The 57,671-nt window shown below is 25.8% G+C and carries 49 protein-coding genes, 1 tRNA gene and 1 pseudogene (2 of these 51 running past the window's edge); 16 read left to right on the top strand and 35 right to left on the bottom strand.

The features are described 5' to 3' along the window. From nuoH to ndhC, 7 genes are all read right to left on the bottom strand, one after another. A protein-coding gene (nuoH, locus tag D9V72_RS00800) for an NADH-quinone oxidoreductase subunit NuoH (protein ID WP_158354631.1) crosses the window boundary here: on the bottom strand, positions 1-228 show its start. 741 nt of this gene lie to the left of the window's left edge; only the first 228 of its 969 coding nucleotides appear in the window; the start codon lies at positions 226-228; its stop codon lies off the left edge, out of view. Next, positions 225-2,960 (bottom strand): NADH-quinone oxidoreductase subunit NuoG, encoded by a 2,736-nt coding sequence (nuoG, locus tag D9V72_RS00795; RefSeq protein ID WP_158354630.1) that lies wholly within the window; start codon positions 2,958-2,960, stop codon positions 225-227. The genes nuoH and nuoG overlap by 4 nt, the downstream gene beginning before the upstream one ends. Before the next feature lie 80 nt (positions 2,961-3,040). After that, positions 3,041-4,375, bottom strand: coding sequence for an NADH-quinone oxidoreductase subunit NuoF (gene nuoF / locus D9V72_RS00790; RefSeq protein WP_158354629.1), 1,335 nt, complete (start codon positions 4,373-4,375; stop codon positions 3,041-3,043). Beyond that, positions 4,372-4,860, bottom strand: a complete 489-nt coding sequence (nuoE, locus tag D9V72_RS00785; protein WP_158354628.1) for an NADH-quinone oxidoreductase subunit NuoE — start codon at positions 4,858-4,860, stop codon at positions 4,372-4,374. The genes nuoF and nuoE overlap by 4 nt, the downstream gene beginning before the upstream one ends. 22 nt (positions 4,861-4,882) lie before the next feature. Further along, positions 4,883-6,685 (bottom strand): NADH-quinone oxidoreductase subunit C/D, encoded by a 1,803-nt coding sequence (nuoC, locus tag D9V72_RS00780; protein WP_158354627.1) that lies wholly within the window; start codon positions 6,683-6,685, stop codon positions 4,883-4,885. A 97-nt stretch (positions 6,686-6,782) separates the two neighbouring features. Then, positions 6,783-7,457, bottom strand: a complete 675-nt coding sequence (locus tag D9V72_RS00775; RefSeq protein WP_158354626.1) for a NuoB/complex I 20 kDa subunit family protein — start codon at positions 7,455-7,457, stop codon at positions 6,783-6,785. A 56-nt stretch (positions 7,458-7,513) separates the two neighbouring features. Further along, a complete protein-coding gene (gene ndhC, locus D9V72_RS00770) occupies positions 7,514-7,897 on the bottom strand; it encodes an NADH-quinone oxidoreductase subunit A (protein ID WP_158354624.1) in 384 nt (127 codons plus the stop codon). Positions 7,898-8,234: 337 nt separating this feature from the next. On the opposite strand from ndhC, the gene dnaK reads away from it, so the two are divergent. Continuing rightward, positions 8,235-10,148, top strand: a complete 1,914-nt coding sequence (gene dnaK, locus D9V72_RS00765; protein WP_158354622.1) for a molecular chaperone DnaK — start codon at positions 8,235-8,237, stop codon at positions 10,146-10,148. Between the two features lie 112 nt (positions 10,149-10,260). Further along, positions 10,261-11,397, top strand: a complete 1,137-nt coding sequence (gene dnaJ / locus D9V72_RS00760) for a molecular chaperone DnaJ (protein ID WP_158354620.1) — start codon at positions 10,261-10,263, stop codon at positions 11,395-11,397. Between the two features lie 49 nt (positions 11,398-11,446). Here the strand turns inward: dnaJ and rpsT are convergent, their stop codons facing one another. Continuing rightward, a complete protein-coding gene (gene rpsT, locus D9V72_RS00755) occupies positions 11,447-11,716 on the bottom strand; it encodes a 30S ribosomal protein S20 (protein ID WP_158354618.1) in 270 nt (89 codons plus the stop codon). Between the two features lie 205 nt (positions 11,717-11,921). On the opposite strand from rpsT, the gene ribF reads away from it, so the two are divergent. The 8 genes from ribF (at position 11,922) to folA (ending at position 23,183) form a co-directional block, all read left to right on the top strand. Beyond that, complete coding sequence (gene ribF, locus D9V72_RS00750) at positions 11,922-12,860, top strand: bifunctional riboflavin kinase/FAD synthetase (RefSeq protein ID WP_158354616.1); 939 nt, start codon at positions 11,922-11,924, stop codon at positions 12,858-12,860. Positions 12,861-12,880: 20 nt separating this feature from the next. Further along, positions 12,881-15,703, top strand: a complete 2,823-nt coding sequence (gene ileS / locus D9V72_RS00745) for an isoleucine--tRNA ligase (RefSeq protein WP_158354614.1) — start codon at positions 12,881-12,883, stop codon at positions 15,701-15,703. Then, on the top strand, positions 15,703-16,179 hold the full coding sequence (gene lspA, locus D9V72_RS00740; RefSeq protein WP_158354612.1) for a signal peptidase II: 477 nt from the start codon (positions 15,703-15,705) through the stop codon (positions 16,177-16,179). The genes ileS and lspA overlap by 1 nt, the downstream gene beginning before the upstream one ends. Positions 16,180-16,247: 68 nt before the next feature. Beyond that, entirely contained in the window at positions 16,248-17,219 is a 972-nt protein-coding gene (ispH, locus tag D9V72_RS00735) for a 4-hydroxy-3-methylbut-2-enyl diphosphate reductase (protein ID WP_158354610.1), read from the top strand. Then, positions 17,212-18,024, top strand: coding sequence for a 4-hydroxy-tetrahydrodipicolinate reductase (dapB, locus tag D9V72_RS00730; protein WP_158354608.1), 813 nt, complete (start codon positions 17,212-17,214; stop codon positions 18,022-18,024). Before ispH ends, dapB begins: the two co-directional genes overlap by 8 nt. A gap of 174 nt (positions 18,025-18,198) precedes the next feature. Continuing rightward, positions 18,199-19,359: a glutamine-hydrolyzing carbamoyl-phosphate synthase small subunit gene (gene carA, locus D9V72_RS00725; RefSeq protein ID WP_158354606.1), complete on the top strand. Its 1,161-nt coding sequence runs from the start codon at positions 18,199-18,201 to the stop codon at positions 19,357-19,359. Between the two features lie 18 nt (positions 19,360-19,377). Beyond that, complete coding sequence (gene carB, locus D9V72_RS00720; RefSeq protein ID WP_158354604.1) at positions 19,378-22,599, top strand: carbamoyl-phosphate synthase large subunit; 3,222 nt, start codon at positions 19,378-19,380, stop codon at positions 22,597-22,599. Between the two features lie 101 nt (positions 22,600-22,700). Then, positions 22,701-23,183: a type 3 dihydrofolate reductase gene (gene folA, locus D9V72_RS00715; protein ID WP_158354602.1), complete on the top strand. Its 483-nt coding sequence runs from the start codon at positions 22,701-22,703 to the stop codon at positions 23,181-23,183. Positions 23,184-23,219: 36 nt separating this feature from the next. Here folA and D9V72_RS00710 read toward each other — a convergent pair whose 3' ends face one another. Genes D9V72_RS00710 through D9V72_RS00700 form a run of 3 tightly spaced genes read right to left on the bottom strand, consistent with a single transcriptional unit; the run spans position 23,220 to position 26,236 of the window. Then, complete coding sequence (locus D9V72_RS00710; RefSeq protein WP_158354600.1) at positions 23,220-24,035, bottom strand: symmetrical bis(5'-nucleosyl)-tetraphosphatase; 816 nt, start codon at positions 24,033-24,035, stop codon at positions 23,220-23,222. A gap of 45 nt (positions 24,036-24,080) precedes the next feature. Next, complete coding sequence (gene rsmA / locus D9V72_RS00705; RefSeq protein WP_158354598.1) at positions 24,081-24,893, bottom strand: 16S rRNA (adenine(1518)-N(6)/adenine(1519)-N(6))-dimethyltransferase RsmA; 813 nt, start codon at positions 24,891-24,893, stop codon at positions 24,081-24,083. Between the two features lie 50 nt (positions 24,894-24,943). Then, a complete protein-coding gene (locus tag D9V72_RS00700) occupies positions 24,944-26,236 on the bottom strand; it encodes a peptidylprolyl isomerase (RefSeq protein WP_158354596.1) in 1,293 nt (430 codons plus the stop codon). A 214-nt stretch (positions 26,237-26,450) separates the two neighbouring features. On the opposite strand from D9V72_RS00700, the gene D9V72_RS00695 reads away from it, so the two are divergent. Beyond that, positions 26,451-27,215: a DedA family protein gene (locus D9V72_RS00695; protein WP_158354594.1), complete on the top strand. Its 765-nt coding sequence runs from the start codon at positions 26,451-26,453 to the stop codon at positions 27,213-27,215. A gap of 86 nt (positions 27,216-27,301) precedes the next feature. On the opposite strand, the gene rplY is transcribed toward D9V72_RS00695, so the two are convergent. Further along, positions 27,302-27,589 carry a 50S ribosomal protein L25 gene (rplY, locus tag D9V72_RS00690; protein ID WP_158354592.1) on the bottom strand — a complete coding sequence of 96 codons (288 nt, stop codon included), beginning with the start codon at positions 27,587-27,589 and terminating at the stop codon, positions 27,302-27,304. A gap of 28 nt (positions 27,590-27,617) precedes the next feature. Further along, positions 27,618-28,466, bottom strand: coding sequence for a deoxyribonuclease IV (gene nfo, locus D9V72_RS00685; protein ID WP_158354590.1), 849 nt, complete (start codon positions 28,464-28,466; stop codon positions 27,618-27,620). 821 nt (positions 28,467-29,287) lie between these two features. On the opposite strand from nfo, the gene glyQ reads away from it, so the two are divergent. Together glyQ and glyS are read left to right on the top strand one after the other, a co-directional pair. Beyond that, complete coding sequence (glyQ, locus tag D9V72_RS00680) at positions 29,288-30,226, top strand: glycine--tRNA ligase subunit alpha (protein ID WP_158354588.1); 939 nt, start codon at positions 29,288-29,290, stop codon at positions 30,224-30,226. Further along, positions 30,201-32,273, top strand: a complete 2,073-nt coding sequence (glyS, locus tag D9V72_RS00675) for a glycine--tRNA ligase subunit beta (RefSeq protein ID WP_158354586.1) — start codon at positions 30,201-30,203, stop codon at positions 32,271-32,273. Before glyQ ends, glyS begins: the two co-directional genes overlap by 26 nt. A 59-nt stretch (positions 32,274-32,332) precedes the next feature. Here the strand turns inward: glyS and yajC are convergent, their stop codons facing one another. The 11 genes from yajC to ydiK all read right to left on the bottom strand — a co-directional run bounded on the left by yajC (position 32,333) and on the right by ydiK (position 44,552). Continuing rightward, positions 32,333-32,668, bottom strand: a complete 336-nt coding sequence (gene yajC, locus D9V72_RS00670; protein ID WP_158354584.1) for a preprotein translocase subunit YajC — start codon at positions 32,666-32,668, stop codon at positions 32,333-32,335. A 24-nt stretch (positions 32,669-32,692) separates the two neighbouring features. After that, the gene (tgt, locus tag D9V72_RS00665) at positions 32,693-33,805 is read right to left on the bottom strand and encodes a tRNA guanosine(34) transglycosylase Tgt (protein WP_158354582.1); all 1,113 of its coding nucleotides are present in this window, start codon (positions 33,803-33,805) and stop codon (positions 32,693-32,695) included. 1,043 nt (positions 33,806-34,848) lie between these two features. Further along, positions 34,849-35,145: an integration host factor subunit alpha gene (locus D9V72_RS00660; RefSeq protein ID WP_158354580.1), complete on the bottom strand. Its 297-nt coding sequence runs from the start codon at positions 35,143-35,145 to the stop codon at positions 34,849-34,851. 4 nt (positions 35,146-35,149) lie between these two features. After that, complete coding sequence (pheT, locus tag D9V72_RS00655; RefSeq protein ID WP_158354578.1) at positions 35,150-37,534, bottom strand: phenylalanine--tRNA ligase subunit beta; 2,385 nt, start codon at positions 37,532-37,534, stop codon at positions 35,150-35,152. Positions 37,535-37,543: 9 nt separating this feature from the next. After that, a complete protein-coding gene (gene pheS / locus D9V72_RS00650) occupies positions 37,544-38,533 on the bottom strand; it encodes a phenylalanine--tRNA ligase subunit alpha (RefSeq protein WP_158354576.1) in 990 nt (329 codons plus the stop codon). A gap of 191 nt (positions 38,534-38,724) precedes the next feature. Further along, the gene (gene rplT, locus D9V72_RS00645) at positions 38,725-39,081 is read right to left on the bottom strand and encodes a 50S ribosomal protein L20 (RefSeq protein WP_158354574.1); all 357 of its coding nucleotides are present in this window, start codon (positions 39,079-39,081) and stop codon (positions 38,725-38,727) included. A gap of 42 nt (positions 39,082-39,123) precedes the next feature. Further along, entirely contained in the window at positions 39,124-39,321 is a 198-nt protein-coding gene (gene rpmI / locus D9V72_RS00640; protein WP_158340464.1) for a 50S ribosomal protein L35, read from the bottom strand. A gap of 86 nt (positions 39,322-39,407) precedes the next feature. Next, the gene (gene infC, locus D9V72_RS00635) at positions 39,408-39,947 is read right to left on the bottom strand and encodes a translation initiation factor IF-3 (RefSeq protein WP_158354572.1); all 540 of its coding nucleotides are present in this window, start codon (positions 39,945-39,947) and stop codon (positions 39,408-39,410) included. Between the two features lie 3 nt (positions 39,948-39,950). Further along, positions 39,951-41,879: a threonine--tRNA ligase gene (gene thrS, locus D9V72_RS00630; RefSeq protein WP_158354570.1), complete on the bottom strand. Its 1,929-nt coding sequence runs from the start codon at positions 41,877-41,879 to the stop codon at positions 39,951-39,953. Positions 41,880-42,067: 188 nt separating this feature from the next. Next, positions 42,068-43,114, bottom strand: coding sequence for a 3-deoxy-7-phosphoheptulonate synthase (locus D9V72_RS00625; RefSeq protein ID WP_158354568.1), 1,047 nt, complete (start codon positions 43,112-43,114; stop codon positions 42,068-42,070). Positions 43,115-43,469: 355 nt separating this feature from the next. Then, positions 43,470-44,552: an AI-2E family transporter YdiK gene (ydiK, locus tag D9V72_RS00620; protein ID WP_158354566.1), complete on the bottom strand. Its 1,083-nt coding sequence runs from the start codon at positions 44,550-44,552 to the stop codon at positions 43,470-43,472. 234 nt (positions 44,553-44,786) lie between these two features. Between ydiK and D9V72_RS00615 the strand changes: the two genes are divergently transcribed. Beyond that, positions 44,787-45,179 (top strand): iron-sulfur cluster assembly accessory protein, encoded by a 393-nt coding sequence (locus D9V72_RS00615; protein WP_158354564.1) that lies wholly within the window; start codon positions 44,787-44,789, stop codon positions 45,177-45,179. A gap of 7 nt (positions 45,180-45,186) precedes the next feature. Here the strand turns inward: D9V72_RS00615 and tyrS are convergent, their stop codons facing one another. The 10 genes and pseudogenes from tyrS to D9V72_RS00565 all read right to left on the bottom strand — a co-directional run bounded on the left by tyrS (position 45,187) and on the right by D9V72_RS00565 (position 55,315). Continuing rightward, positions 45,187-46,446 (bottom strand): tyrosine--tRNA ligase, encoded by a 1,260-nt coding sequence (gene tyrS / locus D9V72_RS00610; RefSeq protein WP_158354562.1) that lies wholly within the window; start codon positions 46,444-46,446, stop codon positions 45,187-45,189. 171 nt (positions 46,447-46,617) lie between these two features. After that, complete coding sequence (priA, locus tag D9V72_RS00605) at positions 46,618-48,795, bottom strand: primosomal protein N' (protein WP_261979224.1); 2,178 nt, start codon at positions 48,793-48,795, stop codon at positions 46,618-46,620. Positions 48,796-48,816: 21 nt separating this feature from the next. Further along, positions 48,817-49,449, bottom strand: coding sequence for an endonuclease III (nth, locus tag D9V72_RS00600; RefSeq protein WP_158354558.1), 633 nt, complete (start codon positions 49,447-49,449; stop codon positions 48,817-48,819). A gap of 7 nt (positions 49,450-49,456) precedes the next feature. After that, positions 49,457-50,143 (bottom strand): electron transport complex subunit E, encoded by a 687-nt coding sequence (locus D9V72_RS00595; protein ID WP_158354555.1) that lies wholly within the window; start codon positions 50,141-50,143, stop codon positions 49,457-49,459. Then, the gene (gene rsxG, locus D9V72_RS00590) at positions 50,133-50,768 is read right to left on the bottom strand and encodes an electron transport complex subunit RsxG (RefSeq protein ID WP_158354553.1); all 636 of its coding nucleotides are present in this window, start codon (positions 50,766-50,768) and stop codon (positions 50,133-50,135) included. The genes D9V72_RS00595 and rsxG overlap by 11 nt, the downstream gene beginning before the upstream one ends. After that, positions 50,765-51,826: an RnfABCDGE type electron transport complex subunit D gene (locus D9V72_RS00585; protein ID WP_158354551.1), complete on the bottom strand. Its 1,062-nt coding sequence runs from the start codon at positions 51,824-51,826 to the stop codon at positions 50,765-50,767. Before D9V72_RS00585 ends, rsxG begins: the two co-directional genes overlap by 4 nt. Before the next feature lie 50 nt (positions 51,827-51,876). Further along, positions 51,877-53,385 (bottom strand): annotated as a pseudogene (rsxC, locus tag D9V72_RS00580) (electron transport complex subunit RsxC); the annotation flags it as partial. Positions 53,386-53,490: 105 nt separating this feature from the next. Further along, positions 53,491-53,997, bottom strand: a complete 507-nt coding sequence (locus D9V72_RS00575) for an RnfABCDGE type electron transport complex subunit B (RefSeq protein WP_158355413.1) — start codon at positions 53,995-53,997, stop codon at positions 53,491-53,493. A gap of 2 nt (positions 53,998-53,999) precedes the next feature. Then, complete coding sequence (gene rsxA / locus D9V72_RS00570; RefSeq protein ID WP_158354547.1) at positions 54,000-54,581, bottom strand: electron transport complex subunit RsxA; 582 nt, start codon at positions 54,579-54,581, stop codon at positions 54,000-54,002. 110 nt (positions 54,582-54,691) lie between these two features. Next, positions 54,692-55,315, bottom strand: coding sequence for a riboflavin synthase subunit alpha (locus tag D9V72_RS00565; protein WP_158354545.1), 624 nt, complete (start codon positions 55,313-55,315; stop codon positions 54,692-54,694). Positions 55,316-55,483: 168 nt separating this feature from the next. On the opposite strand from D9V72_RS00565, the gene D9V72_RS00560 reads away from it, so the two are divergent. Beyond that, a tRNA-Val gene (locus D9V72_RS00560) sits at positions 55,484-55,557 on the top strand. A 32-nt stretch (positions 55,558-55,589) separates the two neighbouring features. Continuing rightward, on the top strand, positions 55,590-56,912 hold the full coding sequence (tilS, locus tag D9V72_RS00555) for a tRNA lysidine(34) synthetase TilS (protein WP_158354543.1): 1,323 nt from the start codon (positions 55,590-55,592) through the stop codon (positions 56,910-56,912). Positions 56,913-56,961: 49 nt separating this feature from the next. Here tilS and metG read toward each other — a convergent pair whose 3' ends face one another. Next, on the bottom strand, positions 56,962-57,671 hold the 3' end of the coding sequence (gene metG, locus D9V72_RS00550; RefSeq protein WP_158354541.1) for a methionine--tRNA ligase. The gene runs 937 nt beyond the window's last position; 710 of the gene's 1,647 nt are visible here — the last part of the coding sequence; its start codon lies beyond the right edge, outside the window; its stop codon occupies positions 56,962-56,964.

Here is a 57,671-nt window from a genome sequence, read left to right as displayed (position 1 = left end):
AGGCGGGATCCAATCTTCCTTAAAAAAAATTTTAATCATATCAGCACATAATTGTAAACTTCCGATCCAACCAACTCGATTAGGTCCATGTCTATTTTGAAAAAAAGCTAGTAATCTTCGTTCGATTACACTTAACATGGCAGCAGAAAAAACTGTTACAAATAAAATAAAAATAACTTTTAACAAACAAAAAATTATTTTAATAATGTTTATGTCTAACCAAATCATTGAATGAATTCCTGTAAAAATTTAATTGTTTTGCCAACAAGCATAATAGGAAAACCTTTTCTTCCAATTGGTAAACCTATTTGTTTTTCACTTAAATATTTAGAGAATTGTACTGCTAAATAATAATCTTTATTCAAACAATTAAATTCTATTATAGAATCTTTTTTTAAACCTAACTTCATCGCATCTATTAAACCAATCAAAGCATATTCTAAGGGTATGTTTTCTTGTATATTCGAAGAATATTGAGTCATCTCTTCATTTCCAAAAAGATGATAATAAGGAATTATATTCCACTGTCTTTCTGCTATGAAATTTTTTGAAATTACATTTGAATACATATCAACTTTGCTTTTATTTTTTTTAAAAATATGTATACCTGAATCGCCAGATATTAAATTTTTACCTACTTCTATCTGAAATTTATTCCATGCCTGAGGTGAATTCCATCCAGGAAACCAGGCAAAAGGAATATGAGATACAGACTCGTTAGGTTGATTGCAACCTTCCATAGAAAACGCAAACATACTATTAACATCTTTAGTCTGACAAGGTTCATGAACATCAATATCAGAACGTAAAGATGTTCTTCCACTAGAACGAATAGGAGATCGAGCAATTTTTTGTCCCTGCACCCTAAAACTAGCATTCAACTCTTTTATTTTAATTTTTTCTAAAATTGAATATTTTTTAGAATAAGAGTTAATAACATCATCTAAATTAAACCAATATACTTTCGTATTATCAATTTTTGATTTGATCGTATGCAACCATTTCCAACTATCAAAAAGACAATTATTTTTATTGTAAAAGTTAGGATCATAAACTTGGAAAAAACGCTGTGCTCTTCCTTCAAAATTTATTATTGTTCCAGAACTCTCAGTAAAATTTGTTGAGGGTAAAGATAATCCAGATTTTTTATAAGTTTCTGTATACTGATGATCTACAGTAATCACATTTTTTTTATTTTTAAAAAAATCATCACAATCATATTGAGAGGCAAACCGATATAAATCGTATTCCATAAAAATTACAGCATCTGCTTTTTCCTGCTTAATTTTATCTAATACACATTCTATAGACATACCTCCGAGCAATGCTAAACCCAAAGAGTTAGAGCTCGACGTTAAAAAAGTAACACCAACATGATGATTAATAGTATGAATTTTAATAGCTTTAGCTATATTTATAGATGCTTGTATAATAGAATCACTAAAAGAATGAGAACCTGAAATAATCAATGTTTTTTTAGATGAAATCAATCGATTAGCAATTAACGATGATTTTTCTTTTAATCTAGGATCTAGATTTAAAACTTTTGGTAGATTTTTATCTAATTCATGAGCAATAGCAGATGCTAAATCTACCTGTTTATCGATAGGTGCAAAATAGCACCATTCAGAAATGTCATCTAATTTGCTTTCATGTGTATGCATTATATATAAAGAGTTTTTAAATTTTTCTGAAATGTAAATATGAGAAGAAGCATTCCATTTTGGTATTCCATATGTATGTGTTATATCTTTCGCTCTATTTTTAACTGCTTGACGCACAGCTAAAGCAACACGGGCAGATGTTTGTGTTAAATCCTCTCCAAGCACTAAAATTACATCATAACTTTCAATTTCTTTTAACGAAGGAATATATATATAATTATTTTTTAAAAACTCTAAAATCAATCCAATACACGCTTGCTCTTTTTCAGACATTCCATTAGAGAAATTTTCTTTACCAACTAGTTCTTGTAATGCAAAATTATTTTCTATACTTGATCTAGTAGAACCAACTCCAATTACACGCTTATATTTTTTAAAGAAAGCAACTCCAACTTTTATAGCTTCATTAAAATTCAATACGGTTAAATTATTATTACAATTAATATATGTAGGTTTTGTAGGACGTTTATTTAAATTAAGATGTGAATGCCCAAAACGACCAAGGTCACAAAGTAAATAATGATTTATGTTTTCATGATATCTGTTTTCTATTCGACGTATTTCACCATAACGTTCTCCAATACTAATATTGCATCCAACACTGCAATTATGACATATTCCTGGAGCATATTGCATATCCCATTTACGACTATATTTTTTAGAATGAATTTTGTCAGTAAACACTCCAGTAGGACATAGTTCTATTAAATTTCCTGAATATTCACTTTCTAATCTACCATCTTCTACACGACCAAAATAAATATTATTATTAGAACCATATACTCCAAAATCAATACCATCTGCATAATCATTATAATATCGAACACAACGATAGCATGCAATGCATCGATTCATTTCATGTTTAATAAAAGATCCTAAATATTGATTTTTATGTGTTCTTTTTTTAAATCTATAATTCCGCATACTATGTTTTGTCATTACAGTCATATCTTGCAAATGACAATGACCACCTTCTTCACATACTGGACAATCATGAGGATGATTTGTTAATAAAAGTTCGATGATAGTACTGCGAAAAATCTCTGATTCAGTACTTTTAACAGAAATTATAGCTCCATCAATTACGGGAGTCATACAAGACATAATTAATCGACCTTTACGATCTTCTAAACTATCATATTGTGTCACTGCACATTGACGACATGCTCCTAAACTTCCTAATAAAGGATGCCAACAAAAATAAGGAACATTAATACCTACAGATAAGCAAGCTTGTAACAAATTTTCTGATTTATTAACATTATAAATTTTATGATCTATGTAAATTTTAGCCATAAGAGAATGATTCCAAAAACTTCTATTTTAGAGAAATCTATTTAAAATAAATATTTTTTATAACAATTTCAATATTTTAACTAAATATCGTTAGATTGAATTCCAATAATTTTTTCATAGAATTTAATTTTTTTTATGTTAATTCCAGATTCAAATTCAGATCGAAAATATTTGATAGCACTTTGTAAAGGTTCTATTGCTCCCGGTGCATGAGCGCAAAATGTTTTTCCCGGACTCAAATGAGAACATAATCGTTCTAAATTTTGAACATCGTTCTTTTGTCCTTTTTTTTGTTCTAAACTTTTTAATATTTTCACAATCCATGGTAATCCATCTCGACATGGTGTGCATAAGCCACATGATTCTCGAGCAAAAAATTTTTCTATATTATAGACGAGAGAAACCATATTAGTTTTGTTATCAACAGCCATACAAAGAGCAGTTCCTAAACGACTACCAGCTTGACTAATGTTATTAAAATCCATTGGAAGATCTAAATGTTCTTCAGTTAAAAAATCTGTTCCTGCACCACCTGGTTGCCAAGCTTTCAAGAAAAAACCAGACTTCATTCCAAATGCATAATCTTCTAAAATTTCACGAGCGGTAATACCAAAGGGTACTTCCCAAACACCAGGATTCTTTACTTTTCCTGAAAAACCCATTAATTTAGTGCCTGTATCAGAACTTCTAGATAAACTTTTATACCAATCTACACCATTTAGTATAATAGATGGAACATTAGATAATGTTTCAACATTATTTACACAAGTAGGTTTTCCCCATAAACCAAATACTGCTGGAAATGGTGGCTTAGATCTAGGATTAGCTCTACGACCTTCTAAAGAATTGATTAAAGCTGTTTCTTCACCACAAATATATCGCCCAGCTCCAGTATGTAAAACTAGTTCAAAATTAAAACCACTTCCTAAAATATTTAATCCAATATAACCAAAATTTATCGCTTCCTGTATAGATTTTTTCAAAACATATTCTGCTTGAATATATTCTCCTCTCAAAAAGATATATGCACGAGAAACATTTAATGCATACGATGCTAATATTATTCCTTCAATTAATTGATGGGGAAGTTTTTCAATTAATAATCTATCTTTATATGTACCAGGTTCCATTTCATCAGCGTTACATATTAAATAAGAACATTCTTTCATGTAAGATGCGTTTTTAGACATTAAACTCCATTTTAAACCAGTAGAAAATCCTGCCCCTCCTCTTCCTTTTAAACCAGATTCTTTTATTGTATTTACAATATCTTCTGGCAGCATGTCTTTTAATGCTTTTTTTAAAGCTGTATAACCATTTAAATTACAATATTCTTCAATCCACACGGTTTTTTGATCATCTCTTAACCGCCAAGTGAGAGGATGTGTTTCTGCAATACGTAAAATTTTATTCATTTGTATGATTCCAACAAATGTGGTATAGATTCTGGAGTCAAAAAAGAATATGTATCTTCATTGATCATGATTGTTGGACTTTTATCACAATTTCCTAAACAACAAACTGGTAATAAGGTAAATCTATTATCTTTAGTAGTTTCTCCTATTTTAATTTTTAAATAATCTTCTAAAGCCATTTTAATTGTTTTATAACCAGTTAGAAAACAAACGACGCTATCGCAATACCGGATAATATTACGACCTACAGGTTTACGAAAAATTTGACTATAAAAAGTAGCAACTCCTTCAACATCACTTGTTTTGATTTTAAGTATTTCAGCAATAGCATGAATGGCTTGATCAGAAATCCAGCCTCGTTTTTTTTGAACAATTTTTAATGCTTCTATTGAAATAGCACGAAAATTTTCATAATATTTCTTTTGATTTTCTATTTCATTTATTTCTTCATTAGTTAACTTAAATTTTATAGAAATTTCTCGAATTTGACTTTTTTTTTATTCATAATTATCTATCCACGTCAGACATAACAAAATCTATGCTACCTAAGTATACAATTAAATCTGATATTAAACTTCCACGAATTACTGAAGGTATTTGTTGTAAATGTGGAAAGCTAGGTGTGCGTATTCTTGTGCGATAACTCATCGTACCACCATCACTGATTAAGTAGTAACTATTAATTCCTTTTGTTGCCTCAATCATTTGAAAACTTTCATTTGCTGGAATCACTGGACCCCAAGAAACTTGTAAAAAATGAGTAATCATAGTTTCAATATTTTGTAAAACACATTCTTTAGAAGGCGGTGTAGTTAATGAATCTTGAGATTTAAAAGAACCTTTTGGCATATTATGTAAACATTGTTTTAAAATAATAAGACTTTGATAAATTTCTTCTACTTTAATCATTACTCTAGAATAACAATCACTTATTCCTGAACCTATTGGTACTTCAAAAGTATAATTTTGATATCCAGAGTACGGTCGCCATTTTCTTACATCAAAATCTAATCCTGTAGCACGTAAACCTGCACCAGTTACACCCCATTGCAATGCTTCTTTTTTATTATATTTAGCAATTCCTTTTGAGCGATTTATTAAAATACTGTTTTTTAAAGCAGTTTTTATATAATATTTTAATCGTTTGGGCATCCAATCAAGAAACTCTTTTAATAAAATATGCCAACCTTCTGGCAAATCATTAGCTACTCCACCAATACGAAACCAAGCAGGATGCATACGAGCACCTGTAATTGCTTCAACTAAATCATATATTTTTTGACGATCAGTAAAAGCAAAAAAAACTGGAGTCATAGATCCTACATCCTGAATAAAAGTTGAGATGTATAATAGATGACTATTTATTCTAAATAACTCTGACATCATTACTCTAATAACTTCTGCTTTTTCTGGAACTGAGATATTAGCTAATTTTTCTACAGCCAACACATAAGGAAGTTCATTTACACAACCACCAAGATATTCAATTCGGTCAGTATATGGAATATAACTATGCCACGACTGACGTTCTGCCATTTTTTCAGCTCCGCGATGATGATATCCAATATCTGGGACACAATCTACAATATTCTCACCATCTAATTGCAAAATGATTCTAAAAGCACCATGAGCAGAAGGATGATTCGGTCCTAAATTTAAAAACATAAATTCTACATTATCATGTTTGCGTTTCATACCCCATGACTCAGGATTAAATCTTAGTGCTTCCATTTCCAAATCTTCTTTCTCTTCATTTAAAAAAAATGGTTCATACTCCGTTGCTCTTGCTGAAAAATCTTTTCTTAATGGATGCCCTTTCCATGTATTAGGCATAATAATACGAGTTAAATTAGGATGTTTATCAAAGATAATGCCAAACATATCCCAAGTTTCACGTTCATACCAATTTGCATTAGGAAATAGAACAGTAAATGTTGGCAAAATTAAATCATGTTTTAATAGTGGTACTTTGATCATAATATCAGAGTTACGTTCAATAGATATCAAATGATAAAAAACTGAAAAATCAGCTTCAGGCAAATTTTCACGATTTAATCTGAGACGTTCATCTATACCATGCAAATCATAAAGCATAATATATGGTTTAGATAAATTACATAAAAATCTCCCTACTTCTATTAATAATATTCTATTGATCCAAATAACAGGAAAACCAGTCAAAGTAGTTTGATAAAAACACAGTTCTCTACCAAAAACATCAAACAAATTTTTAACTACTGAATCTGTTAAATGTTCTCTGGTTTTTTTTTTCGGAAAAAACGTATCTTCTTTTGAAATTAAATCTATCATAAATCTCTCACTGTACTGAGTTGAAAAATATAATAATACTATTATCTAAAACACACATGAGTCATATTAAAGAAATGTATATTTTTCAATTAAATAGTTAAATTTTTTCTGAAGTTGGAAGATTAATAATCTTAATTGTTTTATTTCTCTTTTTAACTTTTTCAGACAGCATTTTTTTATGATATACACCTTGTTCTCCAATAACCCAAGATAATGGTCTTCTTTCTTCATTAATTAACTTTTGCAATAACATTAAACCTTGCATATATGCTTCAGGACGAGGTGGACAACCAGGAATATAAATATCAACCGGTAAAAATTTATCTACACCTTGCACAACAGAATAAATATCGTACATACCTCCAGAATTAGCACATGCTCCCATCGAAATAACCCATTTCGGTTCTAACATTTGATCATATAATCTTTGAATAACAGGAGCCATTTTTATAAATGGAGTACCCGCAATAACCATCACATCAGCTTGTCTAGGAGATGCACGTAAAACTTCAGATCCAAAACGTGCAACATCATGAACAGAAGTAAAAGCAGAAACCATTTCAACATAACAACAAGACAAACCAAAATTATAAGGCCATAGAGAATTTTTCCGTCCCCAATTAACTAACTTATGTAATAATTGAGTTATTTTACCCATGAAAACATTCTTTCTTAAATATTCTTCAATAGGATCTGAAACAGACTCAATCTTTTGTTTTGGATAGTTTTTATTATTTTTATCACTATCTACTCTAGTTAAAGTATAATTCATGTTATATCTCATTAAATCAAAATATATTATATGTTTAAAATAATTAAATATTATTTTTATTTTGAAGACACCCAATTTAACGCTTTAATACGAACTAAATAAAATAATCCTAATAAAAGAGATATTGTAAACATCAAAGCTTCACTAAATCCAGTCCATCCAGATTCTTTTATACTAATAGACCAAGCATACAAATAAAGTGTTTCAACATCAAAAATAACAAAAAACATAGCAACTAGATAAAATTTCACAGAAAAATAAATATGAGCATTTTCTGTTGATATAATCCCTGATTCAAAAGGAGTATTTTTATATCTAGATAAAGATCTACCACCTAATAACCAACTTAACAAAAGCATAAAACAACATAATCCAAAAGAAAACACTACAAAAACAAAAAAAGATAAACATTCAGTAATTGTTTCTGTATTTATGAACATAGATTTCCCCTAAAAATTTTTGTAATACTTAAATTACTATATGTTAATCATTTTAGATGTCTAAACTATATAAAAAAGCAAACTTACTATAACATTAAATATGTTAATCAATATGTCAAATAAAAAAATCTTATAATATCAGTTATAGTGTATTAAAACTTTATTTTTTTTCTGTTAACCCTTGATGAGCGGAAAAGCGACCCCATCTAATAATCATTCAATGTTGTAGAAGTAAAGTAATAATATAAAACGCTATGTAACTAATTAAAAGCCAAAAAAATGGCCACATAAAGGTTGCAAACCCAATTTATCAAGATATTAAATAGGAGAAACGTTCATGGGTAAAATTATTGGTATTGACTTGGGAACAACCAACTCTTGTGTTGCCATTATGGATGGCAACAAACCTCGTGTTTTAGAAAATGCTGAAGGTGATCGCACTACACCTTCAATTATTGCGTATACTCAAGAAGGAGAAGTTTTAGTTGGACAACCTGCTAAACGTCAAGCTATAACTAATCCAAAAAATACACTTTTTGCTATAAAACGTTTAATTGGTAGAAAATTTCAAGATGATGAAGTACAACGTGATATAAAAATCATGCCTTACAGAATTGTAAATTCTGATAATGGTGATGCATGGATTGACGTTAAAAAACAAAAAATGGCACCTCCTCAAATTTCTGCAGAAGTATTAAAGAAGATGAAAAAAACTGCAGAAGATTATTTAGGAGAAACAGTAAAAGAAGCCGTTATTACAGTTCCTGCATATTTTAACGATGCTCAACGTCAAGCAACTAAAGATGCCGGAAGAATTGCAGGACTAGAAGTAAAAAGAATTATTAACGAACCAACAGCAGCAGCACTTGCATATGGTTTAGATAAGGGAAAAGGAAATAGAACAATAGCTGTTTATGATTTAGGTGGTGGAACTTTTGATATATCTATTATTGAAATTGACGACGTAGATAAAGAAAAAACATTCGAAGTTCTTGCTACTAATGGAGATACACATCTTGGAGGAGAAGATTTCGATAGTAGATTAATTAATTATTTAGTAACAGAATTTAAGAAAGAACAAGGAATAGATTTAAGAAACGATCCATTGTCCATGCAACGTTTAAAAGAATCTGCAGAAAAAGCTAAAATAGAATTATCATCTGCACAACAAACAGATGTTAATCTTCCTTATATTACAGCAGATGCCAATGGACCTAAACATTTAAATATTAAAGTCACTCGATCAAAATTAGAATCTTTAGTAGAAGATTTAATAATACGCTCTATTGAACCACTAAAAGTTGCATTAAAAGACGCTGGATTATCAATATCAGATATAAATGATGTAATATTGGTAGGTGGTCAAACAAGAATGCCTATGGTTCAAGCTAAAGTCGCAGACTTTTTTGGAAAAGAACCTAGAAAAGATGTAAATCCAGACGAAGCTGTAGCAGTTGGTGCGGCAGTACAAGGAGGAGTACTCTCTGGTGATGTTAAAGATGTTTTACTACTCGATGTAACTCCTTTATCACTAGGAATTGAAACTATGGGTGGAATAATGACTCCACTTATAACTAAAAATACTACTATTCCTACTAAACATAGTCAAATATTTTCAACAGCAGAAGACAATCAATCAGCAGTAACTATACATGTTTTACAAGGTGAACGTAAAAGATCATCAGATAATAAATCATTAGGACAATTTAACTTAGATGGAATTGATCCAGCACCTAGAGGCACAGCACAAATTGAAGTAACATTTGATATTGATTCTGATGGAATATTACATGTATCTGCAAAAGACAAGAAAACTGGAAAAGAACAAAAAATTACTATAAAAGCATCTTCTGGACTAAATGAAGAAGAAATTAAAAAAATGGTAAACGATGCAGAAGCTAATTCTGAAGCAGATCAAAAATTTGAAGAATTAATTCAAACAAGAAACCAAGGTGATCAGTTAGTTCACAGTATAAAAAAACAATTAAACGAAAATAAAGATTTAATTGATGAAGAAAATAAAAAAAATATTCAATTAGCTTTAGATGAATTAGAAAAAGCATTAAAAGGAGAAAATAAATCTGATATTGAAAAAAATATACAAAATCTTTTAAAAACATCTTCTTTGCTAAAAGAAATTCATCAAAAAAAATCAGAAAAAAATCAGAAAGACGAAAATATATCATCTAATAAAAAAGATGAAAATGTTGTAGATGCAGAATTTGAAGAAATTAAAGATCCTAAAAAATAATTAATTTGAATACAGGATTAAAAAGTAACTATTACGGACTTTAAACTAGCACGGGCGCAGATAATCTTCTACGCCCGTGTAATTATTTTTAAATCAGGAAGAGTAAGTAAGAATGGCAAAAAAAGACTATTATCAAGTTTTAGGGATTTCAAAATCAGCTGAAGAACGTGAAATTAAAAAAGCGTACAAACGATTAGCAATGAAGTATCATCCTGATCGAAATCAAGGAGATAAAACTGCTGAGGGAAAATTTAAAGAAATAAAAGAAGCTTACGAAATTTTAATCAATGAAGAAAAACGAAATGCATATGATCAATATGGACATGCAGCATTTGAAAATGGTCAATCTAATAATACATACAGTAGCACTTTCACCAGTTCTGCAGATTTTGGAGACATTTTTGGTGACGTATTTGGAGATATTTTTGGAGGTAATAGAACTCAAAGATCCAAAAAAGGATCAGATTTATGCTACAATATAGAAATTTTATTAGAAGAAGCAGTAAAAGGAACAAAAAAAGAAATTCAAATTCCAACTCTTCAGAAATGTCACACATGTTATGGAACTGGTGCAAGAACTGGAACTAAACCTCGCGCATGTGCTACCTGCCATGGTAAAGGTCAAATACATATTAGAAAAGGATTTTTTACTGTACAACAATCATGTCCTACATGTCACGGAAAAGGTTCAGTAATTACTGATCCCTGTAATTTATGCCGTGGACAAGGACGAATTGAAAAATATAAAACATTGTCAGTAAAAATTCCACCAGGTGTTGATACTAATGATCGAATTCGTTTGAATAATGAAGGAGAAGCCGGTGCTAATGGTGCACAATCAGGCGATCTTTATGTACAAATTACAGTTAAAAAACATCCTATTTTTGAACGAGAAGAAAATAATTTATATTGTGAAGTACCAATAAATTTTACAATGGCTGCATTAGGTGGAGAAATAGAGGTTCCTACACTAGATGGTAGAGTTAAACTAAAAATACCTCATGAAACACAATCAGGAAAACTTTTTCGTATTCGTGGAAGAGGAGTAAAATCTATACAAAATAGACATCAAGGTGATTTATTATGTCGTGTTGTCGTAGAAACACCTGTTAATCTTAATGACAAACAAAAAAATCTTTTACATGAATTAGGAAATAGTTTTAATGGTTTTCGAGGTGAAAAAAACAGTCCTCGTTCAAAAAGATTTTTTGATGGAGTGAAAAGATTTTTTGATGACTTGACAAGGTAGAGTTTTATAAAGTATTGCTTCTAAATTAGAGGCAATACTATTAATGATACTATATTTTACATATTTTACTAATTTGTAATGAAAAATTAGACTTGTAGCGTGCAGCTTTATTTTTGTGTATTAAACCTTTATTTACATGACTATCAATAATGGGTTGCATTTGTTTAAATGCATCTTCTGCTGTTTTTTTATTGCCAGACATAATAGCTACTCGTACTTTTTTTATAAAAGTACGAATCATTGAGCGTCGACTAGAATTTTTTTTTCGACGTTTTTCAGATGTAACTGCATCTTTTTTAGCAGATTTTATATTAGCCAATTTTTACCTCTAATAATTTTAAAAAATCACAAATTTATTTAAAAAAAAATATTAATATACTAAAAATACATTATGATTAATATAATTTTAATGATGTATTTAATTAAAAGTAATTTTTTTTAAGAAAATATAAAAAAATTCTATCAGTTTTTTAAAAAAAATTTTTTCAACATAATTTACTTCATTTAATAAGGTTGACTTAACAATGAAGATCATACGAGGCATCCATAATATTAAAGAAACAGATTCTAATTCAGTTATCACTATTGGGAACTTTGATGGAGTACACTTAGGTCATCAGAAATTATTTTTAAATACATGTAAAATAGGTAAAAAATATAAATTATCAACTATAATTATTTTATTTGAACCCCAACCACTAGAATTTTTAAGAAAAAACAATGCTCCTGGTCGGATTACACAATTCCGTGAAAAAGTAAAACGTATTTCTTCTTATGGTTTCAATAATATTTTATGTATTAGATTTAATAAGTCTTTCGAATCTCTAAGTGCAGAAGATTTTATCATAAATATACTAATAAATAAACTACATGTAAAATTTGTAGTAATAGGAGATGATTTTAGATTCGGATTCAAAAAAAATGGAAATGTTGATCTATTAAAAAAATTAGGAAATAAATATCAATTTAATGTTATAAAAGTTGAATCCTTATATAAAAATAATATAAAAATTAGTAGTACTAATATTAGAAAAGCGCTTTCTAAAAATAATACGAAATTAGCTTCTTTATTTCTTGGTCGTACATTTAGCATATCTGGTAAAGTTGTTCATGGACATGCAATAGGAAGAACAATAAATTATCCTACAGCTAATATACTTTTAAATAAAAATTTTCCATTAACTAATGGAGTATATGCAGTGAAAGTAAGATACTCTTCAAATAAAAAAAAAGCTGTAGGAATATCTAATATTGGGATCAAACCTAGTTTTTTCAATGAAAAAAAAAATAAATTACTTGAAGTGTACTTATTTAATATAGAAATAGATTTATATGGAAAGGATATAGAAGTATTTATATATCAAAAAATACGTGATGAAAAAGTTTTTCCTTCAAAAAAAGAACTAAAAGATCAAATTTTTCAAGATATTTTAAGAGTTAAAAAATATTTTAAAATTTATTAGAAATATTGGAAAAAACAAAAATGAATGATTATAAAAAAACTTTAAACTTGCCTAAAACAAAGTTTTCTATGCGAGGAAATCTTGCACAAAAAGAGCTAAAAACATTAAAAGATTGGCAGAAAAACAATTTATATGAATTAATTAGAAAAAAAAAGCAAGAAAAAAAAATATTTTTTCTTCATGATGGTCCACCATATGCTAATGGAAATATTCACATTGGACATGCAGTAAATAAAGTTTTAAAAGACATCATCATCAAATCCAAAAATATGTCAGGTTTTGATGCGCCTTATATTCCATCTTGGGATTGTCATGGATTACCAATCGAACAAAAAGTTGAAGAAAAAATTAAATTTAATCAGGAAAAAATATCTACTTCAAAATTTCAAGAAAAATGTAGAAAATATGCACAAAATCAAGTTGAAAAACAAAAAAAAGATTTTATTAGATTAGGAGTGATAGGTGATTGGGAAAATTCTCATCTTACAATGAATTTTAAAAATGAAGCAAATATAATCAGAACTTTGTCTAAAATTATCAAAAAAAAATATTTATACCAAGATTTCAGGCCTATACATTGGTGTCTGAAATGTTCATCATCATTGTCTGAAGCAGAAATTGAATATGCTAAAAAACAATCAGATTCAATTATAGTTGGTTTTAAATGTAAAGAAAAATCAATTATAGAAAATTTATTTCATTTTCAAATTTCAAATAACAAAGAAATTCACCTACTTATCTGGACAACAACACCATGGACACTTCCATCTAGCAAAGCTATCTCAATACATCCAAATTTTCAGTATCAATTAATAGAAACTAAAAAACATTATTTAATTATAGCAAAGGAATTAATTGAAAGTGTACTAAACACATTAAATATAAAAACATGGATAGAAATAAATTCTGTTAAAGGAAAATTATTAGAGAAAATAAAGTTTTTGCATCCATTTTTAAACAATGTTGATTTACCTGTAATTTTAGGAGAACACGTAACTCTTGAGTCAGGAACCGGAGCTGTTCATACAGCACCAGATCATGGGCTAGACGATTATATAATTAGTCAAAAATACAATATTAAAACAAGCAATTTAGTAGATTTTAAAGGAGATTACATCTCTGACATACATCCTAAATTAGATGGTATAAATATTTTTAAAGCAAATCTAATTATTATAGAATTATTAATTAAAAATAACACATTATTTCATCATAAATATTTACAACACAATTATCCACATTGTTGGAGACATAAAAGTCCAGTTATATATAGAGCCACTCCGCAGTGGTTTATAAACATAGATCAAATGCAATTGCGTGATAAATTATTAAAAGAAATAAAAAATGTAGATTGGATACCAGAATGGGGAGAATTAAGAATAAGAGAAATGATTAAAAAAAGACCTAATTGGTGCATTTCAAGACAAAGAAAATGGGGTGTTCCAATGTCGATTTTTATACATAAGACTAAAAGAACAATTCATCCTGAAACTTTTCTTTTAATGGAAAAAATAGCAAAAAAAGTAGAATTAGAAGGAATACAAGCATGGTGGAACATGAATTTAGACGAGATATTAGGTAAAGAACATAATTCATATGAAAAAGTTTTAGACATATTAGATGTATGGTTTGAATCAGGGAATACACATACTTCAATAGAATACCATAATAAAAAATATACTAAAAAAAATGCAGACATGTATTTAGAAGGATCAGATCAACATAGAGGTTGGTTTATGTCTTCATTAATAATATCAACATTAATTACTAATAAGGCACCATATTCTGAAGTATTAACACATGGATTTGTTGTAGATGAAAAAGGACAAAAAATGTCTAAATCTATAGGTAATACTATTAGTCCCAACGATGTAGTAAATACGTCAGGAGCTGATATTTTAAGACTATGGATTGCTTCTTCTAATTACTCTAACGATATTTCAATTTCTCATGAAATATTAAAGCGTTCATCAGAAATATATAGAAGAATTAGAAATACAGCACGCTTTATGTTAGCAAATATTAATGATTTTGATCCTAAAAAAGACATAATATCTAAAGATAAGATGATTTTTTTAGATAAATGGGCTATAGGACAAACTAAAATAGTACAAGAAGAAATTATTAATTTGTATAAAAATTATAACTTTCATGCGATAGTACAACGTTTGATGTATTTTTGTTCCATAGAAATGGGTTCTTTCTACCTTGACATAATAAAAGACAGACAATACACATTAAAAGTTGATAGTCAAGAAAGACGTAGTTCTCAAACAGCTATATATTATATAATTAATTCACTTGTACGATGGATTGCACCAATATTGTCTTTTACTGCCGATGAAATATGGAGCTATTTACCAAATAAAAATTGTCAATATGTATTTATGGAAGAGTGGTTTGACAAATTATTTTATTTAGATCAAGATGACTTATTTAATTATCAATTTTGGAATGAAATAATTAAAATAAAAAACGAAATAAATAAATTCTTAGAAGAAGCAATAAAAAATAAAACTATTAATAATTCACTGGAAGCTTCAATAGTTTTATATGTCTCAACTAAATTATTAAATAAACTAAAAATTTTAGGAAAAGAAATAAAATTTATTTTTTTAACATCTGATATAGAACTAAAATTATATGATATAGCTCCTATAAACACAAAAAAAAGCAAAATTATTCCAGATTTAAAAATCTCTTTAGAAAAAGTTAAAGGTAAAAAATGTCCACGATGTTGGCATTATTTTAATTTCTCTAAAAGTAATATAAAAAATAGTAATATCTGCAATCGCTGTATTTTAAATACTACAGGACATGGTGAAAAACGTATATTTGTATAATGAAAAATCAATATCTTAAAAAATTTAAAAACTGGATTTATATAACTATAATAATTTTTATTCTTATTATAGATGCATCTAGTAAATATTGGATTACACAATATATTAAAATATATGAAACAAAAAAAATTTTTTCAATATTAAATTTTTTTCATGTACATAACTATGGTGCAGCATTTAGCTTATTATCTAATGAAAAAGGATGGCAAATATGGTTTTTATCAATTATTAGTGTTCTTACTATACTAGTAGTAGCAAGAATTATTGTAAAATCAAAAAAACAAGATAAAAAAAAAATAACTGGATATTCCTTCATCATTGCAGGTGCAATAGGAAACTTAATAGACCGAATTATTTATGGATTCGTCATAGATTTTATTGATGTACATATTAATAATTGGCATTTTGCTACGTTTAATGTAGCTGATTGCAGCATTTTTATTGGTATCATAATGCTTATACGAATAAATTATTAAATATAAAAAATTAAATAGTTTATATAATATTCAATAACTATTAATATGGATATTTTAGAGGTGATAGAGTGAATATTATACTAACTAACCCTCGAGGTTTTTGTGCTGGTGTTAAAAGAGCAATTTCAATAGTTGAAAATGCATTAAAAATTTATAAAAAAACAATTTATATCAGACACGAACTCGTACATAACGAATATGTTATCAATGAATTACGTAAAAAAGGTGTTGTTTTTGTTGAAAAAATTTCACAAATTCCAGATCATTCAGTAGTGATTTTTTCTGCACATGGTGTATCAAAAGAAGTTGTGCAAGAAGCTTTTAAAAAAAAATTAATTGTATTGAATGCTACTTGTCCATTAGTAGAAAAAGTACATATGGAAGTTTCAAAATCTAGCAATAAAGGAATAGAAACAATTCTTATTGGCCATAAAGGACATCCTGAAGTAGAAGGTACAATGGGACAATACAACAATAAAAATGGGAAAATATATCTTGTTGAATCTATAGAAGACGTAAATAATTTATCTGTTAAAAATGATCAAAAATTGAATTTTGTTACACAGACTACCCTATCTATTACAAATACAAAAAATATCATTACTGCTTTGAAAAATAAATTTCCAAAAATTTCTGGTCCTATTAAAGAAGATATCTGTTATGCAACAACTAATCGTCAAATAGCAGTTCGTGAATTATCTCAAATAACTGATATAATATTTGTAATAGGTTCAAAGAATTCTTCTAATGCTAATCGTTTGAAGGAATTAGGCAAAGAAACTGGTACATATACAAAACTTATTGGATCTTTTCTTGATATCAAACCAAAATGGCTAATAAATAAAAATTATATTGGAATTACAGCCGGTGCATCTGCACCAGAAATATTGGTAAAAGAAGTAATTAAACATTTACAAACATTAGGTGCTAATAAACTCACTGAAATCATAGGTATTAAAGAAAAAAGAGTTTTCAAAATTCCCAAAAAAATATTAAATATCAAAACAATTTTAGACGATGTGGATAAAAAAAATGAATAAAAAAACTCGTATTGCAATTACTGGTCCTATGGGTCGTATGGGTCAAATGCTTATTAAAGAAATTCACAAACATGAAAATGCATATTTAACAGCAGCTTTAGTTCAAAAAAATCACCCGCTAATCGGAAAAGATATTGGTGATATTCTGAAAATAGGAAAGATGAACGTCTGTCTTACTGAAATGCTAAATATAAAAAAAAATGATTTTGATGTTTTAATTGATTTTACTAAACCTAGTAGTACATTGGAGTATTTGCAATACTGCAACAAATTTAAAAAAAATATTATTATTGGAACTACTGGATTTTCAAAAGAAGAAATCAATATGATGAAATCATATTCTCAAAATATTGCTATGATCGTATCATCAAATTTTAGTATAGGAATTAATTTACTATTTCAATTAATTGAAAAAACTACCCAAGTTATCGGAAAAAATTCTGACATAGACATCATTGAATATCATCATCGTAATAAAATAGATTCTCCTTCAGGTACAGCATTAGCAATAGGCGAAGTTATATCAAAAGTAATGAATTGGGATTTAAACACACATTCTATATATTATAAAAAAGGAATAAATAAAATTAGAGATGGAAAAAAAATTGGATTTTCTACTGTACGTGCAGGTAGCATTATTGGTAAACATAGTGTCATGTTTTCTAGTTCTAGTGAAGAAATTAAAATTACTCATACTGCATCCAATAGAAAAGCTTTTGCTAAAGGTGCTATACACTCAGCTTTATGGATTCACAAAAAAAATGCAGGTCTATTTGATATGAAAGATGTGTTATCATTTTATTAATATAGACTTATGTTTGTAGACTTATATTTGAAAAATACTTAATTTAAATTATGTAATTTTCAACAAAATATAAATCTTTTTCATGATAATAGACAAAAATATTAATTTTAGTTAAAATAAAATGAAATTAATACAACAGTAATAAAAATTAAGCATATAAAAAACGTTTTTTTAATGGAGGATGTTTTGAGCCAATCAGCAGTACTAGTTTTAGAAGACGGGACTAGATTTCACGGACGAGCTATTGGGGCTAAAGGAATAACTGTAGGTGAAGTTGTTTTTAATACATCAATAACTGGTTACCAAGAAATAATCACTGATCCCTCTTATTCACATCAAATCGTGACATTAACTCATCCTCATATTGGCAATGTTGGAACCAATTTTAATGATGAAGAATCATCTAAAATTCATGCAAAAGGTCTCATTATTCGTGATTTGTCACCAGTTGCAAGTAATTATCGAAACAAAAAAAGCTTATCTTCCTACTTAAAAGAGAATAATATTGTTGCAATATCTGATATTGATACAAGAAAATTAACACGTATTTTACGCATGAAGGGTTCGCAAAATGGATGTATTATAGAAGATAAAAAACATAATTATACTATAGCACATGAAAAAGCTAAAAACTTTTTAAGTTTACAAGGTTTAGATTTAGCAAAAGAGGTTTCTACTAAATCTATTTATAATTGGAAACAAGGTAGTTTTACTTTTAATAAAAAAAATTTTATTTCTATTAATAAACAAAAATTTTTATTTCATATTGTCGTATACGATTTTGGAGTAAAAAGAAATATACTTCGTATGCTTGTAGATAGAGGATGCTATTTAACAATCGTTCCTGCTCAAACCGATCCAAAAGTCGCATTAAATTTATCTCCAGATGGCATTTTCTTATCTAATGGACCAGGTGATCCAAGACCTTGTCATTATGCTATTGATGCTATCCAATATTTTTTAAAAATTAACATCCCTATTTTTGGAATATGTTTAGGGCACCAACTGCTCGCTTTAGCTAGCGGAGCTAAAATTATAAAAATGAAATTTGGACATCATGGCGCTAATCATCCCGTCAAAGAAATCAAAAACAATAGGGTTATTATCACATCTCAAAATCATAGTTTTACCGTAGATAATAAAAATTTACCAAATAACATAGAAATTACACATAGTTCTCTTTTCGACGGAACATTACAAGGACTATCTTTAATCAATAAATTAGCTTTTAGTTTTCAAGGTCATCCAGAGGCAAGCCCTGGACCACATGATGCCTCATCTTTATTTGATAATTTCATTAAATTAATCATTTTTCAAAAAACTAAAACTCAGTAATTAATTAGGGAAAAAAAAATGCCTAAATCTACTGATATAAAATCAATTTTAATTCTTGGTGCAGGTCCAATAGTTATTGGACAAGCATGTGAGTTTGACTATTCAGGTGCACAAGCTTGTAAAGCTTTAAAAGAAGAAGGATACAAAATAATTCTTGTAAATTCTAATCCTGCAACTATTATGACAGATCCTTGTATGGCTGATGCTACATATATCGAACCAATTCATTGGAAAATAGTAGAAAGAATCATTGAAAAAGAAAGACCAGATGCACTTCTTCCAACTATGGGAGGACAAACAGCTTTAAACTGTGCTTTAGAATTAGATCATAAAGGCATTTTAGATAAATATAAAGTAAAAATAATAGGCGCAACAGTTAATGCAATTAAGAAAGCTGAAAATCGCAAATTATTTGAAGACTCTATGAAGAAATTGAATTTAGAAACTGCAAAATGTGGTATTGCACATAATATTCAAGAAGCATTTATAGTTTTAAGGAATGTAGGTTTTCCATGTATTATTCGTCCTTCTTTTACCATGGGTGGTCATGGAGGAGGGATTGCTTATAATCATGAAGAATTTGAAACAATATGTGAAAGAGGACTTAAATTATCTCCTAATACAGAACTTCTAATTGATGAGTCGCTTATTGGTTGGAAGGAATATGAAATGGAAGTTGTTCGAGATAAAAATAATAATTGTATTATAGTTTGTTCAATTGAAAATTTGGATCCAATGGGAATTCACACAGGTGATTCAATTACTGTAGCACCTGCACAAACTCTTACTGATAAAGAATATCAAGTAATGAGAAATGCATCTATGTCAATTTTACGAGAAATAGGCGTAGAGACAGGAGGTTCTAATGTACAATTTGCAATTAATCCAGAAAATGGTCGAATGATTGTTATTGAAATGAATCCAAGAGTTTCTCGTTCTTCTGCATTGGCATCTAAAGCAACCGGATTTCCTATTGCAAAAATCGCAGCTAAACTATCCATTGGATATACACTAGATGAACTTGCGAATGATATCACAGGAACGAATACCACTGCATCGTTTGAACCATCAATAGATTATATAGTAACGAAAATTCCCAGATTTAATTTTGAAAAATTTTTAGGATGTGATGACAGATTAACTACACAAATGAAATCTGTCGGAGAAGTCATGGCAATAGGTCGTACTTTTCAAGAATCTATACAAAAAGCTATTCGTGGTTTAGAAATAGGCGTTAGTGGTTTTGATTCCAAAATATCTCATCTTGATCCAGAATATTTAATCAAAATTAGACATGAATTAAAAGACGCTGGTGCTGAACGTATTTGGTATATAGGTGATGCATTCCGATCTGGTATGTCTGTAAACGATGTATTTAATTTAACATCAATCGATCCATGGTTTCTTATCCAAATTGAAGAAATTATTCTATTAGAGAAAAAAATCATAAAATATGGATTTATTGGATTACAACGTGATTTTCTTTATTTTATTAAAAGAAAAGGTTTTTCTGATCAACGTATTGCAACACTAACACAAAAAAAAGAAAGCGAAATAAGACAATTACGTTACAAACTCAATTTACATCCCGTTTATAAAAGAATTGATACATGTTCAGCTGAATTTTCAACTGAAACAGCCTATATGTATTCAACATGGGAAGATGAATGTGAATCATATCCTAATAAAAATGATAAAAAAATTATTATATTAGGTGGTGGTCCTAATAGAATAGGACAAGGTATAGAATTTGACTATTGCTGCGTACATGCTGCTCAAGCTTTACGAGAAGATGGTTTTGAAGCAATTATGATTAACTGTAATCCGGAAACAGTATCTACTGATTATGATATTTCAGATAGGCTATACTTTGAACCAATTACATTAGAAAATGTTTTAGAAATAGTAAGAATAGAACAACCTAAAGGAATTATTATTCAATATGGAGGACAAACACCTTTAAAATTAGCCCGTGAATTTGAAAAAGCAGGTGTTCCTATTATAGGAACAAGTCCAGATGCTATTGATAATGCAGAAGATCGTGATCGTTTTCAAAAAACTGTCACTAAATTAAAGTTACAACAACCTTTAAATGCAACTGTTTTTACTTTAGAAGAAGCTTATAAAAAAGCAAAAATAATTGGTTATCCAATAATGGTACGACCATCTTATGTTTTAGGTGGTAGAGCAATGGAAATTGTATATGAATCACACGGATTAGAAAATTATTTCAAAACAGTATTAAAAGAAAATAATACAACGCCTATTTTATTAGATCAATATTTAGATTATGCAACAGAAGTAGATGTAGACGCTATATGTGATGGTGAAACAGTTTTAATTGGAGGAATTATGGAGCATATTGAACAAGCTGGAGTTCATTCTGGCGATTCTGCATGCTCATTACCAGCGTATACTTTAACTAACAAAGTTCAAAATAAAATTAGAAATGAAGTAAAAAAACTAGCTTTAGAATTGTCTGTAAAAGGGCTAATGAATGTGCAATTTGCTATCAAAAATAATATAATCTATATTATCGAAGTAAATCCAAGAGCAGCTCGTACAGTCCCATTTGTTTCAAAAGCAACAGGTCTTGCATTAGCAAAAATTTCTGTTCGAGTAATGTGTGGAAAAACATTATTAGAACAAGGTTTTATTAAAGAAATTATTCCTCCATATTTTTCAGTTAAAGAGGCCGTTCTTCCATTTGATAAATTTCAAGGTGTAGATCCTATATTAGGTCCAGAAATGCGTTCTACAGGAGAAGTAATGGGTATTGGAAAAAATTTTTCTGAAGCTTTTTCTAAAGCTATGTTAAGCGCTCATACTAATATGAAAAAAACAGGTCGTATACTACTCTCGGTTAGAGATGATGATAAAAATAATATTGTTAATCTAGCAGTTAAATTAAAAAAGATAGGTTTTAAGATAGATGCAACCAAAGGTACATCTATAGCTTTAAGAAAGTCTGGAATTTCGTCTAGATTAGTAAATAAAGTACATGAAGGACGTCCCCATATACAAGATCGTTTAAAAAACGGCGAATACTCTTACATTGTCAATACTACATCTTGTCATCAAGGAGTAAAAGATTCAAAACTAATATGTCAAAGTGCTCTTCAATATAAAGTGCACTACGATACGACAGTTAATGGAGCTTTTGCAACTGTTATGGCATTAAATGAAAACCCAACAAAAAATGTCAAATCATTGCAAGAGATGCACAAAAAAATAAAGTGATTATATCATAAAAAACAATCTATTGCACTTTAAATTAAATAAATTTTTATAAATATGTTGTAAAACATATTTATAACGCATATTGAGGATTCTATTTTCTTATGAATATAAGTCTCATTGCTGCTCTATCTAAAAACTTTGTGATTGGGAATAATAATACAATTCCTTGGCATCTTCCAGAAGATTTAAAATGGTTTAAACAAAAAACAATAAATAAAAACATTATTATGGGTCGTTTAACTTGGGAATCTATTAAAAAACCTTTACCAATGCGTAAAAATATAGTTATTAGCACTAATGAAATCAAAAAAAAGGGTATAATTTGGGCTAATTCAATACCTAATGCAATTATTTCAGCAACATGCGATCAAGAAATTATGGTTATCGGAGGAGCTAAAATATATAAAGAAATGTTATTTTATGCTAATAAATTATATTTAACTCATATAGATATCAACATTATTGGTGATTCTTATTTTCCCGAATACAGATTATTTCCATCTTGGAAAGTTTTATTTAGAAAAAAAGTTCTTAAAAATTCAGTAAATCCATATAACTATTATTTTGAAATTTTATCAAGATAAATTAAAATATTTTTTAACATGAATAATTTATATAAATTATTTTGATAAGCAAGCTTGCGAAAACCATTTTTTATCTTCCCATCGAAACATAATTAATTCTTCCCCCCAACAACAACCACCATCTAATGAAAAAAAAGGCTTAGGTATATAAGTTCCTTTTAAAGAAGACCAGTGTCCAAAAAAAATAGAATAAAATTTTGAAATATTAGAAGGGATTAAAAACCATGGTTGTAAAGGATATTTTACAACACTAGGAGATTGCTTATAGAACATATTTAGTCGAGCATCAGGATAACAATATCTCATTCTTGTAAAAACATTCATAGAATATCGTAGTTTATCTAATGCATTTAAGTTGAATTTCCAAAAATTTATATTATTATTATATATATCTTTTAGAAAAACAGAATAATTTTTACTAGACAAATAATGTGCAATCTCTAATGCACAAATTTTTGCTATATTAATATCCCATTGTGGACTAATTCCTGCATGTACCATAATAATTTTACGTCTTTCATCAACTTTTAAAAGAGGTTGACAACGAAGCCAGTTTATTAAATCGGCACTCTCTGATGAAGAAAGAAATTCATTAAAGTAATTTTCTTTTTTATTTTTCTTTACACCGGCATGTACTGCAATTAAATTAATATCATGATTGCCTAAAACTATCTTTACTCTATCTTTTAAAGAATACAGATATTTTACAACATTAAGGGAATCAGGACCTCTAGATACTAAATCACCTGCAATCCACAAATAATCTTTTTTAGTATTAAAAGATACTTTTTTCAATAGCATTCTAAATTCTTTATAACAACCATGTATATCACTTATAAAATAAGTACTCATATATTAATATCTCTTAAAATAAAAATGAGAGTATTAAAAGTCAAATTAATTAACTTTTGAAATAGTATTAGATTTTTTATACAAATAATTAGATAATTGACAATACTGAGAAATAGAAATATTTTCAGCTCGTAAATTTGAATCAATATTTAACATAATTAACTCTTTTTCAGAAAATAGATTCTTTAAATTATGACGTAAAATTTTCCTTCTATTCTGAAAAGCGTTTTTTGTAACATAACTTAGAACATTTATGTCATAAACAAAATAAGGAGAATTAACATGAGGAGTCAAATTAATAAAAACAGAATTAACTTTAGGAATAGGTTGAAAATCTTCAGGTCTAACGTTTAATAATGTTTTAATATTACAGTAATATTGAGATATAATACTTAAGCGACCATAAGATTTATTACCAGGAACAGCAATCAATCTTTCAGCAACTTCCTTCTGTAACATAAAATTCATATCTTCAATAAATCGAATTTGTTTAAACAATAATATAATTAAAGATGTAGAAATATTATATGGCAAATTTCCAAAAATACGAATTAATTGTTTTTTCTTATAAAATAAATCTACATAATTAAAATTTAATGCACTTTGATAAAAAACTATTAATTTTGAATAAAATGAACGTCTTTTTAATAAAAACAATAAATTAGGATCTACTTCAATAACAATGAGTTCTTCTAACAATTCACAGATTGGTTTGGTTAGTGCGGCTAATCCAGGTCCAATTTCTATTAATGTTTGTTTTATCTTTGGGTTAATAATTTTAACAATATCTTGAATAGTATTTTTATTTACAAGAAAATTTTGTCCATACTTTTTTAAGGGAAAATGTTTTTTAATCATAAATTCATATTAAGTTATTTAAAATCTAAATGCATTTAAGGAATGTACACTTATGAGCTTATAATTTTGATATAAGCAATATTTTTAAGTTCTTCTATCCACTTATGTTTTTCTAGTTTCATTTTCTGGTTCAATAGAATATTATAAGCTTGTTTTTTTGTAAAATTATAAAATCGATCTACTTGACGTTTATCTAGCAATTTAAATATATGCCATCCAAAATTAGATTTAATAGGCTTACTTATTTCATTTTTATTTAAATATAGTAATTCTTTATTAAAATCAAAACTAAATAATTCTTTTGAAATCCATCCTAAATCACCTTTTTTATTAGATGAATAAGAGTCATGAGATAAGTTTTGAACTGCATCATCAAAATTATAAAGTCTTTTTTTAATGTTTTTATATATACTAAAAATATTATTTTTTGATTCTATATCTGTTAAAATCATAGATGGTTTTATTAAACAGTGTTGCATGTAAAATTCAGTTTCAATTTTTTCGTTATTGTTTTTAATATCATTAACTTTTAAAATATAAAATCCTTTATCTCCTAAAAAAGGCCCTAAAATTTGTCCGTTTTTAAAAATGTTTAAAGTTTCAGAAAAATGATTTTGTATATCTAAAAAATGCATCCAAAAACTTTTTTTTACTAAAAAAATAGATCTATTTTTTTTACAATTTATAAATAATTCTTCAAAATTATAACCTTTTTGAAGTTTATTTACGATGTTTTCTGCTATTTCTTTTCTATTTTTAATGATATTATCAGAATCTTTTTTTGAAAAAGGTAGTAAAATATAGCTTAAATTTATTTTTTTTAATTTTTTATTGTTTTCTATAAGTTTTTTAAAAATAAAAGTGATTTCTTTTTCAGAAATATTAACACGTTTACGAAGTTCGTAATCTTGTATTATTTTTATTTTTAATAATTTTTCAACATTTTTCATGTAGTTGTCATAAAACAAATGATCGTGAAGATTATGAAACAAAATATGATTTTTTAATTCCTCAAAACTAATATTTTTTTTTATAGCAATATTTTTGATAACACTATCAATTTGTTCTGCAGTCACTTTAACATTCATTCTATTTGCTTCTTGTAATATTAAAGAATCTACAATTAATTTTTGAACTACTTTTTCTTTTAAAAAATTATTTCTTAAAGGAATTTTAAAATCTCTACCTTCTTTTTTTAACAAAAGAAGAACTTTATTTACATCACTATTTAATATGATTTGGTCATTAACAATAGCTGCGATGTGATCTATGTGATTATCTTTAGCTAAAACATGAAACATACTAGTAAAAATATAAAAAAACAAAAAAATACATGCTTTCATTACAATTCTTCTTTTATAAATAAGTGTTTTATACGAAAATATTTTTATTATTAAAAATACAATAAAAAATATTTTTTATGATTTACTTTACGAGTATTTAAAAAAATTAAAATAAATTTATAATATTTTCTTGAGGTTATTTTAAAAAAAATATAAAGTATGAATTATTTATATAAAAATTTATTTTTAATATACCCTAAAATAATGAGAATTTATGGAATCTTGGTTAATATCCTTTATAACACAATCGTTAGCATACTCTCTCTTAGTAGTTGGCGTTGTTTCGTTCTTAGAATCTCTTGCCTTAGTAGGATTGTTACTTCCTGGAATCATTTTAATGACTACATTAGGCACGTTTATAGGTGATGGAAAATTATTATTTTATCCTGCTTGGATAGCTGGTACAATAGGATGTTTATTAGGCGATTGGATTTCATATTATATTGGCTTGTATTTTAAAAATTGGCTATGTAATTTTAATTTTCTAAAAAAAAATCAAAAATTACTCGATAAAACTAAATTTGTTTTGCATAGACATAGTATGATGACTATTATTATTGGACGATTTATAGGCCCAACTAGGCCCCTAATACCAATGGTTTCTGGTATGTTAAAATTACCATTAAAAAAATTTATTTTTCCTAGTATTGTTGGATGTATATTATGGCCTCCAGTATATTTTTTTCCTGGCATAGTCACAGGCATCGCTATAAAAATACCTCAAAGTTCTCAAAATAATTATTTTAAATGGCTCTTATTGCTTATTTCAATTTTGATATGGATCGGAATATGGCTAATATCAAAATGGTGGAAAATAAGAAAAAATTATACAGAAAATTCCACTTCTTTTTTCACTAAGAAAAAGATAGGATGGTTAGCAATTTTAACTATGTCATCTGGGATGTTAAGCTTAATTGCTATACAATTTCATCCTACAATGTTAATTTTTAGGAAAATTTTTTCTACTATATTAGTATGAATACAATATTTTAATAAAAAAATATAAATTATAGTTTTAAACAACGATAAGTATAATTTAATCATATTAGATGATATTTCTTAGTGTTAAGAAACATATAAAAAATCCATATGCAATAATTTTAATTTAAATGAATGTCTTTGGATAGCTTGTACTTTAACTTTATATTTTTCGTCTTCAAGGAGCAAGAAAAAATTTTCCTTATAAAATTCTACTTTTTTTTGTAGATTAAAAACAGAGTTATGATCTAATATAAGTAGAATTTCAGTTTTATTAACCCCATATAAAACTCCTGGAAATTTATTATTAATCCGCAATCTTCTACTAAAGCTTTTACCTTTTTCTAATCTTCTTTCTACTTGAAGTGTCAACATTTTAGACCTCTTTAAATATAATACATTCTTAATTATAATTTTTTTGTGATCTTAACCAACAAATTTCTTCAGCCCATATATTAGGATTGACTGTTTCTAAAATCATTGGTACATTATAGAAATCTTTATTTCTTATAATCCATCTAAAAGCTAGTTTTCCTATTTCACCCAATCCTAAACTTTCATGACGATCAATACGACTATTAAATTTTCTTTTCGAATCGTTTAAATGTATTCCTCTTAAATATTTTAATCCTATTAAATTTTTAAATTTTTTAAATGTATTTTCACAATCTTGTTCAGTACGTAAATCATATCCTGATGCAAACAAATGACATGTATCAATACAAACTCCAACTCTAGATTTATCATCAACGTTTTTAATAATTTCAGATAAATGTTCAAAACAATATCCTACATTAGTTCCTTGTCCTGCCGTGTTTTCTATAACTGCGACTATGTTTTTAGTTTTATCTAAAGCTATATTAATAGAATCAGAAATTCTTAACAAACAAGAATTTTCAGTGATTTTATTTAAGTGACTACCTGGATGAAAGTTCAAAAACATTAAACCGAGTTGACTACAACGAATTATTTCATTAATAAAAGCATCTCTAGATTTTCTTAATAAATCATCAATAGGATGACCTAAATTAATTAAATAACTACTATGAGGTAAAATTTGTTGAGGTTTAAATGTATATTTAATACATAAATCTTTAAAACAATCTATTTTTTCTTGAATTAATGGGGGGGAAATCCATTGACGCTGATTTCTCGTAAAAAAAGAAAAAGCTGTTGCTTTAATTTGAACAGCACGTAAAACTGTTTTTTCTAAACCGCCAGCAGAACTAATATGTGCACCAATATAGTTCATTTTTTATATTTTTCCTATAAAAAATTTTTATTTCAAAAATTGAAAAATAAAAAAATAAAGTAATAAAAATATACTTTTAGTATAAAATTATTTTTTAAATACAAGTATAAATTTTTACGTTTAAAATAATATAATACTTAGAAAACATATTTTAATCAATAAAAATAAATTGAACACATTTAATTCGTTATTTAATATTTTTTTAGATACAAAAACTTATTAAGATTTTTTTAAGATTTAAATAAATTTTTTAAATAAGAATTAAAAAAATTAAATATTTATAACAATTGTAATATTTTTATTGTCTAATAGTAGTTATTATATAATTAATTTCTAATTTACTAGAAATTATTAAAATTAAATTTTTTAAATATGATGACTATATAATTATATTAAACATAATTACATCACTACATTTTAAAATTATAATTATTTCTTTATTTTTTACTAGATTACCTAAAAATATAGTTTTAAAAATTTCTACGCATTAATACTAAATAAACTCATAAAATAAATTTTTTATATATCAACTAATTTATATTTTAAACTATTATTTATTAAATTTAAATTCATAAGAATTAAAATTTATTATATATTAAGCAATTAATAATTTTCTTTCTTTTTCATTTATATCATTGTATTCTCTTTGAGAGAGATATTTTATTTTTTAATAATACATTATATTTTATATTTAATTGTTTTTGAAATTTTATTGTTATTTGTACATAGTAAATATGTTACAAATTATATCAAATATATAAACTTCAAAGAATTATTGTAAAAATATACAATTTATCTTTATTATCCCTTCTGGATGTGCAATGAAAAATCATCACAACAATTTTTATAGTTTAATCACAATTCTACAGGAGTACTGGCTGCAACAAGGATGTACTATTTTTCAACCATTAGATTTACCGATAGGAGCAGGAACATTTCATAATATCACTTTTTTAGGTACTATTGGACCAGAACCAATCAACGCCGCATATGTACAAGCTTGTCGTCGTCCTTCCGATGGAAGATATGGAGAAAATCCCAATCGTTTACAACATTACTATCAATTTCAGGTAATTATAAAACCTCCTTTAGATAATATTCAAAATCTTTATTTAAGATCATTAAATTTATTAAATATAGACGAAAAAATACATGATATACGTTTTGTAGAAGATAACTGGGAAAATCCTACTTTAGGCGCTTGGGGCATTGGATGGGAGGTCTGGTTGAATGGAATGGAAATTACTCAGTTCACTTATTTTCAACAAGTAGGTGGATTAGAATGTAATCCTATAACTGTAGAAATAACATATGGTTTAGAAAGAATTGCTATGCATATGCAAAAAAAATCAAATGTATACGATTTAATCTGGAATACACATGGTAATCAAAAAATAACTTATGGTGATATTTTTCAACAAAATGAAAAAGAACAATCACAATACAATTTTCAGTATTCCGATATTGATTTTTTATTTAACGCATTTAAAGAATATGAGTTAGAAGCAAAAAAGTTAATAAAGTTAAGAAAACCATTATTATTAGTTTCATATGAAAAAACATTACAAGCAAATCATATATTTAATTTATTAGATGCAAGAAAAGCTATATCTTCAAATGAACGTCAAAATTATATTTTACGTATTCGAAAATTAACTACTGAAATAGCTAAAAAATACTTAAATATGAGAAAAAAATTAGGTTTTCCACTATGTTATAAAAAAAGAGAAAAAAATGATAAAAAAAACATTATTAATTGAAATAGGAACTGAAGAATTACCTTCTAGATTATTATATAAAATATCCTTATATTTTCATGACAATTTTGTGAAAAAATTACATTTTTATAATATTTCATATAAAGATATTAAATGGTTTTCTACTCCAAGAAGACTAGCGTTAAAAGTAATAGATATTGATACAACAGAAAAATGTATAGAAATGACGAAAAGAGGCCCGTCGATTTTACATGCTTATGATGAAAATGGATTTTTAACACAGACGGCTATACGCTGGTTAAAAAATTGCAGAATTGATATAAATCAAACTGATCGTTTGAAAAATGAGAAAGGTGAATGGTTATTATATAAGAGAAAAGAAAAGCAAGAAAAAATTGAATTATTAATTCCTAAAATTACTGAATCTGCTCTTAAAAATATCTTTATAAAAAAATATATGCGATGGGAAAAAAATAATCAAAAATTTTTTCGTCCTATTCGTAATATTGTAATTCTCTTAGAAAATGAAACTATCATGGGAAATATATTTAATATTCCTTCTGGTAATCTTCTTCAAAATCATATTTCTTCACAAGAAAATAAAATAAAAATCAAACATGCAAGAGATTATCCAAAAATTCTTTTTCAAAAAAATAAAATTATTGCTGATTATGCAATTCGAAAAGAAAAAATTCTAAAAAATATTAAAGAAAATGCACAAAAAATTAATGGTTGTATAAAAAACAATAATTTTTTAATTGAAGAAGTAACTTCTTTAGTAGAATCACCTACAGTACTTTTAGCTAATTTTGAAAAAAAATTTCTTAATTTACCCGAAAAAATACTAATATATACTATAGAAAAACAACAAAAATGCTTTCCGATATATGATTGTAAAAAAAAACTTCTTCCAAATTTTATTTTAGTCTCTAATATTAATTCAAAAAAACCAGAAAAAATTATTAAGGGCAATGAAAAAGTGATGCATGCACGACTTTCAGATGCCGAGTTCTTTTTTAAAAATGATAGAAAAATAAAATTAGAAAACTATCTTTTATCTCTAAAAAAAGTTTTGTTTCAAAACAACCTCGGATCATTATATGAAAAAACAATGCGCCTTAAAAAACTTATTAAATGGATTGCTCAATACAATTCTAGTAACATACAAGATTCAATTAGAGCAGCACTTCTGTCTAAATGTGATCTTATTACTCATATAGTGTGCGAATTTCCAGAATTGCAAGGTACAATAGGTATGTACTATGCTTTAGAAGATCAAGAAAAAAAAGATGTTGCCATTGCTCTTCAAGAACAATATCTACCAACCTTTTCAGGTGATAAACTTCCACGTACTTCTATAGGTTGCGCATTATCAATTGCTGATAAAATGGATACTTTATCAGGAATGTTTTATGTTGGAAACATCCCTAGTGCAGATAAAGATCCATTTGCATTACGACGCTTAGCTATAGGAATAATACGTATTATTATAGTAAAAAACATACCATTAAATTTGAAAGATTTAATTAGTAAAAGTCTTTGTTTACATCATGAAAAAAATTGTAAAAATGTAATTTTATCTGATAAAATTTTCAAATTTTTTGTAAAAAGACTATTGTATTGGTATGAAGAAAATGGATATAACATCAAAGTTATTCAATCAGTATTATCATATAAATCAACAAATCTAATAGATATTCATCAAAAAATACAGAGTATATCTTATTTTCTACAAACAGAAAATTCGAAATTAATAATATTATCTATTAAAAGAATATCTAATATTTTAGAAAAAGAAAATAATAAAATTACTGGATGTATTAATATAAAACTAATAAAAGAAGCAGAAGAAATTATATTATTTAATCAAATAGAAAAGTTCAAAATTGATACAAGAAATTTATTTTTAGAACAAAAATATCAAGATATTTTAATAAAAATCAAAGATTTTGAAAAACCTATATCTAATTTTTTTAAACAAGTTAGAATATATGATTCTAATTCTAAAATACGTTTAAATCGACTACTTATCTTATATGAAATAAAAAAAATTTTTTTTTCAATAACAGATTTTTCTTATTTATATTAAATGTATTTTAAAAAATTAAGGATTGAATATAAAATAATTTATTTTTTTAAAAATAGAAATTATAAAGATTTTAAAGTGCCTTTAGGTAACAATGATGCTATAAAGTCTTGCTTTATAAATACTTCACTAGTCTCATTCAGTTGAAGTAAAATATAACCATTTTTTGTAATTTTTTTTATTCGTCCTAATAAACCACTAGTTGTTATAACTTCATCTCCCTGAACAAGAGAATTCATGAGATTTTTATGTTCTTTGTCTTTCTTTTGTTGAGGACGAAAAAGCACAAAGTAAAAAACTAACAAAAATATTATTACCATAAATATTAAAGAATATGAATTACTACTTTCTAGCGTTCCATTTGTTACAGCATTAGCATTTTGAACAAAAAAACTCATTTATTTTACCTCAAAATTATTTTTTTACAAAACGGTTTCATTTTTTTGCTTATAAAAATTCAATACAAATTGATAAAATGTATTATTTTTTATTGCATTTCTTATATTAAACATTAATGTCTGATAATAATGTAAATTATGTATTGTATTTAAACGAGCTCCTAATATTTCATTGCAAGAATCCAAATGATGCAAATAAGAACGAGTATAATATTGACAAGTATAACAAGTGCAAGTACTATCTAAAGGCGATAAGTCTTTTTTATATTTCTTATTTCTAATTTTAATAATACCATTTGTAACAAATAAATATCCATTTCTTGCATTTCGAGTTGGTATGACACAATCAAACATATCTATACCCCGATTTATTCCTTCTATTAAATCTTCTGGTTTACCTACTCCCATTAAATATCGAGGTTTGTTTTTTGGCATTTGAGGACAAATATGATCTAACAATTGATACATTTCTTTTTTTGTTTCTCCAACAGCTAAACCACCTAATGCATATCCATCAAAATCGATTTTTATTAATTCCTTTAGTGATATATCACGTAATGATGGATATATTCCTCCATGAATAATACCAAATAATAAATTTCTATTTTTATAAAAATCAAAATATAAACGACTTTTTTTTGCCCAGTATAATGATCTCTCCATTGCATTTTTTGTTTTTTGCCAATCTAAAGTATATTCAATACATTCATCAAAAATCATAACAATATTTGAACCTAAATCCAATTGAATTTTCATAGAAATTTCTGGAGTTAAAAATATTTTCTTTCCATCAATATAATTTCGAAAAATAACTCCTTCTTCATTAACCTTACAGAATTGTGACAGACTAAAAACTTGAAATCCTCCGGAATCAGTAAGAATAGGTCCCGACCAATTCATAAAATCATGCAAGGTACCATGCAATTTTATTATTTCATGTCCAGGTCTGCAGTATAAATGAAAAGCGTTAGCTAGAATAATTTTACTTCCTGTGTTTTTAATCTCTTCTGTACTAACACTTCTTACAGAACCATAAGTACCTACTGGCATAAAAATAGGCGTTTCTATGACTTCATTATTAAAATTAAATACACCATATCTAGCATTTCCATCTTGATGCAAAACTTGAAAATTCATTTCATCTCCAAAATTCTCACAATATTTTTAAAATAATTATTATTTAAAATATACTATATAATAAAATTTTTATATAAATCTAATTTATTATGAATTCTATATATCGTATCTCTATAAAAAAAAACTATATTTATAGTTGCTTTATAATGAACATTTATTATATTTTTATATTTCAAAAGTAAGAAAGTGACTTAATTAATATTAATTTAGAAAATTAAAAATTAATAATCGATATTTCAATAATTTTTTTATAAATAAAACATATAAAAAATATTAGAGTCACCAAAATAAAATTTTTATTTTATTCAGGGAAAAATGACATTTTCTAAAATACAAAATGTACTAATTTCTATCGAAATAATACGATGATCTTTTTTTGTAAAACTTAATGTTTTTAACTATCGAAGAAGAAACTTCAATTAACATGTAATATATAATACTTTCTTTGATTTTAACGGTTCTAATAAGTTAAAGCATACTACAACCTTTATATAGAAAAATTACGTGATTATACCTAAATCTTTCTTATGTAATCTATCTAAAAAGTTAAATTAAAAATAGCAATAGAATATATTTTTTATATAGTTTAATAGAAGTCAATATCTAATATATTTCTAAATCTTTTATTATATGATAGCAAAGAGATTTCTTTGATATTATTAAAGATTTCAGCAATAATCGAATAAAAAATCACCATGAAACAGAGTTTAAAAAAAATTTATAATCAATAATGAAAATTTAATATTTTAAAAATAAAAGATTCAATCTTACTTCTATTTTTTGTATATCTAAAAAAAATAAGCAGGTATTACTTCAATATTTTTAATACAATTAAATTACAATATTAATTTCATTAATTATATTAAAAAAACATTTATAGATTGGTATCCTAGTATGTCTATAAGCAAGTATTAAACAACATATAATACGAATCAAATGAAGATAAAAAATATAATTAATTTCATTAAATTAAAAATATAGAAAATTATATGATTTACTTCTTTTTAAAAGAAAGAACATTGCCAAAAAAATATTTAAAATTATTATTTTTTTATTAAATAATTATCAATTTTACCTTTGAGTTTTTGACCAGCTTTAAAAGTAACTACTCGTCTAGCTGTTACAAGAAATGTTTCTCCTGTTTTAGGATTTCTACCAGGACGAGCTTTTTTATGCTTTATTTGAAAGTTTCCAAATCCAGATAATTTAACATCTTCTCCCTTTTCTAAAGATTTTTTAACTTCTTCAAAAAAAAATTCTACAAATCTCTTTGAGTCTTTTTTAGTTAATTGTAATTTCTCAAATAAATTTTCTGAAATTTCGGCTTTTGTAAGCACCATAAGTTTATTTCCTTAAAACTGCTTGAAATTTTTTATTTAATGCTCCTATACAATCGTTCATCATTAAATTAATTTCATTGTCTTGCAACGTTCTCTCTTGATTCTGAAAAATAAAACTAATCCCTAAACTTTTTTTCTTATTATAAAATTCTTTACAAGAATATATATCGAATAAATTAATTTCTACTTTTTTATTAATAAAAAAATTTTTACATTTTTTAATAATAGCACAAACAGCAATATCTTCTGATATCAATATTGCAATATCGCGTCGAATAGTAGGAAATTTTGAAATATCTTGAATTTTTAATGGTTTAATATCTGGAAAATTACTGAGTGATATTTCAAATAAAAATGTCGAACTATTAACATTAAGTTCTGTTTCTAATCTCGGATGGATAGCTCCAATTCTACCAATAAAGTGATTTTTAAAATATATAGATGCACTTTGTTCCGGATGTAGTCCAGCTATTATTTCTCGTCGAAATTCTATATGATCTAATGTACAAAATGATTCTAATATAGATTCTAAATCACCTTTTAAATCATAAAAATCCATTTTTCTTGTTTTATCATACCAATTTTCTTTAGTGTAATTTCCACTAATTGCTGCTGCTAAAAAAAATTCTTGTTGCACACCAAGATTTTTAGTTTTATCTACTGAAAAACAAAGTCCACTTTCAAAAATACGCATACTGTTTTGCTGACGATTTTTATTGTAAGAAATGTTTTTAATCAAACCAGGCCATAATGATACACGCATACATGACATGTCTTGAGAAATAGGATTAGATAATAATAATTTTTTTTTATTTGGGAAAATTAAATTTTGTATTTTAGGATCAATAAAACCATAATTTATAACTTCATAATAACCTTGATTAATTAATATAACAGCAGACTTTTTAAATAAAGAATCTTTTAATTCATGTTTTTTATTACAGTTTAGAAATTCTTTTAATGGAGTTGAATAAATTTTGTTATATCCATATATTCGAAGTATGTCACTAATTACGTCTTCCTCAATTAGTATATCAAATCGCCAGCTAGGAGGAATAACATCCCAAAATTTTTCTTGAAAATTGAATTGATAATCAAGACTATGTAAAATTTTTGAAACAATAATTATGTCAAAAGAAAAACCTATTATTTTATTTATCTTTTCATGATACAACCTTATTTTATTATTATATACAACTGAATTAGATTTTTTAGTATTAATAGGACCAGTAACACCTCCACATATTTTTATAATTAAATCAGTTGCATATTCAATAGCATAGGTTTGAAGAAATGGATCAATACCATAATTATAATATTCTAATACTTTATTAGATTTCATTTTTCTTATAATATAAGAAATAGATTTTTTACTAATTAAAGATGAAGTTAATAATATATTCTTAGTGTTTTTATTTATATTAACAAAGCAAGAATTAATATTTCCAGGAATAGATAATATTTTCTCTTTATCAGAAACAACTAATATGTTTTTATTTAAGCAGATCTCTATATTATTTTCTAAAAATATATTTTCCTTATCTTTTGCCATACGAACTATAATAGCATTATTTATATTATCTAAATTTAACGCATTTAATGGTTGTCCGATTTCAATCAACACATAATTTATAATATTTGTTATAATATTTTCTGATAAAAGATCAGAAAAAAACAATTTTTTTTTCATCCAAAAAGGAGTATCAACATTTATATCAATGTTTTGAACAATTCTTCCTAAAAAATTAATACATTCTTTTTTATCTTGAATATCAATATCAACTTTTTTTTCAAACATAACAGGAACTGATCTATATATTAAAGGCGACATTTTTAAATTATTTATAGCAGCTATGTTACGAGATAATCCTAAAAGACTTAGACCATCTGGACGATTTGATGTTATAGAAACTTTAATAATATTATCATTTAAAGATAAATAATCATTAACGTTAATTCCTATCGGTGTTTTTTTAGGAAATTCAATAATCTTATTATCATTAACAAAAAGACCTAATTCAAAAAAAGAACATAGCATCCCTTCAGATAATTCTCCTTTTAAAATTCTTTTATTGATTATAACATTTTCAGATAAAGTAGAACCAACAGTAGCTACTGCAACTTTTATTCCATTACAACAATTAGATGCTCCACATACAATATTCAATAATTCCTTTTTACCTATGTCTACTTTTAGTATTTTTAGATTAGGAAATTGAGAATGTAAAACACATTGAACTATTTTACCAACTATAATACCAGAAAATGTAGATTTAATTTTTTCAACATATTCTACTTCAATACCAGAGCTAGAAATTTGTTCATGTAAAATCTTGCTATTAACTTTTGGATCTATCCATTCACGTAACCATTTTTCACTAAATTTCATTTTATCTCACTAATTATATTTAAATTGATTTAAAAATCTTATATCATTTTCAAAAAAAGATCGAATATCAGATATTCCATAGCGTAACATTGTCATCCTTTCAATACCTATTCCGAAAGCACAAGCGGAATATACCTTTGAATCAATATTAACATTTTTTAAAACATTAGGATGTACTATGCCACATCCTAATATTTCTAAAGGTTTCCCATAATGATTAATAATGTCTACTTCTGCAGAAAGAACGGTAAAAGGAAAATATGATGGACGAAATTTAATGGAAACCTTGTTTCCAAAAAAATCATATAAAAATTTATATATAATCCATTTTAAATTAGAAAAATTAATATTTTTATCAACTATTAAGCCTTCAATCTGATGAAACATAGGTGTATGTGTAATATCGTAATCATTACGATACACTTTTCCAGGAAAAATAAATCTAATTGGAGGTTTTTCTTTTTTCATAATACGAATTTGCATACTTGAAGTTTGGGTTCTTAATAATCTGATATTATCAAACCAAAAGGTATCATGACTATCTCGAGCTGGATGGTTTTGAGGAATGTTTAAAGCATCAAAATTATGATATTCATCTTCTATTTCGGGACCATTGACTGATTGAAAACCTAATTTTAAAAAAAAGTGTTTTATGTAATTAATAGTTTGTGTTATAGGATGAAAACAACCACATTCAGTACGACGACCAGGCAATGATATATCAATAGTTTCTTTTCTAATACGTTTTTCTAAAATAAGTGTAATTAATTTTTGTTTTTTTTGATTAATTTGGCTAATAATTTCTTGTTTTTTTTGATTTATAACAATACTATATTTCTTCTTTTCTTCAAAAGGCAAGTTTTTTAAATTTTTTATATAAGAAATAAAAACACCTTTTTTACCTAAATATTTAATACGAATTTCATCTAATTCTTCTATTGTTTTTGAATTTTTTATATCTATTTTAATAGTTTCAAATAATTTATTTAAATTTAGCATATTGTGCATTTTTTATTTTATTCATATTTAAGTATATATTTAAGATACGAAAAAGCTCCCATAAAGGAAGCTTGTTTTTATTTAGACTAACAAGTCTAGATTTGAATTAAAAAAAAATCTATTGAACATTATTAATTATCAAATGTAGAGGGGAGATTAATTTCCCCCTCTTGCAGATTAAAAATTAATATTTATAATAAAGCTTCTTTTGCTTTTTTTACTAATGCATTAAATGAAAACATATCAAATACAGCGATATCAGATAATATTTTTCGATCAATGTTAATTGAAGCTCTTTTTAAACCAAACATGAAATTACTATAAGACATTTTACTTTGACGAACAGCAGCATTAATACGCGAAATCCATAATTGACGAAATTGTCGTTTTCTTTGTCGTCTGTCACGATAAGCATATTGACCAGCCTTAATCACTGCTTGACAAGCAACTCTATAAACACGTGAACGAGCTCCATAGTAACCTTTTGCTTGTTTTAAGATTTTTTTGTGACGAGCGTGAGCAATTACCCCACGTTTTACACGAGCCATTTATGCTCTCCTATTCGTAAAATCTTAATAAAATAAGTGAATTTACGCATATGGTAAAAAAGATTTAACTTTATCTATATCTCCTTTAGATACTAGAATCTTAGGACGAAGATGACGTTTTTTATTTGTTGTTTTTTTCGTTAAAATATGACGCAAATTTGCTTGTTTACGTTTAAATTTACCAGATGCAGTTTTTTTAAAACGTTTAGCTGCACTTTTTAAAGTTTTAATTTTTGGCATAAACTATTTCATTGTAATTATGAAAAAAATATAAAAAATTATTTAAGTAATGTATATATTAATTCTAAAAATCTGATCAAAAGTGGTTACTTTTTCTTTGGAGCTAAAATCATTATCATTTGTCGACCTTCAATTTTAGATGGAAAAGATTCCACAGTTGCTAATTCAATTAAATCATTTTTAACTCTATTTAACACATCAACACCAATTTTTTGATGTGCCATTTCTCGGCCTCTAAATCGCAAAGTAATTTTGGCTTTATCACCATCTTCTAAAAAACGCACTAAATTACGCAATTTAACTTGATAATCACCTTCATCAGTTCCTGGACGAAATTTTATTTCTTTTACTTGAATTACTTTTTGTTTTTTTTTCTGTTCCTTGGAAGATTTACTTTTTTCATAAAGAAACTTTCCATAATCCATAATACGACAAACTGGAGGTTCAGCATTAGGACTAATTTCCACTAAGTCTAACCCTAACTCCTCAGATTTTTCTAAAGCTTCACGTAAATTAACTATACCAATTTGATCACCTTCAACGCCTGTAAGACGAACTTTAATAGCACGTATCTCACTATTAATTCGATTAGGACGTGTTAATTGAGTTCTTTTTCCACCTTTAATACTTTATTCCTCCATTTGATAAAAGTTACGAGTAATAATTTCTTTTTGCAACTTTTTAATAAAAAGATCAATATCAATCATTCCAAAATCATGACCATTTCGATTTCGAACAGATATTTTTTTAGAACTAATTTCTTTTTCGCCACAAATTAATATATAAGGGATTCGACGGAGCGTGTGTTCTCGAATTTTAAAACCTATTTTTTCATTTCTTAAATCATATTCTGTACGAATATTAAACTCAGAAAATTTTTTAAATAATTTTTTTACATAATTTGAACTAATATTAGTGATACTAATTATCACTACTTGTATTGGAGATAACCATGTTGGCAAATTACCTGCACATTCTTCAATTAATATACCAATAAATCTTTCTATTGAACCTAATATAGCCCGATGAATAATTACAGGCACTTTACGTTCATTTTTTTCATTAATGTAAAACGAACCTAAACGTAATGGCAAATAAAAATCGAGTTGAATCGTTCCGCATTGCCAATTTCGGTTTAAAGAATCTTGCAAAATAAATTCAATTTTAGGTCCGTAGAAAGCACCTTCTCCTAATTGATATTCAAATGATAAATGATTTTCTTCTAACATATCAGACAAATCTTTTTCTGATTCATTCCATAGAGCATCAGTACCAATACGTTTTTCTGGACGTGTAGATAATTTAACCAATATTTTTTTAAAATTAAATGTACTATACAAATCATATATCATTTTAATACAATCGTTAATTTCAGAACGAACTTGTTCTCGAGTACAAAATATATGAGCATCATCTTGAGTAAAATTACGTACCCGCATTAAACCGTGTAAAGATCCTGAAGGTTCGTTACGATGACAACTACCAAATTCTGCCATACGGATGGGCAAATCGCGATAAGATTTTAATCTACTATTAAAAATTTGTACATGTCCAGGACAATTCATTGGTTTAATACAATATTCTCGATTTTCTGACATTGTAGTAAAAATAGAATTTTTATAATTATCCCAATGTCCACTTTTTTTCCAAATTAACTTATCTATTAATAATGGTGTTTTAACTTCTGTATATTTATATTCTTTTAGTTTCAATCGAACAAAATTTTCTAGTTCATTAAAAATAATCCAACCTTTATTATGCCAAAAAATCATACCCGGAGATTCTTCTTGTGTATGATATAATTCTAGAAATTTTCCAATTTTTCTATGATCTCTTTTATCTAATTCATTTAAATAGTGAACGTATTTATCCAGTTCTTTCTGATTACACCAAGCAGTACCATAAATGCGCTGCAACATTTTGTTTTTTTTGTTTCCCTCCCAGTAAACACCGCCAATTTTTTGTAATTTAAAATATCTACAACATTTTATATTAAAAACTTGCATGCCTATATCAATATCTACATTATCTTCATGATAATAAAGAGAAACTTTCTTTTCAAAATTACTATTTTTGTTAATTAAAGAAACTTTATATTTCTCAAAAATTTTTTGAAATATTTTTCTCGCTTCAGCATAAGAAACTAACTTATTTAAAATATCATATTCTTTTTTTATAAGAGTTTTCATATTTTCTTCTAATAAGAAAAGCTCTTTTTCTGAAATTTTTCTTTCGAACTCAATATCACAATAAAAACCGTTTTCTACAATATTACTTGCAGCAATATGTGAAAGCGGCCATATATTTTTTATGGCATAACTTAAAAGATGTGCACAAGAATACCGAACAATATTTAATGCCTTTTGATCTTTATCACTAATAAATTCTATAAAAGAATCTTCTTTGATTAAAGTATTTAAATTTGCAAAATGATTATTAACGGAAATTGCAATAAGAGATTTTATAATACTAGGTTTTTTATTTTTGATAATCTCTATTAATGAAACAGAATGCTCGTACACCTGCTGACTTCCATCAAAAAATCTTATTACAGGCATTCTTAAGTCCTTAATTAAAAATATTAATTGTTTTCTATTTAAAAAAATCAATTACTTATTAAGTATTTACAGGATATATATTCTTCTGTAAAAAAATTTCGCACATATAGTATAAAAATAAACTTTATATGAAACATCTTAAAATTGAAAAAACGGTGCTAGTCAAATCTTTTTGACTAGCATATAAATTAAAAACGTGTATCTACAGCATCTGCTAATTGTTTAATAATTAAAGTACTATCTTTCCAATTTAAACAAGCATCAGTAATAGATTTACCATATATCAATGGTTGATTATTAATTACTGGTTGAAAACCTTCTTCTAAAAAGCTTTCAATCATAACACCAAAAATAGCTTTAGAACCATGAGAAATTTGATATGAAACAGAATCAGAAACATTTTTTTGACGAATATGTTGTTTTAAACAATTACCATGACTAAAATCAATCATTAAATGTTCTAATAAATTAAATTCACGTAAATGTTTTACTGCTAAATTAATATCATCAGAATGATAATTAGGAGAACGACCACCTCTCATAATTATATGCCCATATGGATTCCCACTGGTATGATTAATTGTCATTTGTCCATCTTTATTAGGTGCTAAAAATAAATGTCTAACACTTGCTGCACGAATAGCATCAATTGCAATTCGTATATTACCATCAGTACCATTTTTAAAACCTACTGGACAAGAAAGAGCGGAAGCCATTTCTCTATGAATTTGACTTTCCGTTGTTCTTGCACCAATAGCGCCCCAACTAATTAAGTCCGCGATAAATTGGCCGATGACCATATCAAGAAACTCTGTTGCTGCAGGCATTCCTAATGCATTTATATCTAGTAATAATTTACGAGCTACCGCTAATCCATGATTAACTCGAAAAGTTCCATTTAAATCTGGATCTGATATAAGTCCCTTCCATCCGACCACTGTTCTTGGCTTCTCAAAATATGTACGCATTATGATTTCCAGACGATCTTTATATTTTAATCGTAATTCACATAATCGATGCGCATATTCTACTGCAGCAATAGGATCATGAACTGAACATGGACCTATTACAACAAGTAGTCGTGGATCTTTTCCAGTCATAATACGAGCAATATTTTGCCTTGTTGCAATAACAGTATCCATGATGTCTGAAGTAATAGCATATTGCTTGGCTAATTCAGATGGAGTTATTAATGGATCAATTCGTATTGTACGTAGTTCATCTGTTTTTTTCATTTTGTTCTCTAAATGAGTTTTTTGTTCTGGAAAGAATATTAATATTTCATAAAAATCACGAAAAACTAACCAGTTATAATCTCATTTCTAATAGTTTTTTTAAATACTTGATAAAAAATTTCATAATATTAGGGAGAATATTGTTTAATAGTATATTTTAAATAATATAACAGAAATTTCAAATAGAAAAAAATGAAGATCAAATCTTTAAAAAAATTATAGTTATATAATATAATCAATTTTTATCTATTGATTACGAGATATAACTAAATTATTTTTTATATATTATCATAATTTAGATTATATTTAATTAAAAAAATTTATTTTATCTATTGTCTTAATAATAATTTAAATTTTATTTTAACGATGTGTTTTCTACAAAAGATCCAATTGAAATTCCGTACATCCATGATATTATTAAACGATAAAATATTACTAATACTACTGGACCAATAAACAAACCAATTATACCGAAAGTCAATAAACCACCAATTACTCCAGACAAAGTTAATAAAATAGGTAAATCAGCTCCTAAACGTATAAAAAATGGTCTAAGTATATGATCAAGTATAAATACAAAACAACTCCAAATTAATAGTATTGTACCCCAAGTAGGATGATCACTCCAATAAAGCCATGTAATTGAAGGTATCAAAATAGGCAATGGTCCTAATTGTATTAGACAAGAAAAAAAAATTATTATCATTAACAAAGCCCAATAAGGAACACCAGAAACTAATAATCCTAAACCAGATAATAAAGCTTGAATTAAAGCTGTCACTGCAACACCTAATGCAACAGCTCTAACTGCTTGAGTCGCTAATAAAACAATAGCATTACCATTTTTTTTACTAAGTCGAAAAGCAAAATGATGAATAATATTGCTAATTTTTTCACCATTCCAATATAATAAAGCACTAAAAAATAGCATTAATATTAAGTGTATAATAAACAATCCACAATCTTTAGCTTGTATTATAAAAAATTCAGTAGTTTTTCCCATATAAGGTCTGACTTCTCGAATTAATTCGCCTCCATCGCTATCTAACAATTCTCGATAACTAATAAATATTTTTTTACCAATAAGAGGAATATCTTGGAGCCATACTAATTCTGGAAATTCTAAAGTATTTGAACTAAACCAATGAATAAGAGGTATACTTGTTGCGATTAAACTATTTACTAAGAAAAATACTGGAATAATAAATAAAAGAATCAAAATTACAATCATAATTATTACAGCAAGTGAACGTTTTCCACCTAAACATTTCTGTATTTTTAACATAAGAGGCCAAGTGGCAATGACAATCATACTAGCCCAAGAAAATCCTAATATAAATGGATGGATTACTAAAAAACTTATCACACCCATAGCAATAATAAATATCAGCGATAAAATAGACTGCGATAAATCCATTTTCTCTTTTGGATTTTGCATATAATTGTTCTACCTCAACATTTTTATATTATAAATAATTTCTTGTAGAATGAATGTAGATTTATAAAAAAATTTTGTATTTCCAAAGAAAGATAAAATAATTATAACATTAAAATTTATAAAAATAATTAATAAAAAAGAATATTCTTTAAAATACAAGTACTTATTTAAAATAGAGGTATATTCTAGGTTTTTTTTTATTTCTATAAACATACTTATTAAAAAGAGGACATGATGAACAAAAATGAAGTTAGCACTTATTTACCAAAAAAAAATACATGGAAAAAAATTTCGATCACTGAGAACGCTATGAGACAAATTTTATTTCTCATTAATTTAAACTCTGATAATATCGGAATAAGATTAAGTATAAAAAAATCAGGATGTGCAGGATTTCGTTATACCATGAAATTAGTAAAATCTTCAGAATTTAAAAAAGAAAAAGATAAAAAAGAAATTAGTTTTTTTTATAAAAATATTCTTATATATATGTTTTCTAAAGATATACCCTTTCTAGAAGGTGTTAAAATAGATTTTGTAGAACACAATATAAATAAAATATTTAAATTTTATAATTCTAATTTAGAAAAATTTTGCGGTTGTGGCGAAAGTTTCTCAATAAATTAAAAATAAATTACCAACACAATAAAGAATGATGTTTTTTACCTCGAGATAATAAAGTAAACTTTCCAAATAATTTATCTTGGTTATTAAAAATATGATTTTTTCTTATTTTTTTCGTATTAATAGATATAGAATTAGAAATTATCATGTTTTTAGCCTGAGTTCGAGATTCTGCTAATGAGGTTAATACTAATGCTTCTTGCAAATCTTTTATGTTATCTATTTCAATAAATGGTATGCCATCCTGTTTTAATTGTTGAAAATCAGCTTCTTGGATATTAGTGATATTTTTAAAAAATAGAAATTCTGTAATTCTTTCTACTGCTAATAATTTTTCTTTTCCATGTACTAATTGAGTAATATTTTTAGCTAAAAAAGACTTATCATTAATAATTTGATTATCAATATATTTTTTTTGTTCTCTTTTGTTAATTTCTGATGTTTGGATAAAAGTAAACAGCTTTAAAAAATAATAAACATTAGAGTCTTCTACATTCATCCAAAACTGATAAAATCTATAAGGACTAGTTTTATTTGCATCTAACCATATAGTTCCTGATTCTGTTTTGCCAAATTTAATACCATTAGACTGAATAAGAAGAGGTAATGTTAAACCATATGCTACTTTTTTAGATCTACGATTTATCAAATGCATTCCTGAAGAAATATTACCCCACTGATCTGATCCTCCAATTTGGAGGTCTACTTCATATTTTTTGTTTAAAATAAAAAAATCATATGCTTGCAATAAATTATAAGAAAATTCTGTAAATGAAATTCCCTGATCTGGTCTTGTAATTCGTTGTTTAACTGCAGATCGATTAATCATAGTGTTAATTGAAAAATATTTCCCTACATCTCTTAAAAAAGATAAGATATTAATCTTATTAAACCATATATTATTATTTAATAATAAAGCACTATTTTCTCCACAATTAAAATCTAAAAAACAAGAGATTTGCTTGCTAATTTTTTTTGTCCATATATTAATATTTTCGTGAGTATTAAAAATACGTTCTTTATCTTTAAAACTAGGATCTCCAATTAAACTTGTAGCTCCTCCCATTAATATTATGGGTCTATGACCTGCCATTTGAAATCTTTTTAGAGTAATTAAAGGTAAAAGATGACCTATATGAAGGCTTTCATCAGTAGGATCAAAACCACAATAAAGAGAAATTGGGTTATTTTGAATGAGTTTACTTAAATTATCTTCATTTGTAATATGAGATATTAAACCTCTGTTATGTAACCTTTTAATTAAATCCATTCATTAAAACCTCTTTTTTAATATTAATCTTCTAAAAATAAAAAAATATGTCACGGCTTAATTGACATCTTACTATTTTTTAAAAATATCTTATTCTAATTTTCTTAGAACATCAATGAATAAAGCATAAAACTATTCATCGTTACTCAAAAATACAAATTCCATTTAATTTTAATTAGGTTCAATATCTACAAACCATTTAACGCGTTTAGAAACAGTAAAAATATTAATTAAATCCATACATTCATGTAATATATTTTTAAGAAAAGAACGCGAAGAACATTGAATTAATAATTTATGAAAATGTTTTTTCCTATTTTTTGATAAAAAAACATTATAAGGACCTACGAACCATAAAAAATAATTATTTTTATTAGATTTTTTTTCTAGTATTTTACGAATTAAACTCAAAAAAACTATGTTATATTCAGCGTGTAAACTTTCTGAATACACAACACTCTGAAAGCTCCAAGGAGGCAATAAAAAATTTTTTCGAATCGATAATATTTTCTTCGAAAAAGAAAAATATCCATTATTACATATTTCTTTTAAATTTAAATCATCAGGAAATGATGTTTGTATAAGTATTTTAAATGATTTTTTTATTTTTCTAGTTAATTGAACTAAATTAATATAAAATTGAGCAAAGTATTCTATAGCACGAAAATTAAAAGATAAAAAATAATTATCAATACAAATTAAAACAATTAATTGTATATGTGGAAAATAGTATTGTTGAACAAATTCTTCAGTTGTGATGATAATATAAGGATTCGAAGCAGAAAACTCATAAATTTTCGTATTTAATATTTTTTGATCTATATTTTTTTTGCTTAATAAGAAGAACAAAGAAATATTTGGAAAAATATTTTGTATTTTATCTTTAATTTTTTCTATACCTATATTAAAGATAATTAAAGAGAAAAATCCACAATTAAAACAAAAAATTGGTTTTTTAATTTGAATCAAGCAAAATTTACAAAATAATATATTTCTATATTGATTGATTTCTAAATAATCGTGACAAATGCTACATTCAAATATCCAATCACATTTATTACATTTTAATACATAAAAAAATAAGCTAAACTTATTAAAAACTAATAAAATTTGTTTTCTTTTAAAATTTTGATAAATTTCATTTATTAAAGTCAAGGATAGACCAAATTTTATTTTATCTTTTTTTAAATCAATAATACTGTTATTCAGTCTATTCATCTGATTACATGAATATAATTTAATATAGGAGCACTTTTTACATAAAATATTATGCAACGTTTTTAACGAAGGAGTTTCTGAATCTAAAATTATCGGTATATTTTCTTTATATGCTCTTAAAATTGCCAAATCTCTAATATTATATCTACATTCATTTAAGCTTTTATATCTCACATTATGTTCTTCAAGAAAAATAATAACACCCAACTTCAAAAAAGGTAAAAAAACACTTTTTCCTGTACCAATAACAATAGAATTTTCACCATTTTTTGTTCTAATCCAGTTTTTAAAATATTTAGTACTAGTTAATTTTGGATGTATTATATCAATAGGAATACTGAAATATTTTTTTAAAAACACTAAAATTATATTAATATTTTTAATGTAAGGTACTAAAATTAAAATTTGCATGTCTTTATATAATACGGACTGAATCAAACCCAAATAAAATTTAACTTTTGCATATAAATTAATTTTAGTCAGCAGCGAAGATGAAAAACATTTTTTCATTAAAATATCATTAAGAATGATCGATGTTCTGACATTTAAAAAAAAATTTTTTTTTAGTGTTAATATTTTTTTTTTTAAAAAAAGTTTATCATTAAGATTATTCTTACATAATTCCTGAATTTCTAATTTTTTTAAAATCACTTTAGATAAGTTGTATTTTTTTAGTTCAGTACTTAAGACACTTTTTTTCTTTAAAAAAATTAAAGTGTGTAGTTGTTTTTTTTTTCTTTTTAAATGATTTAAATCTAATTCTCGACCTTTTTTTGTTATACTCCACTCACAAATATATTTATTCTTTATCATGTAATTAGAATGTAAAATTTTTGGTAAAATAAAAAAAAATAAATTTCCAATAGGGCAATGATAATTTTTACTTATCCATTTTAAAAGATCTAATATAACATCAGAATAAAGTGGTTTAGTGTCAATCAATGATTGAACACATTTTAAATTTAATTGACTTATATTATTATTTTTATAAATAGCAACTACGATGCCTATCATATGTTTTGAATTAAAAGGAACTAAAATTCGTCCTCCAATAACAGGACGCATACAATTCGGTATAAAATATTTAAAATATTGTCTAACAGGAATAGGTAAAACCACTTTTATAATCACTGATATATCCATTAAAATATATTAAACTTTTTTTTTATTAAATTCACATAGCTTAAATATTAAACATATATTACATTGAATTTTCCGAGCAGTACAAATATACCGACCGTGTAAAACAAACCATGCATGAAAGTTTAATTTGAAAATATTAGGAACTACTTTCATTAATTTCATTTCAACTTCTTTCACATTTTTTCCTTTAGCAAAATTAGTACGATTCGATACTCTAAAAACATGTCTATCTACAGCAATAGTTTTTTTTTTAAACAATATGTTTAAAAGAACATTAGATGTTTTTCTTCCTACACCAGGTAAAGACTCTAATTCAATGCGATTATTTGGAACCATTCCATTGTATTTAGTTAATATTAAAAAAGAACTGCGAATAATGTTTAATGCTTTAGTATTATATAAACCGATATCTTTAATGTAATTTTTAAGACATTTTAATCCTAATGATAAAATACTTTCAGGAGTATTTGCTATTTTAAATAATATTTTAGTGGTTTTATTTACAATAGTATCAGTAGATTGAGCTGAAAGCATTACAGATAGTAATAATTCAAAATCAGAAGAAAAAATTAATTCTATCTTAGGTTTAGGATATTTAATATTGAAAAGTGATAAAATTTCATAACGTTTTTCTTTATTCATTATAATATTATTTTTTTATTTTATTAGTACATAAGCATTGTAAGGAATTTTTAATTACGTTTTTTTTAAAATACGAATCTATAAAATTTTTAATGGCAATTATAAAACCTAATATGAAAAAACCACCAGGTGGGAAAATAGCTAAAATTATCGTATGTTTTTTATCTAACAATGTAATAAAAATTGAACTATCTATGCTCGAAAAAAGCTTATTAACTCCAAAGAATAAAGTTCCATTACCCAATATTTCACGTATAGCGCCTATTATAAACATAGAAAAAGTTGAACCTAAACCTATAAAAATACCATCAAAAAAAGATTCTAATATAGATTTTTTATAAGCTATGAGATCTGCTCGTCCTAGAATAATACAGTTAGTAACTATTAATGGAATAAAAATTCCTAAAGATTGATATAAATTAAATTCATACGCATGAATCAACATTTCTATAGATGTGACAACAGAAGAAATAATTACCATATAAATTGGAATTCTTAAATCTTGAGGTATAAGTTTTTTAAGAATAGAAACAATCGTATTTGTAAAAGTTAATACTAAAGTAGTTGTTACACCTAATCCTATAGCATTGACAGCATTAGTTGTCATTGCCAAAACTGGACATAATCCTAATAATTGGACTAAAGAAGAGTTTTTTTTCCATAATCTATTATATAAAAAATATTTAATATTCATAAACATCCCCATCTAATAAATTAAATTTTGATGGTATATTTTTAATAAAAACAACTGTTTTTTTAACAGCATTTGTTACTGATTGTGGCGTTATTGTAGCTCCTGTAAATTGTTCAATTTTTCCTCCATATTTTCGCAAAGTAAAATCTTTATCTTTAATAGAAGATACATGCATACCACTAAATTTACTAATCCAGTCAGAAACAGATAATTCAATTTTATCTCCAATTCCAGGTGTTTCCTTATGAGATAAAACTCTCACCCCAATAATTTTTCCATTAAAATATGCTGCAACCAACATATAAATAGAACCAGAATATCCATCAGGTGCTGTAGTTTCAACAATAGCTGCTTCAGGCGTTTTATTTTTTTTAAATAATATCCATAAATTATGAGTTTTATCATCTCCTAAAAATTTATTTTTAATTTTATAGTTTTTTTTTTCGAACGTGTTATATATATTACAAGGAATAACCTCTTCTAATATTTTTTTTTTTTCTTTTTCTTTTTGACAAATAATTTTATTTTTTGTTATATTATTTATTAGTATTGTCCCGAATATAAATACGGTTGAAAAGATACTCATTAAAAAACCGTTTTTTAATATTTCCTTAAAACTTTTCATATCTTATTATGACCATATCCAGAAGTTTTTGTACAATAATCTATTAATGGAACTGTCATATTTGCAAATAAGACAGAAAAAGCAATTGCATCAGGATAATCACTATAATTACGGATGATCCAAACTAAGGTGCCAACAATAATACCAAAAACTATTTTTCCTATATTAGTACAAGAAGTAGTCACTGGATCTGTAGCAATAAAAAATGCACATATCATAGTTCCCCCGGAAAAAAAATGAACTAATGGAGACATAAATAATGCTTCTGAATAAAAATAAGTTGTTATTGACAAAATACCTAATGAAGTTAAAAAACTTATTGGAATACGCCAACAAATAATTCCTGCAAACAATAAAAAAATACCACCTAAAAAAAAACTTATGTTTATATACTTCCAACTAGATTGAATAGAAATGTTTTTATTTTTTAAAATATGCTTTTTTGATAAAAAATCATCTTTCAAATGTGACGTGATCTTGAAATTGTTTAAGGGAGTGGCTTCTGTAAAAGCATCAGGAATAACATTTAAATTAACATTATTAATGCTATTATTGTTATCAATAGGATCTATGTAATCTTTTAAAAAAATAATATATGCAGATTGTTTCAATTCATTTAAAAAAGAAATAGAAAAATCTCTTTTATGCCAATTGTTCATATGAATGGGAAAAGATACTAATAATACTACATATCCAACCATAGCTGGATTAAATATATTTTGACCAAGACCACCATATAAATGTTTTGTCACAATAACAGAAAAAAATAAGCCAATAATTATCATCCACCAAGGGAGTAGAGAAGGAACACTAACTCCAAATAACACTGAAGTTAAAACTACAGAATTATCTTTCACATTAATTCGATTTTTTTTTAAACGTATTTTTGAAATAGTAATTTCTAAGAACAAAGCAATTAATATAGAAAATAAAATTTGTATTAAAACACCGCCACCAAAAAAGTAGAATTTAGCAAAAATACCCGGCAAACAAGCTAAAATAACTAAAAACATTATTTTTCTAACACTATAAAAATTATATATATAAGTAAAGTTCATTTTTCTTCTTAGATGATTTGTTATCAAAAAAAATATGTTTATATAAGACTCTATTTTTTAGATTGCATACGTTTTATTGCATCTTGAACTCTTCTTTTTCGTATACTTTTTTCTATATCATGAACATTTTCATTTGTTTTGTTTATTGGAAATAAATTAGTATTTTTAATAAAAGTAAAATTTTTATCATTCATATTGATCATTCTTTTCACATCTAATAGTCGTTCCTTTCTTTTTTTAAAACGAATTAATGATATTTTCTTACGATTATTTTCTAATTTAATTTTTTTTAAAACAATTTTTTCTTTTTTAAAATATTTTACTAATGGAATATAACTAGGACATACTTTTTCACATGCTTTACATTCAATACAATCTAAAACATAGTATTTTTTTGTTTGCTCATGATTCTTTTTTTTACTATACAAATAAATTTGCTGGGGAAGCAAATTTACCGGACATACATGTGAGCAATAACTACATCGAATACAATTTTGTTCAATGATATTCTTATATTTTTCTTCTTTAAATTTAATTGAAACACAATTTGTTTTTTTTAATACAGAATAATTTATATCACTAATCTTTTTCCCCATAAATGGACCACCTAAATATATAGATTGAATAAAATATTTATTGAATTTTTTATTAGTTAAAAAATATTTTATTGGCGTCCCAATTCTAACCCAAAAATTACCAGATAAAAAATTTTTATCATTTAAAAAAGTTACAATACGTGCGGTTAATGGTTCTCCATCAATAATTGCTCTTTTCATAGAAAATATTGTAGCAACATTAAAAATAAGATATCCTATATCTATAGAGTGTTTATCATCAGGTATTTCTTTTCCTGTTAAAGATTTAACAAGTACCTTGCTACTGCCTCCAGGATATTTTTTTTTAATAATACAAATTTTAAATAATGATTCATTTTTAATTGAACTATAAATTTTTGAAATTAATTTCGCATTATTCTCTTGAATAGCAATCAAAACTATTTTAATTTTGATAATCCAACAAATAATCTTGCATCCTATTAAAATTTCATCAATATAATTATACATCAAAGATTTATCTGATGTTATATAAGGTTCGCTTTCTACAGCATTTACAATCAAAGTATGCACTTTATTAGTACTTAACATTAATTTTTTTGCAGAAGAAAATTGACCTCCTCCAAGACCAACAATACCTGATTGATGAATGATTTTAATTAGTTTTTCAGGAGTATGCTTTGTATAATTCTTAATAGGATGTAATCTAATCCATTTGTCTCGATAATCAGAAGAAACTACAATTTTTATGTTTTTTTTAACAGGATCAGAATCAAAATAAATATTCTCTATAAAACCTGAAGTGGGTGCATGAATAGGAACATTACAATCATCACTAAAAATTAGAGGTTGTCCACGTAACACTTGTTGATTTATTTTAACACGTAATTTTTTATTACCAAAATCATCTTTTATGAAAATAAAAAATTTATCAGGAAGAGGTAAAGATTTTAACAATAAATCATTAGATTCGTTTTTTTCTGATAAATATTTCAAACCACCCTTGAAATCATATTTTTTTTTATATTAAAAATAGAAAAAATTATTTTTTTCCATAAAATTAAGGGAGAAAAATTTTTAAAAAATTTTTTTATTGTTAGCAAGTTTATATTATTCATATATCTCTTTTTTTATTTTAATACAATCAGTAGGACAATGTAATACACAAATATTACAACCAGTACAAAATCTTTCTAACACTGTATGTATAAAATTGGGTGCACCAACTATTGCATCTACTGGACAAAAAGTCGCACATTTTGAACATCCAACACAGTTTTTTTCATCAATCCATACAACATTATGTTTTAGTTTTTTCCTTTTATTTTTAATAACTAAATTTTCTTCAGATTCTTCTATATTCAATACATGAGCTATTTCTAATATAAGATCAGAACCTCCAGGAGTACATTTATCAATTTTTTCAGAGTTTTCCACAATTGCTTCAGCGTAAGGATAACACCCCGAATATCCACATTGAGCACATTGACTTTGAGGTAATAATTTATTTACTATTTCTATAGCAGGATCTTTTTTAAACTGAAACTTATATGCAGTAAAACTTAATATAATTCCTAATAGAAAAGATAATGTACCAAAAATACAAAGTATCAGTATCATCAAAATTTTATTAAACCTTTAAAACCCATAAATGTAATAGATATTAAACCGACAGTGATTAAAATAATTGGAGCACCTTGAAATGGCAAAGGAATATCAGATGATATTATACGTTCACGAATGCAAGAAAAAATAATCATTACTAAAGTAAATCCTAATGATGCACTTATTCCATAGAATATACATTCTAAAAATGTATGATTTAAATACAAACTAAATAATGGAATAGCTAAAACCGCACAATTAGTTGTAATTAACGGAAGAAAAATTCCAAGTACACGATATAAAATAGGGCTGGTATTACGTAGAACTATTTCTAAAAATTGAACGCTACATGAAATAATTAACATATAAGCTATAATTCTTAAATAAACTAAATCGAGAGGCAATAAAACAAAAAAATTTACACACCATAATAATACTGATGATATAAGAACAACAAAAGTAGTTGCAAAACTCATGCCACAAGCAGTTTCAATTTTACTTGAAGCGCCTAAAAAAGGACATAAACCAAGAAATTTTACTAGAATAAAATTTTCAATTAATATGTTAGAAACAAAAAATAAAATATAATGTTTCATTTGCAATTCCTGTAATTAAACACATTGACTGTGCTCTTAATCATTCAATAATTTTATATTGTATGTATATATTAAAAATAAAAATTTTATATGATTTTATTTAAATAAAATTATAAACTATGTTTGATATATTTATTAATTAAACGTTCTGTTGTATCTACAATTGTTTGAGTATAAAAATCAATTTCAATGTTCATTAAAGCACCATTTTTTTTATCTTTTATAGTAGTAGACAAAAAAGTGTGAGGTATAATATTCACACAAAATTCATTTGTAATAATATCTCCAATAGTTAGACTAATTCCATCAATACAAATAAATCCTTTATAAAAAATATATTTCATTAATGATTTATTTCTTACTTTTAACCATATAACACAATTATTATCTGATTTTAATATTTTAGAAATATTAGCCGTGCTCATAATATGACCAGATATTATATGACCACCAATTTCATCGCCATATTTTGCTGATCTTTCGATATTAACATCATCTCCAACATCTAGTATTCCTAAATTAGTAGTTTTTAAAGTTTCTTCTATAACATCACATGTTATATAAGAATTATCAATGAACTTTACGGTTAAACAGCATCCATTATGTGATACTGAATCACCTAATTTTAAATTTTTAGACAAAATAGATGGCATTTTAACGGTATAAATATATTTTTTCTTTTTCTTTTCTATAGAAACAACTGTAGCAATTCCATTTACGATACCTGTGAACATAATATTTCCTTAAAATAATATTTTTTAATTTATTTTATACATATTACTTATATAAAAAATAAAATATTTTTTATAAATGTCTAATCTTTTATAAAAAGTATTTGTATATTATGTTAATAGTAATATATAATTCAAATTTTAAGAATATTGAAAAATTTTTTAATATTTACGTTCGTAGCTCAATTGGTTAGAGCGCTACCATGACATGGTAGAAGTTGGTGGTTCAAGTCCACTCGAACGTATTAAAAAATATAAAATTATAGGTAATTTTTATTTGATTGAACAAAATATTAAAAAATATAAAAATAAATCGTTTTTAATAGCTTATAGTGGCGGATTAGATTCTACAGTTTTACTCTATCAGTTACTAGAAATAAAACAAAAACACCACATAAAAATACGTGCTATTCATATTAATCATAATCTTACTTCAATTTCAAAAAAATGGACAGAACATTGTAAAAAAATTTGTAATATAAATTTTATACCCTTAATTATTGAAAGTATTAATATTAAAAAAAATACAAAAAATATTGAAGAAACATTAAGAATAAAACGATATAACATAATATATAATCATTTACTTCCTAACGAAATACTACTCACTGGTCATCATATGAATGATCAATGTGAAACGTTTATGTTATCTTTAAAAAGAGGGAGCGGACCTACTGGACTTTCTGGTATGTCTTTTGAGACTTTATTCGGAACCAAAAAAATAGTTCGACCCTTTCTAAAAAAAACAAAAAAAGAACTTAAACTATGGGCAATAAAAAAAAATTTACAATGGATTGAAGATTTTAGTAATTTAAACATTGATTATGATCGTAATTTTATACGAAAAAAGATTATTCCTATACTAGAAAAAAGATGGCCCTATTTTTTAAAAAATTGTTTTCGTACAACAAATATATGTCAAAAAGAAACGATTTTGCTAAATTACTTTCTTCATAAAAAAATTCATCATTTTATACAATATGATGACTCTTTAAATATTGAAAAATTTAAAGATATGAAAAAAGAAATGTGTACAGCACTAATTAGATATTGGCTTTCATTAAAAAAAATAAAAATTCCCTCTTACAAAAACATTCAATGTATTTACGATCAAATAGTTTTCAGTCGAATAGATGCGAATCCTAAAATGATCTTAGAAAAATATGAAATAAGACGTTATAAAAAATCATTGCACTTTATAAAAACACAACCCGACATTAAAAATATTTTATTATTCTGGCATAGAAAAAACGAAAAACTAATACTACCAAATAATTTAGGATATTTAATAAAAAACAATAATGGTATGACGCTTCCAGCACCTGATAATAATGAACTAGTTAATATTCGTTTTCAATATGAAGGAAACATACTAATTTTAGGTAGAAATAAAAAAAGAAAAATAAAAAAAATTTGGCAAGAAAAAAATATTTTTCCTTGGTTAAGAAATCAAATTCCGCTTTTATTTTATAATAACAATTTGATTAGCGCTCTAGGACTGTTTGTTATTAACAGAAAAAATCAATATAAAAATACTTGGACAGTATCTTGGAAAAGCGATTTGGAATCAAATCATAATAATTTTTTTCCATTTTATTAGTTATTTCATTGAAAATAATTTCTTATATATTGTCAAAATAAACTTATTTTCATCTAGAAAAATCAATTAATTCGAGAATTTTTTTAAGACTAATTCTAGTGTATAATGGTAGAAATTTATTTATTTGGTGAGATAATAATGGTTTTTTGATACTATTCCAAGTCAATTTTGAAATTAAAAAAGATTCTGTTTTAATTGCTAAATCAGGCATGATTGGTTTTAAAAAAATCATAACAATTCTAAATAAATTAATACCCATTGTGCAAATTTTTTGTAATTCTAGAATGTTTTTTTCTGTTCTTTCAATATTCCATGGTTCTTTTTCATTAATATATTGATTAGCTATATCTAGCAATCTCATAGACTCTCTTACAACACAACTAAATTCACGATTTTCTAGAAAATTTTCAATGTTGCTACTAAAATCAACAAAATATTTATATAATTTAATATCACTTAATGCACTAGATAGATATCCATCAAAATATTTATTAATAAAACTAGCATTTCTTGATGCTAAATTAACTAATTTATTAACAATATCATTATTTATTTTATGAACAAAATCCTCTAAATTAATTTCAATATCATGAATTTTATTAGATAACTTACTTGCATAATAATAACGTAAACTATCTGAATCAAAACATTTAATCCAATCTCTAGCTTTGATTAAAGCACCTCGTGATTTTGATAGTTTTAGTCCATTCATAGTAAGATAACCATGAACAAAAATTCTACTAGGTTTTCGAAAGGAAA

Source organism: Buchnera aphidicola (Macrosiphum gaurae) (assembly GCF_005080965.1).
Lineage (GTDB): Bacteria > Pseudomonadota > Gammaproteobacteria > Enterobacterales > Enterobacteriaceae > Buchnera > Buchnera aphidicola_S.
The sequence above is the reverse complement of the archived record's forward strand: the minus strand, read 5'-3'. Positions and strand labels throughout refer to the sequence as shown.

What these genes read in the sequence shown, in the direction of transcription:
- dnaJ (WP_158354620.1), top strand. Translation starts at nt 10,261, where the DNA reads ATGGCAAAAAAAGACTATTATCAAGTTTTAGGGATTTCAAAATCAGCT.
- D9V72_RS00775 (WP_158354626.1), bottom strand. Translation starts at nt 7,457, where the DNA reads ATGAATTATACTTTAACTAGAGTAGATAGTGATAAAAATAATAAAAAC.
- D9V72_RS00700 (WP_158354596.1), bottom strand. Translation starts at nt 26,236, where the DNA reads ATGAAAGCATGTATTTTTTTGTTTTTTTATATTTTTACTAGTATGTTT.
- D9V72_RS00695 (WP_158354594.1), top strand. Translation starts at nt 26,451, where the DNA reads ATGGAATCTTGGTTAATATCCTTTATAACACAATCGTTAGCATACTCT.
- D9V72_RS00625 (WP_158354568.1), bottom strand. Translation starts at nt 43,114, where the DNA reads ATGAAAAAAACAGATGAACTACGTACAATACGAATTGATCCATTAATA.
- D9V72_RS00710 (WP_158354600.1), bottom strand. Translation starts at nt 24,035, where the DNA reads ATGAGTACTTATTTTATAAGTGATATACATGGTTGTTATAAAGAATTT.
- rsmA (WP_158354598.1), bottom strand. Translation starts at nt 24,893, where the DNA reads ATGATTAAAAAACATTTTCCCTTAAAAAAGTATGGACAAAATTTTCTT.
- rsxG (WP_158354553.1), bottom strand. Translation starts at nt 50,768, where the DNA reads ATGAAAAGTTTTAAGGAAATATTAAAAAACGGTTTTTTAATGAGTATC.
- nuoF (WP_158354629.1), bottom strand. Translation starts at nt 4,375, where the DNA reads ATGAATAAAATTTTACGTATTGCAGAAACACATCCTCTCACTTGGCGG.
- yajC (WP_158354584.1), bottom strand. Translation starts at nt 32,668, where the DNA reads ATGAGTTTTTTTGTTCAAAATGCTAATGCTGTAACAAATGGAACGCTA.
- thrS (WP_158354570.1), bottom strand. Translation starts at nt 41,879, where the DNA reads ATGCCTGTAATAAGATTTTTTGATGGAAGTCAGCAGGTGTACGAGCAT.
- tgt (WP_158354582.1), bottom strand. Translation starts at nt 33,805, where the DNA reads ATGAATTTTCAAGTTTTGCATCAAGATGGAAATGCTAGATATGGTGTA.
- ndhC (WP_158354624.1), bottom strand. Translation starts at nt 7,897, where the DNA reads ATGTTCATAAATACAGAAACAATTACTGAATGTTTATCTTTTTTTGTT.
- pheS (WP_158354576.1), bottom strand. Translation starts at nt 38,533, where the DNA reads ATGCTAAATTTAAATAAATTATTTGAAACTATTAAAATAGATATAAAA.
- D9V72_RS00595 (WP_158354555.1), bottom strand. Translation starts at nt 50,143, where the DNA reads ATGAATATTAAATATTTTTTATATAATAGATTATGGAAAAAAAACTCT.
- rplT (WP_158354574.1), bottom strand. Translation starts at nt 39,081, where the DNA reads ATGGCTCGTGTAAAACGTGGGGTAATTGCTCACGCTCGTCACAAAAAA.
- rsxA (WP_158354547.1), bottom strand. Translation starts at nt 54,581, where the DNA reads ATGAAACATTATATTTTATTTTTTGTTTCTAACATATTAATTGAAAAT.
- nuoG (WP_158354630.1), bottom strand. Translation starts at nt 2,960, where the DNA reads ATGGCTAAAATTTACATAGATCATAAAATTTATAATGTTAATAAATCA.
- tyrS (WP_158354562.1), bottom strand. Translation starts at nt 46,446, where the DNA reads ATGGATTTAATTAAAAGGTTACATAACAGAGGTTTAATATCTCATATT.
- carB (WP_158354604.1), top strand. Translation starts at nt 19,378, where the DNA reads ATGCCTAAATCTACTGATATAAAATCAATTTTAATTCTTGGTGCAGGT.
- D9V72_RS00585 (WP_158354551.1), bottom strand. Translation starts at nt 51,826, where the DNA reads ATGAACTTTACTTATATATATAATTTTTATAGTGTTAGAAAAATAATG.
- D9V72_RS00615 (WP_158354564.1), top strand. Translation starts at nt 44,787, where the DNA reads ATGAACAAAAATGAAGTTAGCACTTATTTACCAAAAAAAAATACATGG.
- D9V72_RS00565 (WP_158354545.1), bottom strand. Translation starts at nt 55,315, where the DNA reads ATGTTCACAGGTATCGTAAATGGAATTGCTACAGTTGTTTCTATAGAA.
- ribF (WP_158354616.1), top strand. Translation starts at nt 11,922, where the DNA reads ATGAAGATCATACGAGGCATCCATAATATTAAAGAAACAGATTCTAAT.
- ileS (WP_158354614.1), top strand. Translation starts at nt 12,881, where the DNA reads ATGAATGATTATAAAAAAACTTTAAACTTGCCTAAAACAAAGTTTTCT.
- glyS (WP_158354586.1), top strand. Translation starts at nt 30,201, where the DNA reads ATGATAAAAAAAACATTATTAATTGAAATAGGAACTGAAGAATTACCT.
- glyQ (WP_158354588.1), top strand. Translation starts at nt 29,288, where the DNA reads ATGAAAAATCATCACAACAATTTTTATAGTTTAATCACAATTCTACAG.
- carA (WP_158354606.1), top strand. Translation starts at nt 18,199, where the DNA reads ATGGAGGATGTTTTGAGCCAATCAGCAGTACTAGTTTTAGAAGACGGG.
- folA (WP_158354602.1), top strand. Translation starts at nt 22,701, where the DNA reads ATGAATATAAGTCTCATTGCTGCTCTATCTAAAAACTTTGTGATTGGG.
- lspA (WP_158354612.1), top strand. Translation starts at nt 15,703, where the DNA reads ATGAAAAATCAATATCTTAAAAAATTTAAAAACTGGATTTATATAACT.
- dnaK (WP_158354622.1), top strand. Translation starts at nt 8,235, where the DNA reads ATGGGTAAAATTATTGGTATTGACTTGGGAACAACCAACTCTTGTGTT.
- nth (WP_158354558.1), bottom strand. Translation starts at nt 49,449, where the DNA reads ATGAATAAAGAAAAACGTTATGAAATTTTATCACTTTTCAATATTAAA.
- rplY (WP_158354592.1), bottom strand. Translation starts at nt 27,589, where the DNA reads ATGTTGACACTTCAAGTAGAAAGAAGATTAGAAAAAGGTAAAAGCTTT.
- pheT (WP_158354578.1), bottom strand. Translation starts at nt 37,534, where the DNA reads ATGAAATTTAGTGAAAAATGGTTACGTGAATGGATAGATCCAAAAGTT.
- ydiK (WP_158354566.1), bottom strand. Translation starts at nt 44,552, where the DNA reads ATGCAAAATCCAAAAGAGAAAATGGATTTATCGCAGTCTATTTTATCG.
- D9V72_RS00660 (WP_158354580.1), bottom strand. Translation starts at nt 35,145, where the DNA reads ATGGTGCTTACAAAAGCCGAAATTTCAGAAAATTTATTTGAGAAATTA.
- rpmI (WP_158340464.1), bottom strand. Translation starts at nt 39,321, where the DNA reads ATGCCAAAAATTAAAACTTTAAAAAGTGCAGCTAAACGTTTTAAAAAA.
- dapB (WP_158354608.1), top strand. Translation starts at nt 17,212, where the DNA reads ATGAATAAAAAAACTCGTATTGCAATTACTGGTCCTATGGGTCGTATG.
- nuoC (WP_158354627.1), bottom strand. Translation starts at nt 6,685, where the DNA reads ATGATAGATTTAATTTCAAAAGAAGATACGTTTTTTCCGAAAAAAAAA.
- nfo (WP_158354590.1), bottom strand. Translation starts at nt 28,466, where the DNA reads ATGAACTATATTGGTGCACATATTAGTTCTGCTGGCGGTTTAGAAAAA.